This is a genomic window from Streptomyces sp. NPDC001903 (assembly GCF_042891345.1).
Taxonomy (GTDB): Bacteria; Actinomycetota; Actinomycetes; order Streptomycetales; family Streptomycetaceae; genus Streptomyces.
Map to the genome: position 1 here is coordinate 115,344 of NZ_JBIASZ010000007.1, position 57,671 is coordinate 173,014.

Below are 57,671 nucleotides of genomic sequence, written 5' to 3' on the forward strand. Positions count from 1 at the left end.
ACCTCTCCTTCCTCCCGGCGCAGGCGGCGGCGCGGCGGCAGGCGCGCCCTGCGGATCGTGCTGCTGACGGTGGCCCTGCTCGTCCTCGCCGCGGCCGGTGGCGGCTGGTGGGCGTACAGCCACCTCAACGGCAACATCGACAGCGTCGATCTGGACCAGGCCATCGGCGACAACCGCCCGAAGAAGGTCGTCGCGGGCGCGCAGAACGTGCTCGTACTCGGCTCCGACTCGCGCGCCGGGGCCAACGGGGACCTCGACCACGGCGACGTGAGCGGCGCCCGCTCCGACACCGCCATGCTGGTGCACATACCCGAGGGCCGGTCCAAGGCCACCGCGGTGAGCATCCCGCGCGACACCCTGATCAGCCGGCCCGAATGCAAGGGCGCCGACGGCGAGACCGTCAAGGCGGCGAACCGGGTCATGTTCAACTCCGTCTACTCGCTGGCCGGTCCGGCCTGCGTGGTCAAGACCGTGGAGCAGATGTCCGGGATCCGGGTGGACCACTTCGTCGAGGTCGACTTCGCCGGCTTCAAGGGCCTGGTGGACGCGCTCGGCGGGGTCACCGTCACCCTGGACAAGCCGATGAGCGGGGCCAAGGGCGGGCTCAAGCTCGACGCGGGCACGCACCGGCTGAACGGCACCGACTCGCTCAAGTTCGTCCGTACCCGCTACGGCTACGGGGACGGCAGCGACCTCGGCCGCATAGGCCTCCAGCAGCAGTTCATGATGGCGATGCTGTCGGAGATCAAGAAGCAGGACGCCCTCGGCAACCCGGCCCGGCTCTACAAGCTGGCCGACGCCGGCACGAAGTCGCTGACGACCGACTCCGACCTCGCCTCCCTCACCTCCCTGGCCGACTTCGCCCAGAGCATGAAGGGCGTGGACCCGGACACCATGGAGACGATCATGCTCCCGGTCGCCTACGACAAGGTGGACCCCAACCGGGTGGTCGTAGCGGAGCCGCAGGCGGGCAAGCTCTGGGAGGCCCTGCGCACCGACCAGAAGATCCCGGCGGAGGCCAAGAACTCCCCCGCCAAGGGCTGACACCCCGCGCCGCACGCGGAAGCGGGCCGTACGGGAGCACCTCCCGTACGGCCCGCTTCCGCGTGCCTCGGACCGCCTCGGTCCGCCTCAGTACTTCGCGTCCTGGCCGGCCCTGCCCAGGCGGCTGTGCGAGCGTCCGTAGGCGAAGTAGACGATGATGCCGATCGCCATCCAGACGCCGAACCGGATCCAGGTCTCGGCCGGCAGGTTGAGCATCAGCCAGAGCGAGGCCGCGATCGACAGGATCGGGATCACCGGCACCCAGGGGGTGCGGAACGCCCGGTGCAGGTCGGGGCGGGTCCGGCGCAGGATGATCACACCGAGGGCGACGAGCACGAAGGCGAACAGCGTGCCGATGTTCACCAGTTCCGCGAGCTTCTCCAGGCTGGTGAAGCCCGCCACGATGGCGATGATGCCGCCGAGCAGGATGGTCGCCCGGTAGGGGGTGCGGTACTTGGGGTGGGTGACGGAGAAGACGCGCGGCAGCAGCCCGTCACGGCTCATCGCGAAGAACACGCGGGTCTGGCCGAGCAGCAGGATCATGCTCACGGTGATCAGGCCGACGGCCGCCCCGAGGCTGATGGCACCGGAGAAGAAGGGCTGGTTCACCGACTTGAAGGCCTCGGCCAGTGGCGCCGTCGGCGACATCTCCGAGTACTTCTGCATGCCGGTGACCACCAGCGTCACGGCGACGTACAGGAAGGTGCAGATCAGCAGCGAGCCGAGGATGCCGCGGGGCATGTCCCGCTGGGGGTTCTTGGTCTCCTCGGCCGCCGTGGCCACGACGTCGAAGCCGATGAAGGCGAAGAAGATGAGGGAGGCCGCCGTGAAGATGCCCATGACGCCGAAGTTGGTGGGCGCGTAGCCGAACATCAACTGGACCAGCGGCGCGTGGAGGCCGCTGCCCGCTTCCTGTGGCTGGGCCGGCGGGATGAAGGGCGAGTAGTTGTCGGCCTTGATGAAGAACAGGCCCGCGATGATGACCAGCAGGACCACGAACACCTTGATCGCGACCACGATCGCCGTGATCCGCGCCGAGAGCTTCGTCCCGACGACCAGGATCACGGTCAGGACCAGGATCAGCAGGAAGGCCAGCAGGTCGAAGCTTCCTCCCGCGTCCGGCCCTTCCAGCGCCTTGGGCAGGTCCCAGCCGAGGTTGGTGTGCATGAGGTGGCGCACGTACCCGGACCAGCCGACCGCGACGACGGCGGTGCCGAGTGCGAACTCCAGCACCAGGTCCCAGCCGATGATCCAGGCGGGCAGCTCGCCGATCGAGGCGTACGAGAAGGTGTACGCGGAGCCGGCCACCGGCACGGTGGACGCGAACTCGGCGTAGCACAGGGCCGCGAGGGCGCAGACGATGCCCGCCGCCACGAAGGCGAGGGCGGTGGCGGGTCCGGCGTTGTTCCGGGCGGCGATGCCCGTGAGGACGAAGATGCCGGTGCCGATGATGACACCCACACCGAAGACCGTCAGGTCCCAGGCGGAGAGCGACTTGCGGAGCGCGTGTTCCGGCTCCTCCGTGTCGCGGATGGACTGCTCCACCGTCTTGGTGCGGAAGACGCTGTTCAGGTCCTTGCTCACCGACGCACCTCCGACAGGTGACGACGCACACGAACGGGCCGGGAGGCCCACCCTTCAAGGGTGATCTCCCGGCCCGTGACGTGCAACCGCGCGACCGGTCCTGACCGGATGTGGCCGGAGCTAGTCGACGGCGGCGGCCGGCTCGCTGTCGTAGCGCCCGTCCAGCTTGGCGACCAGGCCGGTGACCTGCCGGGCGATGTCCGGAGCGGTCAGACCGATCTCGGCCATGATCTCCTTGCGCAGCGCGTGGTCGAGGAAGCGCTGCGGGATGCCGAAGTCGCGCAGCGGTACGTCGACGCCCGCGTCGCGCAGCGCCTGCGCGACGGCGGAGCCCACACCGCCGGCGCGGCCGTTGTCCTCGACGGTGACGACCACGCGGTGCCGCTCCGCGAGCGGGGCCAGGGCCTCGTCCACGGGCTTGACCCAGCGGGGGTCGACGACAGTCGTGGAGATGCCCTGCTTGTCCAGGAGGTCGGCGATCTCCAGGCACATCGGGGCGAGCGCGCCGACCGAGACGAGCAGTACGTCCGGACGGGTGACCTCGGCCCCCGGGGCGCGCAGGACGTCCATGCCGCCGATCCGGCCGACGGCCGGGACGGCCGGGCCGACGACGCCCTTGGAGTAGCGCACGACGGTCGGGGCGTCCTTGACCTCGACGGCCTCGCGCAGCTGGGCGCGCAGCTGCTCGGCGTCGCGCGGGGCGGCGAGGCGCAGGCCGGGGACGACCTGGAGGATGGACATGTCCCACATGCCGTTGTGGGAGGCGCCGTCGTCGCCGGTCACACCGGCGCGGTCCAGGACGAAGGTGACCCCGCACTTGTGCAGGGCGACGTCCATCAGGACCTGGTCGAAGGCGCGGTTGAGGAAGGTCGCGTACACCGCGAAGACCGGGTGGACCCCGCCGGTGGCGAGCCCCGCCGCCGAAGTGGCGCCGTGCTGCTCGGCGATGCCCACGTCGTAGATGCGGTCCGGGAAGGCCTCGGCGAACTTGTTGAGGCCGACCGGGTGGAGCATGGCCGCGGTGATGCCGACGATGTCCGCGCGCTCGTGGCCGAGCTTGACCATCTCGTCGGCGAAGACGGAGGTCCAGCTGGCGGCCGCGGTCTTCACCGGCAGGCCGGTGTCCGGGTGGATCACGCCGACCGCGTGGAAGCGGTCCGCCTCGTGCTCCAGGGCCGGCGTGTAGCCGCGCCCCTTCTGGGTGAGGCAGTGCACGATGACCGGGCCGCTGAAGCGCTTGGCGCGCTGCAGGGCGGACTCCAGGGCCTCGATGTCGTGGCCGTCGATCGGGCCGATGTACTTCAGGCCCAGGTCCTCGAACATGCCCTGCGGGGCGATGAAGTCCTTGAGGCCCTTCTTGGCGCCGTGCAGGGTCTCGAAGAGCGGCTTCCCGACGACCGGGGTGCGCTCCAGGAGCTCCTTGCCGCGGGCGAGGAAGCGCTCGTAGCCGTCCGTGGTGCGCAGGGTGGCCAGGTGGTTCGCGAGGCCGCCGATGGTGGGGCCGTACGAGCGCTCGTTGTCGTTGACGACGATGACCAGCGGGCGGTCCTTGGCGGCGGCGATGTTGTTCAGCGCCTCCCAGGCCATGCCGCCGGTCAGGGCGCCGTCGCCGATGACCGCGGCGACGTGGTGGTCCTCGCGGCCGAGCACCTCGTTGGCCTTGGCCAGGCCGTCGGCCCAGCCCAGGACGGTGGAGGCGTGCGAGTTCTCGATGACGTCGTGGTCGGACTCGGCGCGCGAGGGGTAGCCGGACAGGCCGCCCTTGCTGCGCAGGCCGCCGAAGTCCTGGCGGCCCGTGAGCAGCTTGTGGACGTAGGCCTGGTGGCCGGTGTCGAAGAGGACCTTGTCCTTGGGCGAGTCGAAGACCCGGTGCAGGGCGATCGTCAGTTCGACCACCCCGAGGTTGGGGCCGAGGTGCCCGCCGGTCTTGGAGACGGCGTCGACGAGGAAGGACCTGATCTCGGCGGCGAGCTGGTCGAGCTCCTCCTGGCTGAGCCGGTCCAGATCGCGCGGTCCCTTGATGCGGGTCAGCAGCACCCGTGCCTCCTTGCAGTTGCTTGCTGGTCTGTCGAGTCTAATGTTCCGCTCGCGGCGGCGGTCATCGGGCGGCCCCTGGAGGGTCACACCTTTGTCATACATGTACACACCATCGCGAGGTCACACATCCCAAACGGGCGTATATCCGTACAGCTGTACGCACATACGTACGCACGGATGCCCGGTGCCACACGAAGTGGCACCGGGCACTGTGACCGGTCTTACCGCACGGGCGCGGTGTCAGGCGCGTCCGGCCGTCTTCTGGGTCTTGCGGGTGACCGAGTCGATCACCACGGTGGCCAGCAGCACCGCACCGGTGATCATGTACTGGATCGGGGTGGCGATGCCCTGGAGAGCCAGACCGTACTGGATCGAGGTGATGACCATGACGCCGAGGAGGGCGTTCCAGGTCCGGCCCCGGCCGCCGAAGAGGCTGGTGCCGCCGATCACGGCCGCCGCGATCACGTTCATCAGCAGGTCGCCGGCGCCGGCGCTCTGGTTGGCCGCCGCGATCTTGGAGGCCCAGAAGAGCCCGCCGATGGCGGCGAAGGTGCCCGCGATCGCGAAGACCGCGATGCGGATCCCGGTGACGTTGATGCCCGCGCGCCGGGAGGCCTCGACGCTGCCGCCGAGCGCGAAGACGTTGCGGCCGAAGGAGGTGCGGCGCAGGAGGAAGTCCGTGCCGACCAGCACCAGCACGAAGAGCACCACCGCGAGCGGGAGGCCCTTGTACTGGTTGAACACCGCGGCGGGACCGAAGGTGAACAGGGCCAGCAGGCCCGTGCGCAGGGCGATCTCGCTCATCGGGCGGGACGGGACCCCCGCGGCCTCGCGGCGGCGGTTGTCGAAGAAGCTGGCCAGGAAGTACCCGATCACCGCGATCGCGGCGAGGCCGTAGCCGGCGGCCACGTCCGTGAAGAAGTACGTGGTCAGCTGGCCCACCGGACCGTCGGGGTCGATGTTGATCGTGCCGTTGCTGCCGAGGATCTGCAGCATGGCGCCGGACCAGAAGAGCAGGCCCGACAGGGTGACCGCGAAGGCCGGTGCGCCGATCCTGGCGAAGAAGAAGCCGTGGATTGCGCCGATCAGGGCACCGCCGGCCACCGCGGCCAGGATCGCCACCCACTGGTTGACCCCGTGGGTGACGGCCAGGACCGCGAAGATGGCACCCGAGACACCGCTGACGGAGCCGACCGAGAGGTCGATCTCGCCGAGCAGGAGCACGAAGATGATGCCCACGGCCATCATGCCGGTGGCGACCATCGTGATCGCGATGTTGGTGAGGTTCTCCGGGGACAGGAAGTTCGCGTTCAGCCCCTGGAAGATGGCCCAGATGATGACCAGGCCGATGACGACCGGGACGGAGCCCAGGTCGCCGGCCTTCATCTTGCGGCCGAACTCGCTCAGGTACCCGGACAGGCCCTGCTCGCGCACGAGCAGGCGCGGGTCCACCGCGGGAATGGCTTCCGCCGGGGCGGCGGGGTTGGCCAGCTGGGCCACCTCTTCCGCCGAGGTGTGGTGTTCGGTGCTCACTTCTGAGCCTCCCCGGTACGGGCCGCACGACGGGTCACGGCGTTGTCCGTGGCTCCCGTGATGGCGGAGATGATCTCTTCCTGCGACGTGTCCTTGACGTTGAAGACGCCGTTGTTGCGGCCCAGCCGCAGGACCGCCACCTTGTCGGCGACGGCCTTCACATCGGCCATGTTGTGGCTGATGAGGATGACGGCGTGGCCGCGCTCGCGCAGCCGCTCGACCAGGTCGAGGACCTGCGCGGTCTGCTCGACGCCGAGGGCGGCCGTGGGCTCGTCGAGGATCACGAGCTTGGGCTCGCCGAGCATCGAACGGGCGATCGCCACGGTCTGGCGCTGGCCGCCGGAGAGCGAGGCGATGGGGATGCGGACACTGGGGATCCGGATGGACAGGGTGGTCAGGAGCTCGCGGGCGCGGCGCTCCATCTCCACCTCGTCCAGGACACCGCGACGCTTGAGCTCGCGGCCCAGGAAGAGGTTGCCGACGACGTCGATGTTGTCGCACAGCGCGAGGTCCTGGTAGACCGTCGCGATGCCCAGGTTCTGGGCGTCATGGGGCTTGCTGATCGAGACCGGCTTGCCTTCCCACTCGATGACTCCGTCATCGATGGGGTGGACGCCGGCGATCGTCTTGACGAGCGTGGACTTGCCGGCGCCGTTGTCGCCGACCAGGGCGACCACCTCGCCGGAATGGATCTCGAGCTCTACATCGGTGAGCGCCTGGACGGCACCGAATCGCTTCGAGACCCCTCGCAACGCCAGCACGGGCGCAGCGGACACATGAACCATCTCCTTCGCCGCCTGACCGGCGGGGATGTCGTGCAGTAAGTGCAGGAGCGGGGTGGGGTGGGGGAATCGTTTCTGCCCGGCGCCCCGCGGGTGGCGGGGAAGGAGGGGGCGGGGCGCCGGGCAGGCGCGGGGGTCCCGGTGGGCCGGAGGCCGCGGGGGTGGGTCTCCGGCCGGCGGGACGACGGGGCCCGGGTGGGGCCCGAGGGACCCGGGTGGGCCCGGGGGGCCTACTTCAGGCCGAGGGTGGTGCAGGCGGCCGCGTACTTGTCGGTGCAGATCTCGTCGGCCGTGTAGACACCGTCCTTGATGACAGTGTCCTTGATGTTGTTCTTGGTCAGCGAGACGACGGGGACCAGGACCGACGGGACGCCCTTGGTGGTGGGGCTGTCGACCTTGGAGGTGGTGACACCGTCAAGCTTCTCGCCCTTGGCGAGCGCGACGGCCATCTTCGCGGCGGCCTCGGCCTCGGGGGCGTACGGCTTGTAGACGCTCATGAACTGCTCGCCCGCGACGATGCGCTGCACACCGGCGAGTTCCGCGTCCTGGCCGGTGACCGGGGGCAGCGGGTTCATGCCGGCCGCCTTCAGGGCGGTGATGATGCCGCCGGCCATGCCGTCATTGGCGGAGTAGACGCCGACGATCTTGTCCTTGCCGATCGCGGAGATCGCACCCGCCATGTTGGTGTTGGCGTTCTCCGGCTTCCACTCCTTGGTGTCGTACTCCTTGCCGATGGTCACCTTGCCATCGAGGACGGAGTGCGCACCCTTCTTGAAGAGGGCCGCGTTCGGGTCGGTGACCGAACCGTTCATCATGACGATCTCGCCGGAGCCGGCCTTGTCGCCCAGGGCCTCCAGCAGGGCCTTGCCCTGGACCTTGCCGACCTCTTCGTTGTCGAAGGAGGTGTACGCGTCGATCGGACCCTCGGCGAGGCGGTCGTAGGCGACGACGGGGATGCCCGCCTCCTTGGCCTTCTTGACCGAGCCGGCGATGGCCTTGGAGTCCACCGCGTCGACGACCAGGACGTTCACCTTGTTGGTGATCATCGTGTCGACCTGGGAGTTCTGCGTGGTCGCGTCCTGCTTGGCGTTGGCGTAGACCACCTCGGCCTTGCCGCCGGTGAGTTCGGCGACCTTCTTCTCGAAGAGCGGCTTGTCGAACTTCTCGTAACGCGCGGTCTGGTTCTCCGGCAGGAGCAGACCGATCTTGATCGCGCCACCCGCGGCAGCGGAGCCGGACTCCTTCGGCTTCTCGCCGGCCTCCTTGGCGCTGCCACAGGCGGCAAGGGAAGCGGCCATGGCGGTGGCGGCTACGGCAACGGCGGCTCTGCGCATACGCGTGTTCATTTCCTGAACCTCCCTGACGAGGCCGCAACATTGCGGCCGAGGTGGACGTGAGTCAACCTCGGCCGCAGTTTGTCGTCAAGGAGTGAATCCTTAACGAGATGACAACGGTGCCATCCGTTATCTAACTGAAGGCAAGAGCTTGAGGGTCGGCGAACCGGCCAGAAGGGTCGAATCGCCCATCTCGCTCAGCACCAGGGCCAGCGCTCCCAGCACCTCGGCCCGGCCGCCCAACGACCCCGTGAGCACGGAGAGTTGACGTGCCGCACTGGGGATCGCGTACCTCCCCACGGACTCGCGTATGGGGGCCAGGATCAGTTCACCGGCCTCCGCCAGCGACCCGCCGAGCACCACGCGGCTCGGGTTGAGGACGTTGCACAGGTTCGCGACACCACTACCCACATGGCGGCCCACGTCGGCGATCACGCGCCGGCAGCCCGGGTCGCCCTCCCGGGCCAGTTCGACCACGCGCTCCATGGTGAGCTCGGGCCCGTGCGTGCTCTGCAGCAGCGGCAGTACGTACCGGGCCGCCGCGAAGGTCTCCAGGCAGCCGCGGTTGCCGCAGCGGCAGACCGGGCCCGACTCGTCCAGGGTGATGTGCCCGATCTCGCCGGCGGTGCCGCCGGGCCCCCGGTAGATCTGCCCGTTGATCACGAGGCCGGCGCCGACGCCGCTCGCGACCTTGATGTACGCGAGGTCCTTGACCCCCCGGCCGCTCCCCCACACCAGCTCCCCGAGCGCTCCGAGGTTGGCGTCGTTGTCCACGTACACGGGCACGCCGAGGCGCTGCGAGAGCTCCTGGCGCGGGTTGATCCCGGCCCAGCCCGGCAGGATCGCGGTGGAGCCCAGGGTCCCGGACTCCACGTCGATGGGGCCGGGGACGCCGAGCCCGACGCCGATGACCTTCTCCAGGCCCACCCCGATGCCCGCGATCAGCTCTCCGACCAGGGCTTCGGCCCGGTCGAAGCCGTCCGCCCAGGAGGCGTCCACGTCCAGCGGGGCCGACTCCTCGGCCAGGACCTGGTGCGCGAGGTTGCCCACGGCCACCCGCAGGTGGGTGTGGCCGAAGTCCACGCCGATCACGATGCCCGCGTCACCGCTGAGCGAGACGCTGCGCGCCCGCCGGCCGCCGGCCGAGGTGTCCGTGACCTCGACGGTCCCACCGTCCTTGAGCTCGCGGACGATGTTGGAGACCGTGGCCGCCGACAGTCCGGTGGACCGGGCGATCTCCGCCTGGGTCAGCGAACCCGCGAGCCGCACCGCCCGCACGACCCGTTCGAGATTCGCGCGGTGCAGTGAAGACTGCGATCCGGGAGTCTGCACGACTCATCCACTCCTGCCCATTAGCGACGGCTGACCGTCGCCCCCCGAGCCGGCGGTCGCGGCTTGGTGCTCCGAGACCCCGGCGTCTCTCCAACTTGTGAACCTTAAGTCGAGCCTTTGGCCCTCCAGACGTCAAGAGGCTGACGCAGAACGAATCGGACGGTACCGGTCATAAGTATGAGAGACATCCCTCTGGATCGTGTTACGGTCGCTGAGGCAACCGGTTCTCTGCGGCTTTTCGGCCGGATCGGTGCGTAATGACGGCGCTACGCAAGGAGGTGTTCGGGATGAGTCCCGATCGAAGTCTTTGCAGCGCTCTCGTCGGCTGACCTGATCAGCTGATCTCTTCTTTCTTCTCCCCCTTCCCTTCCTTCCGCATGCCCCGGCGCCCCCGCCCGGCATGCGTCATCCATGCCCACCGGCGTGCCCGGCGGCGTTTCGCGCCGTCCCGCGCCGACCCATGATCACTCCACGTGACCGGGCGGCTTCGCGCTGCCCGGACGCGCTGGAGGGAGGTATTCGTCATGACCATGCTCACCCCCCGTACCCCTACGAAGCTCGCACCGCCGGGCAGGGGCCGCCGCGAGCGCAAGGCCGCGGAGCTGGAGACCCGTACCCGGCTCGCCGGCGAGCGGCTCACCGGATTCAGCGCCCGCCCGGGCGTACAGGTGCTCCAGGAGCTCGACGCCTCCCGCAGCGGCCTCACGCACGCCGAGGCGGCCCTGCGCCTGGAGCGGCACGGCGCCAACGTCGTCGCCCACGAGCGCGCCCCGCACTGGTGGTTCCAGCTCGCGAAGGCGTTCTGGAACCCCTTCATCGGCGTCCTCGTCTTCCTCGCCGCCGTCATGTGGTGGCAGGACCCGGCCGACCCGGGCGTCGTCATCCTCTCCGTGATGGTGGGGATCAGCGGACTGCTCCGCTTCTGGCAGGAGTTCCGCTCCGGCCGGGCCGCCGACGCGCTGAAGAAGCTCGTCACCACCACCTGCGCGGTGCAGCGCCGGGCCGGCAGCGGTTCGGCGCCGACCACCTTCGAGGTGCCCATGGACCGGGTGGTCCCGGGCGACGTGGTGAAGCTGGCCGCCGGCGACCTGATCCCGGCGGACCTGCGGCTCGTCACCTCCAAGGACCTGATGGTCGGCCAGGCCGCGCTGTCCGGCGAGTCCCTGCCGGTCGCCAAGGCCGACACGCGAACCGAGGACCTCGGACAGTTCCGGACCACGGACCCCGTCGAGGCCGACAACCTCTGCCTGATGGGGACCTCGGTCACCTCCGGCACCGCCACCGGCGTGGTCGTCGCCACCGGCGCCGACACCTACTTCGGCTCGATGGCCGGCTCGCTGGTCGGCGAGCGCCCGCAGACCAACTTCGACAACGGCGTGCGCAAGGTCAGCTTCCTGCTGATCCGCTTCATGCTGGTCATGGTCCCGGTCGTGTTCGCGATCAACGGACTCACCAAGGGCGACTGGGACGAGGCCTTCCTCTTCGGCATCGCCGTGGCCGTCGGCCTGACCCCCGAGATGCTGCCGATGGTCGTCTCCGCCAACCTGGCGCGCGGCGCGGTCGCCATGTCCCGGCGCAAGGTCGTCGTCAAGCGGCTCAACGCGATCCAGAACCTGGGCGCCATGGACGTGCTCTGCACGGACAAGACCGGCACCCTCACCGAGGACCGCATCGTCCTCGACCGCTACCTGGACGTGCACGGCGACGAGGACGACGAGGTCCTGGAGTACGGGTACCTCAACTCCCACTTCCAGACCGGTCTGAAGAACCTGATGGACCAGGCGGTCATCAACCGCGTGGACGAGGCCGAGGAGGTTGTCGTCGACGCACGGTTCTCGATGGTCGACGAGATCCCCTTCGACTTCGCCCGCCGCCGGATGTCCGTGGTCCTGGACCGCAACAGCATCGTGGGCGGTCCCGGCCGCCCCGAGCACATCATGATCACCAAGGGTGCGGTGGAGGAGGTCCTGGAGCTGTGCACCCACGTGCGGGACCGCGGCGAGACGGTCGAGCTCACCGATCAGCTGCGGTGGCACGTCACCCGCATCGCCGAGGACAACAACCGCCAGGGCCTGCGCGTCCTCGCCGTCGCCACCCGCACCGTGGACACCCCGCGGGACACCTACTCCGTCGCCGACGAGGAGCGGCTGACCCTGGTCGGCTTCCTCGCCTTCCTCGACCCGCCGAAGGCCGATGCCGCCCGCGCCCTGCAGGCCCTGGCCGACAAGGGCATCGCGGTCAAGGTCGTCACCGGGGACAACGACCTGGTGGCCGCCCGGGTCTGCGCGGACGTCGGCATCGAGGTCGGCCAGGTGGTGCTCGGCCCCGAGACCGACGCCCTCGACGACACGGAGCTGCGCGCGCTGGCCGCCCGTACGACGGTCTTCGCCAAGGTCAACCCGGTCCAGAAGGCCCGGATCGTTCGGGCCCTGCAGGCCGACGGACACACCGTCGGCTTCCTCGGGGACGGCATCAACGACGCCGCCGCGCTGCGCGACGCCGACGTCGGCATCTCCGTGGACACCGCCGTGGACATCGCCAAGGAGTCGGCCGACATCATCCTGCTGGAGAAGGACCTGACCGTCCTGGAGCAGGGCGTGATCCAGGGCCGGACCACCTTCGGCAACACCATCAAGTACATCAAGATGACGGCCTCGTCGAACTTCGGCAACGTCTTCTCGGTCCTGGTGGCGAGCGCGTTCATCCCGTTCCAGCCGATGCTCGCGATCATGCTGCTGGTGCAGAACCTGGTCTACGACATCGCCCAGCTGGCCACGCCGTGGGACCGGATGGACGAGGAGTACCTGCGCAAGCCCCGCAACTGGGACGCCAAGGGCATCGGCCGGTTCATGGTCTGCATCGGCCCGATCAGCTCGGTCTTCGACATCGCGATGTTCGTGATCATGTGGAACGTGTTCGCGGCGAACAGCGAGGCGCACCAGGCCCTGTTCCAGTCCGGCTGGTTCATCGAGGGGCTGCTCTCGCAGACCCTGATCGTCCACATGATCCGTACCCGGAAGATCCCGTTCATCCAGTCCCGCGCCTCCTGGCCGGTGATGGTGATGACCGTCCTCGCGGTGCTGACCGGGCTGTACCTGCCCTTCTCGCCGCTGGCCGCGTCGCTGGGCTTCGTGGCCCTGCCGGCGGGCTACTTCCCGTGGCTGATCGGCGTGCTGCTGGCGTACTGCACGCTCACCCAGCTCCTGAAGACCCTGTACATCCGCAGGTTCGGCACCTGGCTGTAGGCAGCCGCACGGAAGGAGGGGGAGCCGATGCTGCTCAACGAATGGGAAATGGCCGGACACCTGGCCGCCGCGCTCGGTTTCGGGGCGGCGATCGGCCTGGAACGGCAGTGGCGCGCCCGGATGGCCGGACTGCGGACGAACGCCCTGGTGGCGGGCGGGGCGGCGCTGTTCGTGCTGCTCTCGCAGTACGGGTTCATCGGCGCCGTCTCGGAGGTCCAGTACGACGGCTCCCGGGTCGCCGCCCAGATCGTGTCGGGCATCGGCTTCCTCGGCGCCGGCGTGATCATGCGCGACGGGCTGAGCGTACGGGGCCTGAACACGGCCGCCACCCTGTGGTGTTCCGCGGCCGTGGGCTGCCTGGCCGGCACCGGGATGTTCGTCCTGGCGGCCTTCGGCACGGCGGGCGTGGTGGGGGCCAACCTCCTGCTGCGCCCGCTGGGCCGGCGCCTGGACCGCGAACCGCGCGGCGGGGCGGAGGTGGCCACCGACTTCCACTTCGAGGCCGTGTGCCTGGAGGCGGAGGAGGCCCACATCCGCCACCGGCTCGTCGACGCGCTCGGCCGGCCCGGCTACACGCTGCGCTCGATCCGCAGCCAGGACGGCCCGGGGGCCGGCCTGGTGACGGTGTCCGCTCTGCTGACCGCCGAGGGCGCGGCGGGGGGCCGGATGCTGGAGGAAGCGGTCAGCAACCTCTCGCTCGACCCGTCCGTCTCGGCGGTCAGCTGGTCGGTCGTGCCCGACCCCTCGGTCTCCGCTACTTGAGGGTGGCCGAGGTCAGGCCGGCCTGGATCTGCCGCTGGAAGGACAGGTAGACCACCAGCATCGGGATCATCGCGATGGTCACGCCGGCGAACAGCACCGGCAGGTCCGTCTCGTACCCCATCTGGTACTGCAGCTGGATCAGGCCCTGGGTGAGCATGTAGCGCTCGGGGTCCGATCCGGTCTGCGGCTGCATCAGCACCGACGGCAGGATGTACTGGTTCCACTGCCCCAGGACATTGAATATCCCGACGCTGATCAGGCCGGGCTTGGCCATCGGCAGCATCACCTGGAAGAAGATCCGGGTGTCGGAGGCCCCGTCGATCACCGCCGCCTCGTGCACGGCCGTCGGCAGCGTGCGGAAGAACGAGTGCATGAAGAAGACGGTGAAGGGCATCGAGTAGGCCACGTACACGAGGATCAGACCCTGGTACGTGTTGAGCATGTCCAGGCGCTTGACCATGAAGAACAGCGGGACGAGCGCCAGGAACACGGGGAACATGGCCCCGCTGACGAAGAAGTAGTAGAAGAGCCGGTTCCCCGGGAAGGGGTAGCGGGCCAGGACGTACGCCGCCATCGAGCCGAGCAGCATGGTCAGCGGGACCGAGAACACCATGACGATCAGCGTGTGGGCGAAGTAGTCGCCGATGCCCTTGTCCCAGGCCCGGGAGAAGGCGTCGAAGTGCCAGTTGGAGGGCCAGCTGAGGGCCGAGCCGCCGATCTGCGAGTCGGTCTTGAAGGAGCCGAGCGCCAGCCAGATCAGGGGCAGGACGATCAGTATCGCCCAGACGGCGAGGAACCCGTGGGAGAAGACGTTCAGCACCATGCCGTCGGAGGCGCTCTTCGCGCCGTCGGCGGGGCGGCCGCTGCCGCCGGACCGCTCGGCCGGGGCCTCGCCCGGTGCCTTGATCGCTGTGGACTCTGCAGTCATCGGGGATCTCCTCTCAGAACTCGATGCGCTCGCGGCGGGTGGCGCGCAGCGTGACGACGGAGAGGATCATGGTCAGGACGAGCATGACCACGCCCATGGCGCAGGCGTAGCCGCTCTTGCCGAAGTACAGGAAGTTGCGCATCAGCACCGTGGCCATGACCTCGCTGTGGTGGTCGGGGCCGCCGCCGAACTGGCCGGAGGTCATGGTCGACACCAGCACGAACATGTCCATGGCGGCGATGCCCAGGTAGACCGCGGAGGTCTGCACGGAGTCCCACAGCAGGGGCAGCGTGACCTTGAGGAAGGTCTGGGCGCGCCCGGCGCCGTCGAGCAGCGCGGCCTCGTAGATGTCCTTGGGTACGGACTGCATGGCGGCCGAGAAGAGGACCAGGTAGAAGCCGACCCCGTGCCAGACCACCACCAGGAGCAGGCACCACAGCACGAGGTTCGGCTGATTGAGCCATTCGACGGGGTGGGCCGGGTCCACCAGGCCCAGCTTGGTGAGGAATCCGTTCAGCAGGCCGCCCTCGTCACTGCGGTACACCGCGCCGAACAGTACGGCGAGGATGGCGAGCGAGAGGACCTGCGGGAAGAAGTAGACGATCTTGTAGACGGAGGAGCCGCGGACGCCGCGGACCCCGCCCGCCCCGCTGCGCCCTCCCGCGTTCACCATGAAGGCGAAGAAGAGGGCCAGCAGGATGGTGACGGTCGGGACGAACACCAGGAGCAGCAGGTTGTGCCACAGGGCTCCGCGGAAGACCTCGTCCTTCATCAGTGCGGAGTAGTTGTCCAGGCCGACGAAGTCGAACGTGGGCGACTGTCCGGACCAGTTGGTGAAGGAATATCCGAACGTCTGAATGTACGGCCAGATGACGAAAGTCAGGTACAGCGCGAGCGGCAGGATGAGGAAGCCGGCGATGAAGCCGATCCTTCCCTTGCCCTGGGCTACTTGGCTCATGGTGTCCGCCCCTTGGACGAGGTCAGCTGCGGTGGTTGTTCTTGGCGTTCGGGTCCTTGGCAGCCTTGTCTACCGCAGCCTGGGCCCGCTTGATCCATTCCTTTGGCTGGATCCGCTTGGCCATCAGCTCATTGGACGCGTTCTGGATCTCGGTGTCCATCTCGCTGTACCAGTCGGGGTAGAGGTAGTTGAAGGTGTTCGTCCCGGCCGTCTTGACGGCCGCGACCGCCGACGCCGTGCCCGGGCGCAGCTTGACGTTCGGGTCGACGCCGTCCTTGACCACGGTGAGGGAGTTGGCCTGCTGGGCGAAGAGGGTCGACCATTCGCGGGACAGCATCGAGCGGAGGAACTCCAGGCCGCCGGCCTTGTTGGCGGCCTTCTCCGGGACGATGAAGGGCTCGCCGGCCCCGGCCCGGATGGCCTCGAAGGGCAGCTTGCTGTCGGCGAGGGTCGGCACCGGCAGGAACTTCATGTCGAAGTCGTCGGGGGTCTGCTTGAGCTGCTCGTTCTCCAGCCAGGAGCCGGAGGGGATGAAGGCCGCCTTGTACTGGTTCCAGGCGGTCTGGGACTCCGTGTGGGTGAGGCCGTTGGTGCCGGCCATCAGCAGGTCCTTCTCGACGACCTCGTAGACCGCCTCGACGGCGGCGAGGGCCGCCGGGTTGCCCTCGAAGGCGTTCGGCTCCAGGTTGTCGATCGCCTTCATGGCCTCCAGGCCGCCCTTCTTGGCGATCAGGTCCATGATGACGACGTTGATGTAGTACGGGTACTTGCCCTGGTGGGCGAGTCCGCCGATGCCGGCGGCCTTGGCCTTGGTGCAGATGTCCAGGAACTCGTCCCAGGTCTTCGGCTCGGCCCAGCCCTTCTCCTTGAAGAGCTTGCCCGAGTACCAGAAGCCGAAGACGGTGTAGACGTAGTAGAGGGCGACGAACTTGCCGCCCTGGGTGCCCTGTTCGACGGTTCCGGGGATGAGCATGTCCCGGACCTTCTTGGCAGGGTCGTCGAGCGAGGGGGCGTCGAGCACGGGGGTGAGCTCGGCGAGCTGGCCGCCCTTGGCGAGGACGTCGACCTTGATCTGCTGGGCGCCGGAGTCGTCGATGACGTCCGGCGGGTTGCCGCCGTTGAAGCGCGGCTGGAGCTTGGCGGCGATCTCCTGGGTGCCCAGGTGGGAGCTGGTGGTGCCCCACTTCTTGTCGAAGGCGGCCTCCCAGGCCTTCGCGTAGTCGTCGCCGAACCCGCCCTTGAAGACGACCACGTCCAGCTTGCCGCCCTTGGCGACGCCGAACGGGTTCTCCTTGGTCACCGCACCCTTGTCCGGCCCCTTCGTGGTGTCCTCGCCGCCGGAGGCGCAGGCGGACAGGAAGCTCATCGTGGGCACCGAGATCAGTCCCAGTGCCGCTGAGCGCTTGATCAGGTCACGGCGGCCGATGCCCTCACCAGTGGATCCCATGCTCATGTCCTCGCCTTCGTCAGAAGTGTGAAGGAGGGCCGGGAACCGGCACATGCCCGTGGTCACCGTGCATACGGACATCACCGCAGGTCTCCGCCATCCCCCGGTCCGGTGCCGCTCGTAACGCGATGATCCGGACGAGGCACAGGTATAGTCCACTTCCGTTCATGTGAGCAAGATCATGCACACGGTTGTCCGTCAGCTTTTCCGAGTTGAGACCTCCCCGAAACCTGACCCGGGCCGGAAAAAGCGGAAGGGCCGTACCCCCTTAACGGGGATACGGCCCTTTGGTGCCGCTACGGAACTCAGCCGCGGATGAGGTTGCGGAGCACGTACTGCATGATGCCGCCGTTGCGGTAGTAGTCCGCCTCACCGGGGGTGTCGATGCGGACGACCGCGTCGAACTCCACACCGGTGTCGGTGGTGACCTTCACGGTGCGCGGGGTGGTGCCGTTGTTCAGCTCCTCCACACCGGTGAAGGAGAAGGTCTCCTCGCCGGTGAGGCCCAGCGCGGCCGCCGAGGCGCCCTCCGGGAACTGCAGCGGGAGCACGCCCATGCCGATCAGGTTCGAGCGGTGGATGCGCTCGTAGGACTCGGCGATGACGGCCTTGACGCCGAGCAGCGCGGTGCCCTTGGCGGCCCAGTCGCGGGACGAGCCCGAGCCGTACTCCTTGCCCGCCAGGATGACCAGCGGGATGCCGGCGGCCTGGTAGTTCTGCGAGGCGTCGTAGATGAACGCGACCGGCGCGCCCTCGACGGTGAAGTCGCGAGTGAAGCCGCCCTCGGTGCCCGGCGCGATCTGGTTGCGCAGGCGGATGTTGGCGAACGTACCGCGGATCATGACCTCGTGGTTGCCGCGGCGGGAACCGTACGAGTTGAAGTCGCGGCGCTCGACGCCGTGCTCGGTGAGGTACTTGCCGGCCGGGGTGTCGGCCTTGATCGCACCGGCCGGGGAGATGTGGTCGGTGGTGACCGAGTCGCCCAGCTTCGCCAGCACGCGCGCGCCGGCGATGTCGGAGACCGGGGTGGTCTCCATCGTCATGCCCTCGAAGTAAGGGGGCTTGCGGACGTAGGTGGACTGCGGGTCCCACTCGAAGGTGTTGCCGGTCGGGATCGACAGCGCCTGCCACTGGGCGTCGCCCGCGAAGACGTCCTGGTAGGACTTGCTGAACATGTCCTCGCCGATGGCGTTCGCCACGACGTCGTTGACCTCGGCCTCGGAGGGCCAGATGTCCTGGAGGAAGACCGGCTTGCCCTCGGTGTCGATGCCGATGGCGTCCTTGGTGATGTCCACCTTCATGGAGCCCGCGATGGCGTACGCGACGACCAGCGGCGGGGAGGCCAGGTAGTTCATCTTGACGTCGGGGTTGATCCGGCCCTCGAAGTTGCGGTTGCCGGAGAGCACCGAGGTGACCGCGAGGTCGTGCTCGTTGATCGCCTTCGAGATCTCCTCGTCCAGCGGACCGGAGTTGCCGATGCAGGTGGTGCAGCCGTACCCGACGAGGTTGAAGCCCATCTTGTCCAGGTACGGGGTCAGGCCGGCCTTGTCGAAGTAGTCGGTGACGACCTTCGAGCCCGGGGCCAGGGTGGTCTTGACCCACGGCTTGCGGGACAGGCCCTTCTCGACCGCCTTCTTGGCCACGAGGGCAGCTGCGACCATGACGTAGGGGTTCGAGGTGTTGGTGCAGGAGGTGATCGCGGCGACGGTGACGGCGCCGTGGTCGATCTCGAAGGAGGTGCCGTCGGCCAGGGTGACCTGGGTCGGGCGGGTCGGCACGCCGTTGGCGGAGGCCGGGGCGTCGGACGCCGGGAAGGACTCCTTGCCGGCCTCCTCGTCCTCGCTGACGTAGTTGCGCACGTCCTGCGCGAACTGCTCGGCGGCGTTGGCCAGGACGATGCGGTCCTGCGGGCGCTTCGGGCCGGCGATGGAGGGGACGACCGTGGAGAGGTCGAGCTCCAGCTTCTCGGAGAAGTCCGGCTCGGCGGCCGGGTCCAGCCACAGGCCCTGCTCCTTGGCGTACGCCTCGACGAGCGCGACCTGCTGGGCGTCGCGGCCGGTCAGGCGCAGGTACTTCAGGGTCTCGCCGTCGATCGGGAAGATCGCGGCGGTGGAGCCGAACTCCGGCGACATGTTGCCGATGGTGGCGCGGTTCGCCAGCGAGGTGGCGGCGACGCCCTCACCGTAGAACTCGACGAACTTGCCGACGACGCCGTGCTTGCGCAGCATCTCGGTGATCGTCAGCACGAGGTCGGTGGCGGTGGTGCCGGTCGGCAGCTCGCCGGTCAGCTTGAAGCCCACGACGCGCGGGATCAGCATGGAGACCGGCTGGCCGAGCATCGCGGCCTCGGCCTCGATGCCGCCGACGCCCCAGCCCAGCACGCCCAGGCCGTTGACCATGGTGGTGTGCGAGTCGGTGCCGACGAGGGTGTCGGGGTACGCCTGGCCGTTACGGACCATGACGGTACGGGCCAGGTGCTCGATGTTGACCTGGTGGACGATGCCGGTGCCCGGGGGGACGACCTTGAAGTCGTCGAAGGCGGTCTGGCCCCAGCGCAGGAACTGGTAGCGCTCCTTGTTGCGGCCGTACTCCAGCTCGACGTTCTGCGCGAAGGCGTCCTTCGTGCCGAACTTGTCGGCGATGACCGAGTGGTCGATGACCATCTCGGCGGGCGAGAGCGGGTTGATCTTCGCCGGGTCACCGCCGAGCGCCTTCACGGCCTCGCGCATGGTGGCGAGGTCCACGACGCAGGGGACGCCGGTGAAGTCCTGCATGATCACGCGGGCCGGCGTGAACTGGATCTCCTCGCTGGGCTGGGCCTGCGAGTCCCAGTTCCCGAGCGACCGGATGTGGTCGGCGGTGATGTTCGCGCCGTCCTCGGTGCGGAGCAGGTTCTCCAGCAGCACCTTCAGGCTGTAGGGAAGGCGGGCAGCGCCCTCAACCTTGTCCAGCCGGAAGATCTCGTACGACTCGTCGCCCACCTGCAGCGTGCTGCGGGCGTCGAAGCTGTTCGCCGACACGACAGTCTCCTTCATGCATGAAATTCGCGCGTTTTACCGCAATCCTGCCGCCACGCCCTGTGGCCAATCCGCTAAGGTAAGGCTAAGTTAGGTGAGCCTTACCAGCAGGGGCGGCTGCGGTACGCCTTCGGCAGATATCTCGATGTCGAGATAACTCTAGTGCATTGCCGCGCCCTGGTCATGCACGGCATGGGCCAGATCACAGAGACGGCATGCCCGGAGCCGCGCGCGGGGACGTGCGGGAAGAGGTGCGCACGGTCAGCGCGGCCGGGACGGTCAGCTGGCCGGGCTCCGCCCCGTGCGGGGATTCCAGCAGCGCGACCAGTGCGGCGACGGCGCTCTCCCCGATCACCTCCGGACGCAGGGTCACGGTGCTCACCGGCGGGTCGCCCGCCGCGTACGAGGGGTCCTCGCTCGCGCAGACGAGCAGCAGCTCCCGGGGTATCCGCAGCCCGTGCCGGGCGGCGGCGGCCAGCACCTGGCGCCCGCCGGGGTCGTACACGCAGTACACGGCGTCGGGGCGGGTGCGGCCGGACCCGGCGAACAGGGGGTCGAAGGCGTGACCGGGTGTGTCCTCGGGGTCGAAGGGCACCACCCGCTCGGCCACTCCGCGCTCGGCGCACCAGCGGGTGTAGGCCGAGGTGACGGCCTGCGTGTAGTACTCGCGGCCGTACGCGGAGTGCAGCGCGATCCGCTCGGCCCCGGCGGCCGCGAGGTGGTCGAGGACCTCGCGGGTGGTCGCCTCGTGGTCGTTGTCCACCCACACGTCCGTGGGCCGCGGGTCCGGGGGCCGGCCGTCGAAGACCACCGGCAGGCCGCGGGCCCGCAGGGCGCGGAGCACCGGATCGCCGGCCGGGCTGTCGAGGAGCAGCATCCCGTCGACGGCGAGGGTGTGCCACAGCGGCTCGGCCCCGCGGTCGGCGGGCAGCAGGGTGAGGGCGTAGCCGCGGGCGTGGGCGGCCGCGGTGGCGGCGGTCAGCAGCCGGGAGAAGTAGGCGATCTCCACGTAGTTCCAGGCGGAGCCCGCGTACGTGGTGACGGCGAGGCCGAGCGTACGGGTGCGGGGGCCTCGGCGGGCGCTGTAGCCGAGGGCGGCCGCCACCTCGCGGACCCGGCGGCGGGTGGACTCGCCGACGCGGCCGGTGCCGCCCAGCGCATGCGAAACGGTCGCGGTGGAGACCTCCGCGGCGCGCGCGATGTCGGCGATGGTCGGTCCGGGGCCGGGCACGGGGTCATCGTACGGACGGCGGTGCGGATTTCGTCGGCGGCGGCGGGTTCTGGTTAAGGGGTTAATCAAACAGTGTCCTGGCCACACCGACGTTTGGAGTGGCCATGACCTCTGCTTCCTTCTCTTCGCCCCTCTCCCGGCGGGGCCTGCTCGGGGCCGTCGGGGCCGCGGGTGCGGCCGGTCTGCTGGGCGCGGGGCCCGCGGCGGCCGCCGCCCCGTCCGGCGCGGGCTCGGGCTCCGGCGCCGGCTCCGGCTCCGGCTCGCGCGGTTCGGCCGCCCTGGTGATCCACGGCGCCCGGGTGTTCACCGGGACCGCGGGCGGCGGGGCGCCGGTGGAGGCGGTCGCGGTCGGGCGGGACGGGAAGATCCTGGCCACCGGGAGCGGTTCCGCGGTGCGCCGGCACATCGGACGGGACACGGAGGTCGTGGACGCCCGCGGGAACACCGTGATGAGCGGGATCCACGACGGCCACGTGCACCCGCTCGGCGCCGGCGACCGGTCGCTGCGGCCCTCGCTGGAAGGGGCCGAGACCACGCTGCCCGAGCTGCGTGAGCTGCTGACGGGCTTCCTCGCCGACACCGGGGGCGCGGACGCGGAGCCGGACCGCTGGCTGGTGGTGGAGGACTGGAATCCGGTCGGGCTGCTGCCGACCGGGAGCGTGCCGCACCACTCGATGCTGGACGCGCTGGCGACCCGCAGACCGGTCGCGCTGGTCGGCGGCGACGGGCACAACCTCTGGGCGAACCGGCGGGCCCTGGACATCGCCGGGATCACGGCCTCCACCCCGGACCCGGTCGGCGGCCGGATCGTGAAGGGGCCGGACGGGCAGCCGACGGGCGTCCTGAAGGACGACGCGCAGGACCTCGTCAAGCGGCACATCCCGGAGCCCTCCCGGGCCGAACTGGTCGCGGCCTGCGCCAAGGTGCTGGAGCTGGCGGCCGCCTCCGGGGTCACCACGATGATGGACGCCCTGGTCGGGCGGCACGAGCTGGAGCTCTACCAGGCGCTGGCGGCGGCCGGGAAGCTGCCGCAGCGGATCGTGCCGGCGATCCGGCTCGACGCCGGACAGACCAAGGACCCGGCGGGCGCGCTGGCGTACGCGCGCGGGCTGCGCAGGGAGTTCGAGGGGGTACGGGGCCTGCGGTTCGGGATGGTCAAGGTGTTCCTGGACGGGGTCATCGAGTACCCGGCGCAGACGGCCGCGCTGCTGGAGCCGTATCTGGACGGGAACGGCAAGCCCACGGCGAACCGGGGCGAGCTGTACACCTCGGCGGCCGACTACGGCCGCCTGACGGCGGCGTTCAACAAGGCCGGCTGGCAGCTGCACGCCCACGGACTCGGGGACCGGGCGGTACGGACCGCTTTGGACGGGTACGCGTACGCCCGCCGGGCGACCGGGCAGCGGGACGCGCGCAACGCGATCGCCCACCTGCAGATCGTGGACCCGGCGGACCTGCGGCGCTTCGCGCAGCTGGGCGTCGCGGCCTGCATGCAGCTCCAGTGGGCGGCGCAGGACACCTGGACGATGGACGCGCTGCTTCCGTACATCGGCCCGCGGCGCCACCGGTGGATGTACCCGGCGCGCAGCCTGGAGCGGGCGGGGGCCCGGCTGACCGGCGGCTCCGACTGGCCGGTGGACGCGCTCCAGGTGTGGAACCAGCTGCGGACCGCGATCGACCGGCAGGGCGCGTACGGGACGGGCGAGCTGTACCGGGAGCTGGAGGGGCTGAGCCGGAGCTCGGTTCTGCGGATGCACACGGCCGGGACGGCGTGGCAGCTGCGTCAGGAGGGGCTGACGGGGACGGTGGAGCCGGGCAAGGCGGCGGACCTGGTGCTGCTGGACCGGGATGTGACCCGCTGTCCGGTGGCCGACATCAGCGGGACCGGCGTACGGATGACCCTGGTCGGCGGCCGGGTGGTGCACGACGCCGACTCGGCGGCGGGCCGGGCCGCGGCGGCCCGAGCGGCCCGGGCCGTGTCCGGACCGCGCCCGTCGGCGTACGCGGCGGTGCACGGGGGCCGCCACCACAATTGCGCCCACTAACCAACTCAATGGGAGTAGATGTCCGCAATTGAAGTGATGCGCACGGAGTCGGGTGGAACCGGTCGACAGAGGATCTGACGGTCGGTAACACCCGTCTGCCACACCCGACGCAGGGGTCATCTCATATCTGAGATACGGTGCACCCATGGCAGACGACTACCTCGTACGCATCGGCAAGCTCATCCGTGACGCCCGGCAGCACCGGGGCTGGACGCAGAGTCAACTCGCGGACGCACTCGGCACCAGCCAGAGCGCCGTGAACCGGATCGAGCGCGGCAACCAGAACATCAGCCTTGAGATGATCGCCCGAATCGGTGAAGCTCTCGACAGCGAGATCGTCTCCCTGGGCTACGCCGGCCCGATGCACCTGCGCGTCGTCGGCGGCCGCCGGCTGTCCGGCGCCATCGACGTCAAGACGAGCAAGAACGCCTGCGTGGCGCTGCTGTGCGCCTCGCTGCTCAACAAGGGCCGTACGGTGCTGCGCCGCGTCGCCCGCATCGAAGAGGTCTACCGGCTCCTCGAAGTCCTCAACTCCATCGGTGTCCGCACCCGCTGGATCAACGAGGGCGTGGACCTGGAGATCGTCCCTCCGGCCCGCCTCGACATGGACGCCATGGACGCGGACGCGGCCCGCCGCACCCGGAGCATCATCATGTTCCTGGGCCCGCTGCTGCACCGGATGGACCAGTTCCGCCTGCCGTACGCCGGCGGCTGCGACCTGGGCACCCGCACCATCGAGCCGCACATGATCGCCCTGCGCCGCTTCGGCCTGGACATCACCGCGACCGAGGGCATCTACCACGCGAAGGTCGAGGCGGGGGTCTCCCCCGGCCGCCCGATCGTGCTGACCGAGCGCGGGGACACGGTCACCGAGAACGCGCTGCTGGCCGCCGCCCGGCACGACGGCGCCACCGTCATCCGCAACGCCTCCTCCAACTACATGGTCCAGGACCTGTGCTTCTTCCTCGAGGCACTCGGCGTGCGCGTGGACGGCATCGGCACGACCACCCTCACGGTGCACGGCGTCCCGAACATCGACGTGGACGTGGACTACTCCCCCTCCGAGGACCCGGTCGAGGCGATGAGCCTGGTCGCCGCCGCGGTCGTCACGGAGTCGGAGCTGACGATCCGCCGGGTGCCGATCGAGTTCATGGAGATCGAGCTCGCGGTGCTGGAGGAGATGGGCCTCGACCACGACCGCTCGGCGGAGTACACGGCGGACAACGGCCGCACCCGCCTGGTCGACCTGACGGTCCGCCCGTCGAAGCTCGAAGCCCCGATCGACAAGATCCACCCGATGCCCTTCCCCGGGCTGAACATCGACAACGTCCCCTTCTTCGCGGCCATCGCGGCGGCGGCCCAGGGCCAGACGCTGATCCACGACTGGGTGTACGACAACCGGGCCATCTACCTGACGGACCTCAACCGCCTCGGCGGCCGCCTCCAACTCCTGGACCCCCACCGCGTCCTGGTCGAGGGCCCGACGCGCTGGCGCGCGGCGGAGATGATGTGCCCCCCGGCCCTCCGCCCGGCGGTGGTCGTCCTCCTGGCGATGATGGCGGCCGAGGGCACCTCGGTCCTGCGCAACGTCTACGTCATCAACCGCGGCTACGAAGAACTCGCGGAACGCCTCAACTCGGTGGGCGCCCAGATCGAAATCTTCCGCGACATCTAAGTCCGCCGCAGGTCAGGACGGATCCCGCCCTCCTGGGCCGCCTGTGGGCCGTCGCCGGTGTCTCCGCCCCCGCGGAAGACCCCGTCGACGGCCCTTCGCGCTCGCGCGACGGAAGGTGTTCGAGCGGGCGTCTTGCTCGCGGTCCGGCAACCCGGCGAACCGCCTCTTGCGTCCCTGCCCGTATGACCGCCACCACACCGGACGCAGCCGCCGCCCCGAGTGCCCCCGACTGGCCGCACTGCGGACGCGGTACGGACTCGATCGGCTGCCGCGGCCGCCGAGTCGACCCGTACGCGGAATGCCTGGCGCACCTCGGCGCCGCTGATCGTTCCGCCTACCTCACCGGTCTGCACCCCGGTGCGGACCTCGACCACCGCGGTACCCCGTTCACCGAGGAGCTGCTCCGCGAACTGCTCGCAGCGTTCCGCGATCCCGCCACAGGCAGAACCCGCCTGGGCTCGGTCTGGTTCCACGAAACACGGTTCAGCGGCGACGTCTCGTTTCATGCGGTGGAGTTCAGCGGAGAAGCCCGGTTCAGCGGGGCCGCGTTCGACGGCGCAACCAGGTTCAGTCAGGCATCGTTCGGCGCCGACGTCACCTTCGACGGGGCGGAGTTCGGTGACGATGCCTATTTCAGCAGGGCGGAGTTCAGCTCCAGTGTGTGGTTCAACGGGGCACGGTTCCGCGGTGGCGCCAAGTTCGACAGAGCGGAGTTCGGCGGCGGCGCCTGGTTCATCGTGGCGCTTTTCCATGACGGGGCATGGTTCAACGGGGCACGGTTCCGTGGCGACGCCCGTTTCGAAGGAGTGGAGATCCGCCACCATGCCGGATTCGTGGGGACGGTTTTCGAGCGCGCCTCTGAAATAGGGCCGTTGGTGTGCCTCGGCGAATTGGACCTGTCGGAGGCCGTATTCGAGGCCGCCGTGACGATCGAGGCGGCAACCGCGACCTTGCTGTGCCGGCGGACGCGCTGGACGTCCACCGCGGCGCTGCGCCTGCGGTACGCCGCGGTCGACCTCGGTGACGCAGTACTGGAATACCCGGTGAGCATCGCCGCCCGCTCCCGGCCCTTCACGATGTACGGCGTGGAGGAGCTGCCCGAGCAGGACCTGACGGATCCCCGCGTGCGCATCATGTCGCTGCGGGGTGTGGATGCCGCGCATCTGGTGCTCACCGATGTCGACCTCACCCACACGCTGTTCGCCGGGACCATTCACCTCGACCAGCTGCGGCTGGAGGGCCTGTACGCGCTGGCGCTCACGCCGACCGGTCTACGCCGACGCGGCTTACGGCCGGTGCGCTGGACGCCGCGCCGAACGCTGGCCGAAGAGCATCACTGGCGTGCTGCCCGCTTCGCGGGCGCCGGCGGCTGGGCGCCTGCCCCCGACGGGGAAGAAGTGCTGGAACCGGCCGCGCTGGCACCCGTGTACCGGCAATTGCGCAAGAGCTTCGAAGACGGCAAGCACGAGCCGGGAGCCGCCGACTTCTACTACGGCGAAATGGAGATGCGCCGCCACGCCAACGACATCCCCAGGTCGGAGCGGATCCTGCTCACCGCGTATTGGGCGCTCTCCGGCTACGGGCTGCGGGCTTCACGCGCACTGGGCTGGCTGATGCTGGCCATGACCGTCACCGTGCTCGTGATGATGCTGTGGGGTCTGCCCAAAGACGATCCGAAACCCTTGAGCACGGGTACGTTCGACGGCCGACGCATCACCATGACGACCACAACACCCGATCCGGTCAACCCCGATGGCCCGTTCCGGGAGCGGCTGTCGACCCAGCGGTTCGAGAAGTCGCTGCGGGTCGTGATCAACTCGGTGGTCTTCCGCTCATCCGGACAATCGCTGACCACGGTCGGCACCTACTCCGAGATGGCGTCCCGCTTCGGCGAGCCGGTGCTGCTCGGTCTCGCCGCCCTTGCTGTCCGTGGCCGGGTGAAACGGTAGCCCCACGACCTTGCCGGGGAAGTTGGCGTGAAAGGGGTTCTTGGCCGGGCGGTGACGCGCGTACGCTGCGGCGGTTCCGCAGTGTTGATCTTGGGGGGTCAATCGTGTTTCACCATCGGGGATTTGCCGTGGCGGCGGTCGTGGGGGCGGTCGTCGTGCTCGGGAGCGGGTGCGAGGATCCGGCGGCGGGGAAGGACGCGGGCAAGGGCGCGGGCAAGCCGGCCGCCGCGGCGCCCTCGTCCGCCACGCCCGTGATGCCGTCGTTGGTCGGGCAGAAGTTCAACGAGGCCGAGATCGCCGTGAAGGCGCTGGTCACCAAGGCCGTGGAGGCGCGCAGCGCCTATTCCGACGTGCCGTTGGCCGCCGCCCACTCGACCTGGGCCGTCTGCTTCCAGACCCCGGCGGCCGGGGCCCCCGTGGAGCGGGCGGCCACCGTCGAGCTCTCCCTCGTCCCGCCCGGCAAGCCCTGCCCGGACAAGGCCGGCGCCGTCCTCGCCCCGTCCAAGGCCCCGGGGGCGAGCGCGACCCCCGCCGCGCCGAAGCCGAAGACCTCGCCCCCGACCGACGGCGGCTCCACCGGCGGCGACGCGGGCGGCAGCGGGGCGGGGAGCAGCGCCTACTACAAGACCTGCGCCGACGCCAAGGCCGCCGGAGCGGCGCCGATGCGGCGCGGCCAGCCCGGGTACCGCTCGGCCCTCGACAAGGACAAGGACGGCATCGCCTGCGACAAGTAGCCGTCGCCGCACGGCCGGTCGGCCCTGCGGCAGCTCGGCCGGTCGGCCGTGCGGCTGGATCCGGCCGGTCTGCCCCGGTGTCCTCGGCGTGTCGGGCCTCCGGCGTGCAGAATCGGGCGCGTCGGTACGGGCGGTGTCGAGGGGGCGGCGATGGCAATGGGGACAGGGACGGAATCCGGAAGCGGTACGGAGGTTCCGACGCTCGGCGGGGTCCCTCTGCTCGGCTCCCTCTTCGACCTGAAGTCGGACTCGCTCGGGACCTACCTGCGCGCCCGGCACCGGCACGGCGACGTCGTACGGATCACCGCCGGTCCGCCCGGACTGCGCGCCGAGCTCTACGGGGTCTTCTCGGCCGAGGGAGCGCAGCAGGTCCTGGCCTCGGAGTCGGCCAACTTCCGCAAGGACAACACCTTCTACCAGGAGCTCCGGGACTCCTTCGGGAACGGCCTGCTGACCAGCCAGGACCAGGACTACCTGCGCCAGCGGCGGCTGGTCCAGCCACTGTTCACCAAGCGCCGGGTCGACGGCTATGCCGCGGCCGTGGCCGCCGAGACCCGGGCCGTGGTCGCGGGCTGGGAGCAGGCCCCGGACTCCGTGGTCGACGTCGGCGAGGAGATGATGCGGCTCGCCCTGCGCGCGGTCGCCCGCATCCTCTTCGGCACCGACGTCGAGACCACCGTCGACGTCGTCGACCGGTGTTTTCCGGTCATCACCGAGTACGTGCTGCGCCGTGGCTACTCCCCCGCCAACTTCCCGCGCAGCTGGCCCACGCCGGGCAACAGGCGGGCGGCCGCCGCGATGGACGAGCTGTACGCGGCGTGCGACGCCATCATCGCCGCCCGCCGCGGTGGGGGTACGGCCGCCGGCGAGGACCTGCTCAGCCTGCTCGCCGCCGCCACGAGCACCGACGACGGGGAGTTCGACGCGGCCGAACTGCGCGACCAGGTACTGATCTTCCTGCTCGCCGGGCACGAGACGACCGCCACCTCGCTCGCCTTCTCCCTGCACCTGCTGGCCCGCCACCCCGAGCAGCAGGCGCGGGCCCGCGCGGAGGTCTCCCACGTCTTGGGCGACCGTACGCCGGAGGCCGCCGACCTCGACCGGCTCCCGTACCTCACGCAGGTCCTCAAGGAGGCGATGCGGCTCTACCCGGCGGCTCCGGTGATCGGCCGCAGCGCGGTCGCGGCCACCGAGGTCGGCGGCCTGACCATCCCGGCGGGCGCGGACGTGATCCTGGCCCCGTGGGTCACGCACCGCCACCCCCGCTACTGGCCGGACCCGGACCGCTTCGACCCGGACCGGTTCACTGCGCAGGCGGAGGCCGGGCGCCCCCGCTACGCCTGGTTCCCGTTCGGCGGCGGCCCGCGCGCCTGCATCGGGCAGCACTTCTCGATGCTGGAGTCGGTGATCGCGCTGGCGATGATCCTGCGCGGCCACGCGTTCGAGGCCGTGGACACCGACGTCCCGGTCACCGCCGGGATCACCCTCCGGGCGGAGGGCCCGATGCGCTGCCGGCTCCGGCGCGCCGAGGGCTGAACCGGGCCGAAGGCTGAACCGGGCCGAGGGCTGAACCGGAGCGCCGAGGGTTGGACCGGAACGTCGCGGGCTGAACGGTGACGGCCCGGGCCGGCCCCGCAAGGCGCGGCCGGGCCGTTCCGGTCGGCCTCAGACCGCCGCCGGCGTGTGGTTCCCCTTGAGCCGTTCCAGGTCCGAGGGGCGTACCTGGATCACGAACAGGGCGATGAGCGCCGCGACCAGGGCGAAGCCGGCGGCGACGATGAACGCGGCGCTCACGCCCGAGGTGAGCACCTGGTCGCCCCACGGGTCCGGGAGCTGTCCGGTGCGCACGAAAAGGGCCTTCTGGACCGGGTTGGCCTGGCTCAGGAAGGCCGGGACCTGGTCGTGGGCCTCGTTGCGGCTGGCCGTGCCGAAGACCGTGACCAGGATCGACAGTCCGAGCGATCCGCCCACCTGCTGCGTCGTGTTGAGCAGTCCGGACGCCGCGCCCGACTCCCGGTCGGCGACGTTGGACAGGGCCATCAGGGTCAGCGAGACGAACTGCATGCCCATGCCGAGGCTGAAGACGAGCACCGGGCCCAGGATGCTGCCGAGGTACGTCGAGTGGACGTCGGTCTGCGTCAGCCAGGCGAGCCCGGCCGCCGAACACAGGGCGCCCGCCACCATGAAGGGTTTGGGCCCGACCTTGGGCAGCAGCTGGGAGGTGATGCCCGCACCGATGGCGATGACCACGCTCACCGGGAGGAACGCGAGGCCGGCCTGGATCGGGCTGAAGCCCAGCACGTTCTGCACGAACAGCGTCAGGAAGAAGAACATGCCGAACATCGCGCAGGCGAGGAAGAGCATGATGCCGTAAGAGCCGGCCCGGTTGCGGTCGGCGAACATGTGCAGCGGGGTGATCGGCTGCGGCGAGCGCCGCTCGTTGAGGAGGAACAGCAGGAGCAGGACCACGGCCGCCCCGAAGGATCCGAGGGTGATCGGGTCGGTCCAGCCCTCCTGGGAGGCGCGGATGAAGCCGTAGACGAGGGCCACCATGCCCAGCGTGGACAGCAGCGCGCCGGCGAGGTCGAAGTGTCCGGGGTGGCGTTCGGACTCGCGGATGACCCGCGTGGCCATCACCGCGATGGCCACGGCGATGGGCACGTTGACGAAGAGCACCCAGCGCCAGTCCAGCCATTCGACGAGGACGCCGCCGGCCAGCAGTCCGATCGCGCCGCCGCCCGCCGAGACGGCCGCGAACACGCCGAACGCCCGGTTGCGCGCCGGGCCTTCCCGGAACGTGGTGGTGATCAGGGCCAGGGCGGTCGGGGAGGCGATGGCGCCGCCGACGCCCTGCAGGGCACGGGCGGCCATCAGCTGGCCCTCGTTCTGTGCGAGGCCGCCGAGCAGCGAGGCCAGGCCGAAGAGCAGGATGCCGAAGATGAACACGCGCTTGCGGCCGAGGATGTCGCCGGTGCGCCCGCCGAGGAGGAGGAGTCCGCCGAAGGTGAGGGTGTAGGCGTTGACGACCCAGGACAGGCTTTCGGTGGAGAAGCCGAGGGCCGTCTGGATGTGCGGAAGCGCGATGTTCACGATGGTGATGTCGAGGACGACCATGAGCTGGCAGGACGCGATGACGAACAGCGCGAGGCCGTTGCCGCTTCCTCTGACCTTGCCGTCGTTCGTGTTGCCGACCTGCGCAGCGTTCCCGTCCACCTTTTCGACGCTAAACCTGGTTCGGGGGGTACACCACTCGAATGGCCTAGGCCGCATGACATGTACAGTGTGCCATTTCACATGACACACTACCGATCATGGATGACTTCCTCAGGCTCTCCGCGAGCACCGGCCGCTTCACGTACGGCGCCCCGCGCGCGTTCTCCTTCGGGGACGACGGCCGGCTGCTCTGGTTCCTCCGCTCCACCGGCCCCACCGACGCCTTCGACAGCCTCTGGGTCCTGGACACCGCCACCGGCGCCGAGACCCGGCTCGCCGATCCCCGCGAGCTCTCCCCCGAGCCGGGCGCCCTGCCGGCCGCCGAGCGCCGGCTGCGGGAGCGGATCCGCCTCGTGGCCGCCGGGATCGGCTCGTACGCGCTCTCCGGCGACGGCCGCAGCGCCGTGTTCCCGCTGTACGGGCGGCTGTACCGGGTGAGTTGTGGCGGCGCCGCCGAGGGGAAGGGAAAGCCGGCCGAGGAGATCCCGGCCGCCGGGCCCGCCCTCGACCCCCGCCTCAACGCCGACGGCTCGCGCACCGCGTACGTCAGCGGCGACGCCCTCCACACCCACCCCGGCGGCCGGATCAGCCCCGCCGACGGGGCCCGCTGGGGCCTCGCCGAGTTCGCCGCCGCCGAGGAGCTGGGCCGGGACCGGGGCCACTGGTGGTCCCCCGACGGGGAGACCCTGCTGGCCGCCCGCGTCGACGAAACCGCCCTCCAGCGACGCCACTTCGCCGATCCCGCGCACCCCGAGCTCCCCGCCGAGGACTTCGCGTACCCCGAGGCGGGCGGGCCCAACGCCGAGGTCCAGCTGTGGGTGCTCGGCCCGGACGGCGCCCGGGTACGGCTGGAGTGGGACGCGGCGGCGTACCCGTACGTCTCCGACGCCGGCTGGGAGTCGCCGACCGAGATCCTGCTGACCGTCCAGGACCGGCTCCAGCAGAACGTGCTGCTGCTCACCGCCGACCCGGCCACCGGCCGCACCCGGGAGCTGTCGCGCACCGTGCACCCCCAGTGGGTCGACCCGATGCTGCCCGGCACCCCCGCCCGGCTGGCCGACGGGCGGATGCTCACCGCCGCCGACACCCCCGGCGGCGGCGCCCGCGCCCTCGCCGTGGACGGGAACCTGCTGACCGGGAACGGGATCCAGGTCCGCCGGGTGGCGGGGGTCCACCAGGACCGGCTGCTGATCGAGGCCGGACAGCGCGACCCCGCCGAACAGCAGGTGCTGCTCCTCGACCCGGCCACCGGCGAGCCGACCCCGCTCGCCGACGGCCCCGGCGTGCACGGCGTCCAGGCCTCGGCCGGGACCCTGCTGCTGACCAGCGCCGACGCCGACGGGATCCGGCGGACCGTACGCACCGCCGACGGACGGGAGTTCGTCCCCCGCGACCTGTCCGCTCCGCTGCCCTACCGGGTGGTCCCGGTACTGGAGCGGGTCACCGAGCACGGCATCCCCACCGCGCTCGTGCTCCCGCGCGGCCACGTCCCCGGCCGGCGGCTGCCCGTGCTCATGGACAGCTACGGCGGCCCCGGCCACCAGGACGTCTGCGCCGAGCCGCGCCGCTGGCAGCAGCGCCAGTGGTGGGCCGACCGGGGCTTCGCGGTGGTGACCGTGGACAACCGCGGAACCCCGTACGTGTCCCCCGCCTTCACCCACGCCGTGTACCGCGGGTTCTCCGAGGTCACCCTCGACGACCAGGTCGCGGCCCTGCACGCGCTCGCCGCCCGCCATCCGGACCTGGACCTCGGCCGGGTCGGGGTGCGCGGCTGGTCGTACGGCGGGTACCTCTCCGCGATGGCGGTGCTGCGCCGCCCGGACGTCTTCCACGCGGCGGCCGCCGGAGCCGCACCGACCGACTTCCGGCAGTACGACACGGCGTACACCGAGCGGTACCTGGGCCTCCCCCGGGACCACCCCGACGTCTACGAGCGGGACTCCCTGCTTCCCGACGCCCCGCACCTGACCCGGCCGCTGCTGCTGATCACGGGCCTGGCCGACGACAACGTCCACCCCTCCCACACCCTGCGGCTCTCCCAGGCGCTGACCGACGCGGGCCGCCCCCACCAGCTCCTGGCCCTGCCCGGGGTCACGCACATGACCCCGAACGGGACCCGGGAGAAGATCACGGCGCTGGAGCTGGAGTTCTTCCGCCGCGAACTCGCCTGACGGCCCGGCCAGAAGGGACTTTGACGACACCCCCTAGACGGTGGGCGATCCCGCCGCGAAGGCGAGGATGGCGGGCGCCGCCTCGTGCAGGCTCGTGAAGTGGCGGTGCACCCCGTCCACCGGAGCCGGGGTGTTGACCCCCCACACCGTCATGCCGGCCCGCAGCCCGGACTCGACGCCGGACGGGGCGTCCTCGATGACCAGGCAGTCCTGCGGCGCGGCACCGAGGCGCTCCGCGGCCAGCAGATAGGGGACCGGCGACGGCTTGCCCTCGGCCACGGCGCCGGCGTCCACGAGCACGCCCGGAACCGGCAGTCCGGTCCGGGCGAACCGGCCGCGCACCCGGTGCTCGTAGTTCGAGGTCACCAGGGCCCACCGGCCCGAGGGCAGGCCGGACAGCAGCTCGGGCGCGCCGGGGAAGGCGGCGTAGAGACCGGAGCGGACGTCCTCGTCCTCCAGTTCGTGCAGCGCGGCCAGGCACGCCTGCGGGTCCTGCCCGGGCGCCACCTCCGCGAAGGTCTCCAGGGGGCGGGTCCGCAGCGCCACGCGGTGGACCTCGTCGGGATCGAGTCCGTACCGCGCCGCCCACTGCGCCCAGACCCGGCGCTGGTTGGCCACCGCGTCGATCAACGTGCCGTCGACGTCGAAGAGGACGAATTTCGCGGGGCCCGGCCGGGTGGTTTCGCTGGTCACGCCGCGATCATGCCATCGGCGCGGCGGAGCGCGGACAGCGGGAGGACCCCGGGCCGATCGTGTCGGCCCGGGGTCCTCCCTCTTCCCCTGGATCCCCGTCAGTCACCGGGGAAGTGGCAGGCCACCTCGCGGGCGGCGGTGATCCGCAGCAGCGGGCGGTCGGTGCGGCAGACCTCCTGCGCCTTCGGGCAGCGCGGGTGGAAGGTGCAGCCCGGGGGCGGGGCGGCCGGACTCGGCGGATCGCCGAGCAGCACGATCCGCTCGCGCCGCCGCTCGGCCGCCGGATCCGGCAGCGGTACGGCGGACAGCAGCGCCCGGGTGTACGGGTGCTGGGGGTTCTCGTACAGGGCGCGCTTCTCGCCGATCTCCACGATGCGGCCGAGGTACATGACGGCGACCCGGTCGCTGACCCGTTTCACGACGGACAGGTCGTGCGCGATGAACACGTACGCCAGGCCCAGTTCGCGGCGCAGCCGTTCCATCAGGTTGACGATCTGCGCCTGGACGGAGACGTCGAGGGCGGAGACCGGCTCGTCGGCGACGATCAGCCGGGGGCTGGTGGCCAGCGAGCGGGCGATCCCGATGCGCTGGGCCTGGCCGCCGGAGAACTCGTGCGGGTAGCGGTCGATGTGCTCCGGGATCAGCCCGACCAGGTCCATCAGCTCGGCCGCACGGCGGCGCGCGTCGGAGGCCGACCAGCCCTGTACGAGCAGCGGGTCGGAGATGATCCGGGCCACCGTCTGGCGGGGGTTGAGGGAGGAGTGCGGGTCCTGGAAGACCATCTGGAGGTGGCGGCGGTGCGGGCGCAGTGCGCGCTGCGACAGCCTCGTGATGTCGCGTCCGTCGAAGGTGACGGCGCCGGACGTGGGCTCCAGCAGCCGGACCAGCATCCGGCCGGTGGTGGACTTCCCGCAGCCCGACTCCCCGACCAGGCCGAGGGTTTCGCCGGCCGCGAGGTCGAAGGAGATCCCGTCGACGGCGCGCACGGGTGCTCCCCGGCGCCCGGACGCGGAGCGCCGGCCGGGGAAGGCCATGGTCAGGTCGCGTACGGAGAGCAGCGCCGGCGGGGTCCGGTCCGCTGCGGCCGGCCCGGGCGCCCGGGCGGGTACGGACGTACTCATCGGCACACCTCCGGTTCGGCGGCGCCGGCAACGGGGGCCGCCGCTGTTGTACGCCCCGCCACATGGCAGGCGGCCAGCCGGCCGGGGCCGCCGCGGGGCAGGAGCTCGGGACGTTCGCCCGCGCAGCGCTCCCGCTCCGCGGCGGTGCCGGCGGCGGCGACCGCGCAGCGCGGGGCGAAGGCGCACCCCGGGGCGGGCGCGAGCAGGGAGGGCGGGGAGCCGGGGATGGTCCGCAGCGGCTCGTCGTCGGCGTCGTCCAGCCGGGGCAGCGAGTCGAGCAGGCCCCGGGTGTACGGATGCGCGGGGTCGGCGAACAGCTCGTCGACCCCGGCCTGTTCGGCCGCCCGGCCGCCGTACATGACCAGCACCTCGTGGGCGACGCGCGCGACGACCCCCAGGTCGTGCGTGATCATCACGACGCCGAGGCCGCGCTCCTGCTGGAGCCGGGCGATGAGCTCCAGGATCTGCGCCTGCACGGTCACGTCCAGGGCGGTGGTCGGCTCGTCGGCGATCAGCAGATCCGGTTCGCAGGCCAGGGCCATGGCGATCATCGCGCGCTGACGCATGCCACCGGAGAACTGGTGCGGGTACTCCCCCGCCCGGCGGGCCGGCTCCGGGATGCCGACCTCGCCCAGCATGTCGACGGCCCGTTTGCGGGCGGCGGCCCGGCCGGCCCTGAAGTGCACGCGGACGTGCTCGGCGATCTGCTCGCCGACCGTGTAGTAGGGGTGCAGGCTGGACAGCGGGTCCTGGAAGATCATGGCCATCTTCCGGCCGCGCAGCCGGGACAGCTCCTTCTCGGACATCCCGGTGAGCTCCTGCCCGGCGAGCGCGATGGAGCCGCCGACCTCGGCGCCCCGGTGCAGTCCCATGACGGCGAGCGAGGTGACGGACTTGCCGGATCCGGACTCCCCGACGATGCCGAGGGTCCGCCCGGCCTCGACGGTGAAGGCGAGCGAGTCGACGGCCCGTACGGGGCCGCGCGGGGTGGCGAAGGTGACGCGCAGGTCGCGCACCTCCAGCAGGGGGGCGGTGGCTGGTGCGGCCATCAGTACCTCACCCTCGGGTCGATGACGGCGTACAGGAGGTCGACGACGAGGTTGGCGACGACGATGAAGAAGGCGGCCAGCAGGGTGACCCCGAGGACCACCGGCTGGTCCGAGCTGACCAGGGCCCCGTAGAACAGCCGTCCGATGCCCGGGAGTCCGAAGATGGACTCGGTGATGACGGCGCCGGCGAGCAGCCCGCCGAGGTCCATGCCGAAGATGGTGAGGATCGGGGTCATCCCGGAGCGCAGGCCGTGCTTGACGACGACCGTGCGCTCGGGCATGCCCTTGGCGCGGGCGGTGCGGATGTACGGCTCGGCCATCGCCTCGATCATCGAGCCGCGGCTCTGTCGGGCGTACATGGCCGCGTACAGCAGGGCGAGCGCGGTCCAGGGCAGCAGCAGGTTGGCCGTCCAGCCGAAGGGGTTGTCGGTGAAGGCCTGGTAGGTGGGGTAGGGCAGCAGCCCGGCGACCCGGATGACCCCGTAGATGAGCATCACGGAGGTGAAGTAGACGGGCAGCGAGGCGGCGGCGACCGCGCCGACCATCAGGGCCTTGTCGGTGGCGGTGTCCTTGCGCAGGGCGGCGGTGACCCCGGCGCCGAGGCCGAGCAGCAGCCACAGCGCGGCGGCGCCGACGGCGAGGGAGGCGGAGACGGGGAGGCGGTCCATCAGCAGGTCCCACACGGGCAGGGAGTTCTCGTACGAGTAGCCCAGGCACGGGAAGTCGCACTGGACGGCGTACTGGCCGGTGCCGAGGGTGCGGCCGGTGAAGATGCCGGTGAGGAAGTCGGCGAACTGCCGCCAGACGGGCTGGTCGAGGCCCAGGTACGCCCGTACGTCGGCCAGCCGCTCGGCGCTGCAGGTCTTGCCGCAGGCGGCCGCGGCCGGATCGGTGGGCAGGACGTAGAAGATGAGGAAGGTGACGGCGGCGATGGCGAGCAGGACGCCCGCGAGGGCGAGCAGCCGGCGCGCGAGGTAGAGGATCAACTGCGGCCGCCCCTCGGGTCGAGGATGTCGCGCAGGGCGTCGCCGAGCAGGGTGAAGGCGAGTACCGCGAGGAAGAGGAAGGTGCTCGGGATGACGAAGTACATGGGGTCGGTCTCGTAGAAGGCGACGGACTCGGCGATCATCTGGCCCCAGGACGGGGTCGGCGGGCGCACGCCCACGCCGAGGTAGCTGAGCGCGGCCTCGGTGCTGATCATGCCGGGGATGAGCAGGGTGGTGTAGGCGATGACCGGGCCCGAGACTCCCGGGAGGATGTCGCGGGTCAGGATCCGCCAGGGGCCGGCGCCGCCGACGCGGGCGGCGTCCACGTACTCGCGGTGTTTGAGCGAGAGGGTCTGGCCGCGGACGACGCGGGCCACGCCGGGCCAGCCGAAGACGCCGATGACGGCGGTCATGAGCACGATGCGGTTGACGTCCTTGGCCACCGACAGCATCGCGATCATGAAGATGAGGGAGGGGAAGGACATGGTCAGGTCCATGAGCCGGGACAGGACCGTGTCGGTGCGGCCGCCGAAGTAGCCGGCGGCGATCCCGGCGGCGGTGCCCGCGACGACGACGATCGCGGTGGCGGCGAAGGCGATGAGGAGCGAGACCTGGGCCCCGTGGACGACGCGGGCGAACAGGTCGCGGCCGGTGACGGGTTCGACGCCGAGCCAGTGTTCGGGGCTGATCCCGCCGAGGGAGCCGAGGGGCTGGCCGCCGAGGTAGGGGTCGATGGCGCTCTTGTCGAACTCCTCGGGGGACCAGCCGCCGAGCGCGCCCAGCCAGGGCGCGGTGGCGGCCATCAGGACGAAGAGGAGGACGACGCCGAGGCTGACGCGGACGGCGGGGCGGCGGCGGAGCTCGCGCCGGGCGAGCTGCCAGGGGCTGCTGCCGGGCGCTGCCGCCGGGGCGGGACCGCCTTCGGCGGCGCCGGGGGCCGGTGGCCCGCCCGGGGCCGGGGCCGGGGCCGGAGCCTTCGCGGCCTCGCCTCCGGCTCCGGGTGCGGTGGTGGTCATGGTGTCGGGGTCCGTATCCCTCAGCCCTGGCTCTTCGAGGGGTCCTTGAGGCCGACCGTGCCGTAGTCGATGGTTCCGGTCCACACGGGGTGGCCGTAGGCGCCGGCGATGTTGGGGCCGACGAGCAGCGGCTTGCGCTCCAGCAGGACCGGGACGGCCGGGGACTTCTTCATGATCTCGGCGTCGAGGTCGATCCAGGCCTGGTTGGCCTGCTTGGCGTCGGCCATGGCGTTGATCTCGTCGATCCGCTTCATGGTGGCCTCGTCGCGGAACTGACTGTTGTTGCCCTGGTTGCCCTTCTCCTTGATGGTGCGTCCGTCGAAGACGAAGGGGATCCAGGTGGAGCCGGAGGGGTAGTCGGGGCACCAGCCGGAGAGGGTCATGTCGGGGGTGGTGGAGAGGTCCCCGATGACGTCGTAGTACGCACCGGGGTCGATGGTGTCGACGACGACCTCGATGCCGACGCGGGACAGGCCCTGCTGGATGGCCTCGGCCTTGCCCTTGTCGCCGGTGGAGACGGCGAGGGAGACCTTGAGGGAATCCTTGCCGGCGGCCTTGAGGAGTTCCTTGGCCTTGGCCGGATCCCCCGCCGGGGCGATCTTCAGGGTGTCGGCCTGCTTGCCGCCGGAGAGTGCCGGGGGCAGGTAGGCGGTGGCGACCTCGTTGAGGGCCGGGCCGCCGCCCGCGGTGATCACCGCCTCCTTGTCGACGGCGTACTGCATGGCCTCGCGGACCTTGGGATCGTTGAAGGGCGCCCGGGAGTTGTTCAGGTAGAGCATCTCGGTGCAGCCCTGGGACTCGGCGAGCAGGCGCGCCTTGACCTCGGGCTTCGGCAGCACCTTGGGGGCGCTCTCGGGGCGCATGTCCATGTACTGGACGGCGGAGGCGTCGGCGCCCTCGCCGGCGATGATCCGGTCGTCGATCTGTCCGCCCTTGAGGCCCATCACCACGACGAACTTGTCGGGGTAGGCCTTCCTGACGGTGTCGGTCTTCGGGTCCCAGTGCTCGTTGCGGACGAGGACCAGCTTCTTGTCCCGGTCGTACGACTCGATCTTGTACGGGCCGGAGGAGAACGGGCGGGCGTCGTACTGGGTGCCCTTCTCCTGGGACTGCGGGACCGGGGCGAAGGTGGGGAGGGTGGCGGTGGCGGAGAACTCGGCGACCGGGCGCTTCAGTTCGAAGACGACGGTGCGGTCGTCGGGGGTCTTGACGGAGTCCAGGTGCTGCCCCTGGAGCGGGCCCTTGTAGCCCTCGCCGCCGGCCAGGTACTGGGCGGCGTAGTCGGGGCCGCCGGTGAGGTCGGGGGCGAAGGAGCGCTCGACGTTGTACTTGATGTCCTGCGCCTTGATCGGCGATCCGTCCTCGTACTTCACGCCCTCCTTGAGGGTGAAGGTCCAGGTCTTGCCGCCGTTGGAGGGGGTGCCGAGGTCCGTGGCCAGGTCGGGGACGAGCTCGCTGCCGGCCTTGCCGGGCTCGGCCTTGAAGGTGACGAGCGTGCGGTAGAGGAGGCGGGTCCCGAAGTCCATGGCCGGCATGACCCAGTTGCGGGCGGGGTCGAGGTGGGCGAAGTCCTGGTTGGACAGGACGGTCAGGGTCCCGCCCTTGACCGGGGTCCCGCCGAGGGTCTTGCCGTCGTTGGCGGCGGCGGGATTGCTCGCGCCTGCGCCGGTGGAGCCCTTCTTGGGGTCGGAGCAGCCCGAGGCGCCGAGTGCGAGTGCCGCCACGAGGGCAGTGGCGAGGGCGAGTTGGGTGCGCTTGGTCATGGGTCACTCCAGTGAAGGGCCGCGCTCTATGATGTGACCGGTAACATAGTAATGTGAAATTGCACTGACAAGGGGTTGGCACCGTCGTTATCCAGACGTGCCCAAATCCCGTCCCCCTGCGGGGTGTTGTCGGCGGGTCAGCGCCCGGCGAGCAGCTCCGGCAGCCTGCGCATGTCGTCGAAGACGATCGTTGCGGGGCCTTCGAGCCGCTCGGCGGGGGTCGGGCCGCCGGAGTAGCCGAAGGCGCGCATCCCCGCCGCCCTGGCCGCCCGGACGCCGGGCCCGCTGTCCTCGACCACCGCGCACGCGGCCGGGTCGACGCCCATCCGGCGGGCGGCGTACAGGAAGAGGTCCGGGGCCGGCTTGCCCCGGGAGACCTCGCTCGCGCTGTGGATGCGGCCCTCGAAGCGGCCGTAGAGTCCGGTGCGCCCGAGCGTGTGCCTCATCTTCTCGTGCGATCCGCTGGAGGCGACGCAGGTCGGCAGGGCGAGGGCGGCGAGCCCGTCGAGCGCCTCGAGCACCCCGTCCACCGGGTCCAGGGCGAGGTCGACCGCATCGCGGTGCCGCTGGATGAGCAGCTTCCACCAGAGGCCTGCGCTCTGCGCGCCGAGCCGCTCCGCGATCTGCTCGACGATGGACTCCCTGGAACGCCCGATGAAGCGCTCGACCACCTCGTCCGCGGTGAGCGGCCAGCCCAACTCCGCCCCGAGCTCGACCTGGAGGCGGACGGCGAGGCGCTCACTGTCGACCAGGACGCCGTCGCAGTCGAATATCACCAGCTCTGTCGGCTTGATCATTCCCACAGGGTAAGCGGCGGCCGATGCGGTCCGCCGAGGTGACGGCCGACGCGACCGTCGATGTGATCCACAACTCTCCGTTCGAGATCTCCTTGCAGCAGCCATATCCCATCCTGCAATCTTCAACTCAGACCAGATTTCATTCGGCAAATGGATGTCTGAGGAGAAGGGAAGCGCCATGACCAGCCAGCGCCCCGGGCTGTACGAGATGCTCGACGACCGGTTCCGGACCGGCCGGTGCATGAACGGAGACGACGCGCTGGAGGTGCTGTACACCGGCTGCCGCTGGGCCGAGGGGCCGCTCTACGTGCCCGCCTGGCGGCAGGTGGTCTGGAGCGACATCCCCAACGACCGGATGCTGCGCTGGGACGAGGAGACGGGGGCCGTGGGCGTCTTCCGCCGCTCCGCCGGGCACACCAACGGCAACACCCTCGACCGGCAGGGCCGGCTCGTCACCTGCGAGCAGGGCAACCGGCGCGTGACGCGCACCGAACACGACGGCACCGTCACCGTGTTGGCGGACCGGTGGCAGGGCAGGCGGCTGAACAGCCCCAACGACGCGGCGGTGAAGTCCGACGGTTCGATCTGGTTCTCCGACCCGGACTTCGGCATCACCAGCGACTACGAGGGCCACCGCGCGCAGAGCGAGATCGGCTCCAACAACGTCTACCGCGTCGACCCGGCCACGGGCGAGGTGCGGCTGGTCGCCGACGGCTTCGGCGCACCGAACGGGCTGGTCTTCTCGGGCGACGAGCGGCAGTTGTTCGTCTCCGACACCCGGGCGGGCTTCATCCGCGTCTTCGACGTGCGCGAGGACGGCACGCTGTCCGAGGGGAAGGTCTTCGCCGAGGCGGCCCCCGGCAAGGCCCGCTTCGACAACCTCCGCTTCGACGACGGCGGCCGGCTCTGGGTCGCCGCCATGGACGACGGGGTGCACTGCTACGACCCCGACGGCACGCTGATCGGGCGGCTGCGCGTCCCCGAGGCGGTCGCGAACATCTCCTTCGGCGGCGCCAAGCGCAACCGGCTCTTCATCACCGCCGAGACCAGCCTCTACTCGGTGGTCATGGGCGTGACGGGCACCCACCCGACGGGACCGGGGCGCCGGCGCTGGCTCGACGGCTGAGCGCGCCCGGCCCGCGCCCGGCCGACCGCAGGGGCCGCACGGTCCGAGGGGTCCGCCGGGATCCGCCGGGTCTGCCGCCGCCGGGTCCGCCTACAGGCCCGAGCCGAGCCCCCCCGGGGTGCGGCCCACCGGCTCGTCGCGGCCCTGGGCCCAGAGCGAGCGGACGTGGCCGAGGTGGCGGACCATGCAGGCCTCCGCCGCCGCCGCGTCCCCGGCGATCATCAGGTCCAGCAGTTCGATGTGCTCCTCGGCGGAGGAGACCAGCTTCCCCGCCTCGTCCAGGCCCGTCAGTCCGTACAGGCGCGAGCGCTTGCGCAGGTCGCCGACCGTCTCGACCAGCCGGTCGTTGCCCGCCAGGGCCAGCAGGGAGAGGTGGAAGCGGCGGTCCGCCTCCAGGTAGCCGATGAGGTTGTGCTCGCGGGCGCTGGTGACGATCTCCTCGGCGATGGGCCGCAGCTCCTCCAGCTGCTCCGCCGTGGCGATCTTCGTGATCCGGCCGATGGTCGGCACTTCGATCATGGTGCGCAGTTCGGTGTACTGGTCCAGGTCGCGCTCGCTGACCTCGGTGATCCGGAAGCCCTTGTTGCGGACGGGCTCCACCAGTCCCTCGCGGGCCAGGTCGAGCATCGCCTCGCGGACCGGCGTGGCGGAGACCCCGAGCTCGGCGGCCAGACCCGGCGCCGAGTAGACGCTGCCGGGGCGCAGTTCACCCGCTATCAGGGCTGCTCGAAGGGCGTGGCCGACCTGGTCGCGGAGCCGTTCCTGGGCCTTGATGAGACTGTGCTGCTTCAGGTCACCCATTGCTCTTCCTCCGAACCGGCTGTGCACCACCGAGTGCAGAGGACAGCGTACAATGTCACGTTGCGCTTGATCCCCGAGCGGTGGCGCCTCCGGCGGCGCGATACATCGCCACCGCCACAGCGAGATCTTCCCAGGCCATGCCCACGCTCTTGAAGAGCTGTGGAGAACCCGGCGCCCCGGCCGCCGGCATCCGGCCGGCCACCAGGTCGGCCAGGGTGCCGTTGATATGACCGGGACCGATCGCCCCCTCGGCCTCCGGCACCAGCAGGTCCCCCGCCTCGCGCAGGGCCGCCGCCCGCGACTCCACGTACACCGCCGCCCTGCGCACCAGCGCGGTGTCGGTCTCCCGGGCGTCCGGCTCGTGCGAACCGACCGCCACCACCGTCGCCCCCGGGGCCACCAGCCGTCCGTCGAAGAGGGGTTCGCGGGCCGTGGTGCAGCAGAGCACCAGGTCCGCTTCCGCCACGTCCGACGCCGTGCCCGTACGGGCCCGCACCCCCAGGCCGCGGGCGTGCGCCGCCAGCCGCTCCGCGGCCCCCGGGTCGCGCCCCACCACCACCGCCTGCGCCAACTCGCTCACCTGCAGCACCGCTTCGAGGTGCCCGTACGCCTGCGGGCCGGCGCCGAAGAGCACCAGCCGCAGGGCCCGCCCGGCCGGCGCCAGGTACCGCAGGGCGAGCGCCGAGACCGCCGGGGTGCGCAGCGCGGTCAGCGCCGCGCCGTCGAACAGGGCCAGCGGGCGCAGCGTCACCCCGTCCATCAGCAGGTACGAGCCGGTGATCCGGGGGAGCCCGAGGGCCGGATTGCCGGGCGCCACCCCGGCGATCTTCACCCCGGCGTACTCCCCCGCCGCGGCCGGCATCAGCAGCAGCTCGCCCCCTCCCGGCACGGGCAGCGCCGAGCGCTGCGGGCAGGACTCCGGGTCCAGCCCGGCGCGCAGTGCGTCGGCCAGCGCGTCGGCGGCCGCGGCCGGGGTGAGGAGCGCGGCCGTCTCCGCCGCTTCGAACTGCGGGATCACAACAGGAACCCCGCGCCGAGCGCGTCCTGTGGATCGCGTACGAAGGCGTGCTCGCCCGTGCGGTACGCCGTGCCCGTGACCTCGGTGACCAGACCGTCCCGGGATCCCACCGGCACCACCCGGCCCGTGAACACCGTGCCCACCACCGACTCGTGGAGCAGGTCCTCGCCCGGCCCGATCCGGCCGTCCTCCGCGAGCAGCGCGAGGCGCGCCGAGGTGCCCGAGCCGCAGGGCGAGCGGTCGATCTGCCCGTCGGCGAACACGGTGACGTTGCGCTGATGCGGTCCGAAGGGGGTCCCGGGCAGCTCCTCGTGGAGGATCACCCCGTAGACCCCGGAGAGCAGCGGCCCGCCGGGGTGCCAGGTCCCGGGATGGGAGGCCAGCGCGGCCCGGATCTCCTGTCCGGCGCGGACGAGTTCGGGCAGCGCGGCCCGGGTCACCTGCAGGCCGAGGTCCCGGGCGGCGACGGATGCGTAGCAGGCGCCGGCGTGCGCGATGTCCACCTCCGCCAGGCCCAGGGTGGTCGCCACCGCCACCTTGCGGGCGCCGACCCGGGCCGGGACGTTGCGGAAGGTGACCCCCGTGGTGCGGCCGCCCGCGCGGTGCACGGTCGCGGTGACCCGCCCCGACGGCACGTCGATCCGCACCTGCCCGTCCCCGTCGTCCGGCGCGGCGACCCGGCCGCTGTCCACGGCCCAGGCGCCGAGGGCCATCGTGCCGTGGCCGCAGGCGGTGGAGTAGCCGTCCTTGTGCCAGAACAGCACGCCGAAGTGGGCCCCGTCGTCGTCCGGGGGCACGACGAACCCGCCGTACATCCCGGCGTGTCCGCGCGGCTCCTGCACGAGGAACCGCCGCACGTCGTCCAGGGGGCTGCGGCGCGGGGCCGTCCCGGAGCCCCCGGGGCCGATGGCGGTGGCGCAGCGCTCGGCGACGGTGTCCCCGGGTACGGGCGGCAGGCCTCCCGCGGCGGAGTCGACGATCCGGAAGGGCTCCCCGGCGGTGTGGTAGTCCACGGTGCGCACGACGGCGGGCGCGGCGGTCACAGGAGGAAGCCCGCGGGGAAGGGGTCGGACGGGTCGAGGAAGTACTGGGCGGTGCCGGTGATCCACGCCCGCCCGGTGACGGTGGGGACGACGGCAGGGAACCCGCCGACGGTGGTCTCCCCGATCAGCCGGCCGGTGAACTCGGTGCCGATGAAGGACTCGTTGACGAAGTCCGCGCCCAGCCCGAGGAGGCTGCGGGCGTGCAGCTGGGCCATGCGCGCGCTGGTGCCCGTACCGCAGGGAGAGCGGTCGAACCAGCCCGGGTGGATGGCCATGGCGTGCCGGGAGCGGCGGGCGTCGGAGCCGGGTGCGGCGAGGTAGACGTGCTTGACCCCGGAGATCGAGGGGTTCTCGGGGTGGACGGGCCGGTCGGCGGAGGCGTTGATCGCGTCCATGACGGCGAGTCCGGCGGCGAGCAGGTCGTCCTTGCGGTCCCGGTCGAAAGGGAGGCCGAGGGAGTCGAGTTCGACGAAGGCGTAGAAGTTCCCGCCGTAGGCGAGGTCGTAGGTGACGGTGCCGTGCCCGGGGACCTCGGCCTTCAGGTCGAGTCCGGCGCAGAACGAGGGGACGTTGGTGAGGGTGACGGCGGTGGCCGCCCCGTCCTCGACCCGGACGTCGACGCTCACCAGCCCGGCCGGGGTGTCGAGCCGGACGGTGGTGACGGGTTCGACGACCTCCACCATGCCCGTCTCGACCAGCACGGTGGCGACCCCGATGGTCCCGTGCCCGCACATGGGGAGCAGGCCCGACACCTCGATGTACAGCACGCCGAAGTCGGCGTCCGGGCGGGTGGGGGGCTGCAGGATGGCGCCGCTCATCGCGCAGTGCCCGCGCGGCTCGTACATGAGCAGGGTCCGGACGTGGTCCAGGTGCTCGATGAAGTGGAGCCGTTTCTCGGCCATGGTGGCGCCGGGGATCACCCCGACGCCCCCGGTGATCACCCGGGTCGGCATGCCCTCGGTGTGCGAGTCCACCGCGTGGTAGATGTGGCGCGTACGCATTCCTGTCCCCTTCCGGTCCCTCGGGGGGACTAGTTGTGCCCCTCGGCGAGGGCCTTCTCGGTGGCGGCCCTGACGGCCGCCTCGGTCTCCCCGGTGAGCGGGAAGCGGGGCGGGCGGGTGGCGCCGCCGGGGCGTCCCGCGAGGTCCATGGAGAGCTTGATGGCCTGGACGAACTCGGTCTTGGAGTCCCAGCGCAGCAGCGAGTGCAGGGACTTGTACAGCGGCAGCGCGGTGGCGAGGTCCCCGGCGACGGCCGCCCGGTAGAGCTCGGCGCAGGAGCGGGGCAGGGCGTTGGGGTAGCCGGCGATCCAGCCGACCGCGCCGGCCAGGGCGAGTTCGAGGAGGACGTCGTCGGCGCCGATGAGCAGGTCGAGGCCGGGGGCGAGTTCGGCGATCTCGTACGCGCGGCGGACGTCCCCGCTGAACTCCTTGACCGCGACGATGCTGCCGTCGCCGTGCAGGCGGGCGAGCAGGGCGGGCGTCAGGTCCACCTTGGTGTCGATGGGGTTGTTGTAGGCGACGACGGGCAGCCCGGCCCGGGCGACGTCGGCGTAGTGGGCCCGTACGGTCGCCTCGTCGGCGCGGAAGGCGTTGGGGGGCAGCAGGAGTACGGAGCCGGCCCCGGCCTCGGCGGCCTGGTCGGCCCAGCGGCGGGCCTCGGCGCTGCCGTAGGCGGCGACGCCGGGCATGACGCGGGCGCCGTCGCCGGCCGCCTCGACGGCGGTACGGACCACGCGGGCCCGCTCCTCGTCGGTGAGGGTCTGGTACTCCCCGAGGGAGCCGTTGGGGACCACGCCGTCGCAGCCGTTGGCGATGAGCCAGGCCACGTGCTCGGCGTAGGCGTCGTGGTCGACGGTGAGGTCCTCGCGCAGCGGCAGCGCGGTGGCGACCATGATGCCGTGCCAGGGGCGGGTACGGGTGTCCGTACCGGTGGTGGGCGCGGGGTTGTGCGCGTCGGTCATGAGAGAGCTCCCTAGAGTGGTGTGTGACATTTTACTAGTGGGTGCGAGGCGGCCACAAGGGTCCGGGCCGCCCGATCGGCGGCCGATCAGCCGTCCGCCGGGGGCAGTTGCGCGAGGTGGCGCAGCGGAACCGGGCAGGACAGGGGTCGCCGGTCGGGCGCGGGCCCGTCGCCGGCGAGGGCGGCGACGGCCGGTCCGCACATGCGGCCCTGGCACCAGCCCATGCCGGAGCGGGTGAGGAGCTTGACCGTACGGGCGTCGCGCGCGCCGAGCTCGGCGACGGCCTCGCGGATCCGGCCGGCCGGCACCTCCTCGCAGCGGCACACGTCGGTGTCGTCGCGGAGCCAGCCGGTCCAGCCGTCGCCGGGCCGGTGGGCGGCGCCCATGGCCCCGGCGAAGGCGCGCAGCCGGGCGCGGCGGCGGGTGAGGGCGGCGGGCACGGCCCGCCCGGCGATCGCGTGCGCGGCGATCTCCCCTTCGAGGAGGGCCAGTTGGGCGCCGCCGATGCCGCCGGTCTCGCCGGCGGACCAGATCCCGGTGACGGAGGTCCGCTGCTCGGCGTCCAGTACGAGGGCGACGGTGCCGTCGGCGGTGCGGCGGGTGCCGCAGCCGAGGCCGGTCGCCAGCTCCAGCTGCGGGACGAGCCCGTGGCCGACGGCCAGGGCGTCGCAGGGGATCCGGCGGGCGGTGCCGGGCACGGGCCGCCAGTCCCGGTCCAGGCGGGCCACGGTGACGGCCTCGACGCGGTCGGCGCCGTGGGCCTCGGTCACGGCGTGCCGGGTGAGGAGGCGGATGTGGCGGCGCAGCAGGGCGCCGCCGTACGTGGCGGCCTCGCCGAGCTTGCCGGGGTTGCGGAGCAGGGCGGGGAGGTGGCCGGCGTACGCGGTGTACGCGGCGGCTTCGACCACGGCCGGCACCCGGGCTCCGGCGGCCGCGAGGGAGCCGGCGACGGCGAGCAGCAGCGGGCCGCTGCCCGCGACGACCACGCGCCTGCCGGGCAGTACGAGCCCGCTCTTGAGCATGGCCTGGGCCCCGCCGGCCCCGACCACTCCGGGGAGGGTCCAGCCGGGGAAGGGCAGTTGCCGCTCGTAGGACCCGGTGGCGAGGAGCACGGCCCGGGCGTGCAGGGTGGCGGGCGCCTCCTCGGGACCGGCGCCGGCGACGGCGTGCAGGGTCCAGTCGGCGCCGTCCGGCACCACGGCCCAGACGTGGTGGGCCGGCAGGTACGTGATCCGGCCGTCCGACACGTGGGCCCGCAGGGCGGCTTCGCGCTCGGCGAAGGCGGCCCAGCCGTGGTGCAGCGCTTCGGGACGCTCCGCCCCGAGTCCCGGCGCGGGGTGGCGGTAGTACTGCCCGCCGGGCCGCTCCCCCGCGTCGAGGAGGGTGACCCGCAGCCCGAGCCCGGCGGCGGTGACGGCGGCGGCCAGCCCGGCGGGGCCGGCGCCGACGATCGCGAGGTCGGGCGGGGCGGTGTCAGACGCCGAGCTCGGCATGGCCGGTTCCCTCCTGGGTGGTGACGGTGTCCCCGGGGCGGGCGGGGACGAGGCAGGCGCGCTGGTTCGGGCGGCCGTTGACGGTGACGAGGCAGTCGTAGCAGCTGCCGATCCCGCAGAACGCTCCGCGCGGGGCGCCGCCTTGGCGGGTGGTCCGCCAGGCGAGGATCCCGGCGCCCCACAGCACGGCGGCGATGCTCTGCCCGGCCTGGGCGGTCAGCTCGCGGCCGTCGAAGCGCAGCACGTACGTGGCCGAGGGGGCTCCGCCGACGAGGGTGCGGGGGGTCGGGCTCATCGGGGGTTCTCCTCGGGCGTGGCATGTACGGCGGCCGGGTGCCGGGCGGTCATGGCGCCCGGTCCTGGTCGAAGCGGGCCGGATGGAACGGGGTCGGAGGGAGCGGGGGTTCGGTGCCCGTCAGGGCGGCGGCGATCAGCACGCCCGTGGCCGGGGCCAGGCCGATGCCGGCCCCTTCGTGGCCGCAGGCGTGCAGGAGGCCCGGAAGCCGGGGGTCCGGGCCGATCGCCGGGAGGTGGTCCGGGAGGTAGGGGCGGAACCCGTGGTAGGTGCGGAGCACGTGGGCGTCCGCCAGGACGGGGAAGAGGGCCGCCGCTTGGGCTGCGAGGCGGCGCAGCGCCTCCACCGAGAGGGAGCGGTCGAAGCCCACCCGCTCCCGGGTCGCCCCGATCAGCACCGGCCCCGCCGGCGTGCCCTCCACCACCGCCGAGGACTGCAGGGCCGCCGAGCCGCTCGCCACGTCGGCGATGTAGTCCGCGGCGTACACCTTGTGCCGGACCACCCTCGGCAGCGGCTCCGTCACCAGGACGAACCCGCGGCGCGGAAGCACCGGAAGGGACACCCCGGCCAGTTCCGCGATGCGCCCGCCCCAGGTCCCGGCCGCGTTCACCACCGCCGGGGCGAGGAGTTCACCGCCGTGCGTGCGCACCCCGCGGACGCCCCCGGGCCCCGTGAGGATGCCGGTCACCTCCTGTCCGAGGTGGACCGAGGCCCCCGAAGCGGCCAGCAGCCTCGCTGCCGCCTGGGCCGGCTGGACCTGGGCGTCCTGCGGGTACAGGAATCCGCCGGGCGGCCCCGGGGCCAGATGCGGCTCCAGCTCGCGGAGCTCGTCGGCCCCCGCCTCGACCGCTTCGACCCCGGCTTTGCGCTGGCCTTCGGCGAACTCCCGCAGAGCGGCCAGCGAAGCCTCGTCCGGGGCGACCACCAGCCCGCCCTTGGCCTCGTACTCGATCTCCGACGGGAGGACGGCGGCGAGTTCGCGCCACAGGCCGGCCGACAGCAGCGCCAGGTCGAGCTCCGGGCCCGCCTCCTTGTCGGAGACGAGCAGGTTGCCCTCCCCGGCTCCCGTCGTGCCGCCCGCGACGGGGCCGCGGTCGACGACGGCCACGGAGAGTCCGGCGCGGGCCGCGTAGTAGGCGATCGCGGCTCCGACGACGCCGGCGCCGATGATCACGACGTCCAGGGGATGTCTCTTGGGCACGGCAGTAATATGTCACATTCTTTAGTAGGTGCCTAGGGTCGGCCCACGGCCTGGCCGTCCGGCGGCCGGTCCCGCCCCCCGTTCGGACCGGGACCGGCCGCCGGCGCCGGATCAGCTGCGCAGCGGGCCCTCGCAGCTGTAACTCGACGTCCCCGCCTTGTGGTCGCTCCAGATCTCCACGGGGCCGAAGGAGCAGTTCATGTCGGCCAGGTTGTTGGAGGCCGCGCCCGCCCGGTCGAGGATGAAGTAGTCCACCGTCTCCGACATGTCCTTGAAGTTCTGGTCGTCGCTGCGCCAGTCCTTCAGGTTGGCGGTGATCCGGCCGGTACAGGTGAACCGGCGCTTGCCCGGGTCCCCGTTCTCCACGCAGTCCGGGGTGTTGTAGGTGGCGCTCGCGAAGGACGACTTCACGTTCGCCAGCGCCGCGTCGCGCAGTTGGCCGTTGGGCGTGAAGACGGTGTTCGGCACGTAGAGCTGGTCGACCTTGGCGATCTGCGCGTCCAGGAAGCGGTTGTAGTCGCGCTGGAGGTAGGCGTCCGAGCCCATCCGGTGGCGCCAGGCGTCGTACCCGGCCACGTCGTTGGCCCGCAGGTGGGTGTACATCTCGCGCAGCAGCGAGGGCTTCTCGGTCCACAGGAACTCGAAGAAGGTGCCCGCGTAGTTGTAGAAGCGGAAGCCGTCGCCGTCGTAGGTGGCGTTCAGCAGCTGCTCGACCGTCATCCGCGGGCCGCCGCCGGCCGTGTCGGCAATGATGCCCTTGACCAGGGACTTGCGGACGGCGATGCCGTTGTCGCGGGTGGCGCCGTCGAAGAACTCGGCCGTTCCCTCGTCCATGGCGGTCGTCCGGTCGCCCTCGTACCAGGGGCCCTCGCCGAAGAACCCGGGCACGGCGAAGCGGCCGTTGAGGTAGTGCGTATACTCGTGCCGGAAGAGCTCCTCGAGGGTGAGGGAGGAGTCCTGCGGGACGCGGCGCTGGTAGGTGTAGAAGGTGGCGCCGTTCTCGATGTACATGCCGCCGTTCTCGGTGCCGTAGCCGTACAGCATCGTCTGGTAGGCCACGTAGTCGGCGCGGGAGGCGTACAGCGTGATGTTCAGCGTGGTGTTGGGGTCGCCGGCCAGCGGCTGGTCGGTCCCGACGACGCGGTGGAACTGCGTCTTGACCTGCTTGCTCGCGTAGTAGAGCTGGTCGACGGTGGCCCGGTCGAGGGCCGTGCGGACCTTGATGGCGCCGTTGTCGTAGGTGTACGTGTTCGGGAAGAGCATCTTCTCGATGTCCTCCTTGCACACCCCGTACTGCTTGCACGCGTTGTAGGTGTTCAGCCAGGAGACGATCTTGGCCCAGGGCTCGCTGCCGCTGCCGAAGGTGGCCTTGACCGGCTCCAGGAGGCCGCCGAGGTCGGCGGAGATCTGGCCCTGGAGGCCGTCGATCTGGCCGAAGCGGCCGTACTCGCCGAGCGCGTCGCGGACCACCCACGCGTTCGTGGTGCCCTTGAGGTGGCCGTATCCGGCGAAGGCCTTGAAGGCGGCCCGGTAGCCGGGGTCGGCCTTGGCCGCGGCGTGGAAGGCGGCGTCCTGGTTGCCCGGGTACACGCCGAGGTAGTTGACCGTGAGGGCGGCGAGGGCGGCACCGCCCCAGTTCGCGTCCCCGCTGGTGGCGGGGTGCGAGGCGTCCAGGGTGGCCAGGACCTTCTTGATCAGGCCGAGCTGGGTCTGGCGCATGCCGGGGCCGGTGGCGTAGAGGGCCTCGCGCAGGGTCCGGGCGTTGGAGGCGGTGACGTCGAAGGTCCGTGCGGCGTTGCCGAAGTCGGTGACGGCCCGGCTCATGGTGTCGGCGGTCGCGGCGTCGGTGAGGTCGATCTCGTCACGCGAGAAGTCGTGGTAGACGGCCGCGTGCAGGTACGTGAACATCTCCTCCAGGTGCGAGGAGTTCCGGCCGTCGTGGGCGGCGGCCAGGCCGGATATCCGGCGGGCGACGGCCTGGACGTGCGCGTCGTCCATGACGGGCGCGAGGCGGGCGTCCCAGCTCCAGATCAGCCCGCGCAGACAGCCGTCGGCGGTGACGGCCGGGTCGGCCAGGAAGTCGGCGAGCTGCTCCGGGCCGAGGCCCGTGATCCCGTCAAGGGTGCAGGGAACGCCCGCGGCGACGCTCCGCGCGGTGGGCGCGGCCTGGGCGGCGGCGCGCTCGCGGCTCTTCTCGGTGCGCTCGCCGACGCGCGCGGCCGGGGCGGCGGACGGGGCGGCCCCGGGGACGCGGCCGTCGGCGGCCAGCCCGCCGGGGGCCTGGCCCGTGGCGGGAGCGGCCTCCTTCGGCGAGGCGAGGTGCTCCACCTCGTCGAACGGGTTCGCGGCGGGAGCGCCCGAGGTGAAGGTGCCGGGCACGGCGGCCGGGGCGGGCGCGGCCGCGGGGGCCCGGTCCGCGGTCTGGGACACGGCCTGGCCGGCGGAGGCCAGGAGCGTCACCGCGACGGCGGCGGAGAGGAGGGACGTACGCACAGCTCTGTGCTGAGACACCAAGGACTCCTGGTTGGGAGGGGAGGTGGGGGAAGTGGTGCGCGAGGTGGTGCGTGGAAACGCGAAATACGTGAACTGCCCTGCGTCACACGGCGTTTGACGGGGATTAACGTGCCGCGGTGTGAGCTGTAACATAGTAATGTGAAATTGCACTGACAAGACCTGTGCGCCCACCAGTTCGCATCTTCTTGAGGGAGCCCCATGACCGACACCCCCACCGGCACCTCCCCCGGCACCTCCCCCGGCCCCGACTCCCGCCTCAACATCGGCAGCCACGACCTGCCGGTGTCACCGGAGTTGTCCCGTTTCATGGCCGCCGACTGGGCGCCGTCCCCCCTCCCCGACGCCGCGCGGGTCCTGGCGTACGAGGTCACCCCGGTCCGGCGCGAGCGCCTCTCGGCGCGCTTCCCGGGCGAGCGGCTGATCATCCCGGCCGGCGAGCTGAAGGTCCGCTCCAACGACTGCGACCACCGCTTCCGCCCGCACAGCGCGTACGCCTGGCTGACCGGGCTGACCGGCGAGGACCAGGTGGGCCACGTGCTGGTACTGGAGCCCGCGGGCCCGCACGGCCACGAGCCCGTGCTGTACCTGCGCCCCCGCTCCCCGCGCGCGGGCGGCAGCGAGGAGTTCTACCGGGACCGCCGCTACGGGGAGTTCTGGGTCGGCCGCCGCCCCGACCTGGCCGAGGCCGAGCGCCTGACCGGCCTGCGCTGCGCCCATCTGGACGCACTCGGCTCCCCGGCCGGCCGCAACGCCGCGACCGACACCGAACTGGCCTCCGCGCTCTCCGAGTTGCGCCTGGTGAAGGACGCCTGGGAGGTCGGACAGCTCCAGCTCGCCGTCGACCACACCACCGCCGGCTTCGAGGACGTCGTACGGGCGCTGCCGCGCGCGCTGGCGCACCCGCGCGGCGAGCGGTGGATCGAGGGGGTCTTCGGGCTGCGCGCCCGGGCCGAGGGCAACGGCACCGGGTACGACACGATCGCGGCGTCGGGCGCGCACGCGTGCGTCCTGCACTGGATCCGCAACGACGGCCGGCTCGACCGCGGCGATCTGCTGCTGCTGGACGCGGGCGTGGAGACCGACAGCCTCTACACGGCGGACATCACGCGCACGCTCCCGCTGTCGGGGCGCTTCTCCCCCATCCAGCGGCAGGTGTACGAACTGGTGCTGGCGGCGCAGGACGCGGGCATGGCGGCGCTGCGCCCGGGCGCGAGCTTCCGGGACTTCCACCGGGCCGGGATGCGGGTGATCGCGGAGGGCCTGGCGGAGTGGGGCGTCCTGAAGGACGCGCGGGGGGACCTGCACCGGCGGTACACGCTGTGCAGCAGCGGGCACATGCTGGGGCTGGACGTCCACGACTGCGCGAAGGCGCGCGCGGAGACCTACTTGGACGGGGTCCTGGAGGAGGGCCAGGTGCTGACGGTCGAGCCCGGCCTGTACCTGCAGCCGGACGACGAGACCCTGCCGCCGGAGCTGCGGGGCATCGGCGTGCGCATCGAGGACGACCTGGTCATCACGGCGACGGGCGCCCGGCTGATGTCGGGCGCCCTGCCCCGCACGGTGGCGGGCATCGAGGAGTGGATGGGGAACCTGCTGGCCGGCTGAGCGTCCGCCCCGCCCCCGTGGGACGGGGTCCCGTCAGGGAACGCGTCGAGCCCTGCCTGCCGGTCGGCAGGCAGGGCTCGTTTCAGGTGCAACCGGATCTAGTGCCCTCCCCCGCCACCTCCGCCGCCCCCGCCGTTGCCTCCGCCACCGCCGCCGTTGCCGCCCCCGCCGCCGCCGTTGCCTCCGCCGCCCCCACTGTTGCCGCCGCCACCGCCGTAGCCTCCGCCGCCACCGCCGTCGTGGCCGCCACCGCCGCCACCGCCGTCGCCGCCGTAGCCACCGCGACCGGATCCGTTGTCGCTCCAGCCGCTGTCGTGGCCGCCGCTCCAGTTGTTGTCGTTGCGGTTGTCATGGCCCGAACGGCTGTCGTTCCAACGGCCGTTGTTCCAGTTGTCGTTCCAGTTCGCGTTGTCGTGACGGCCGTTGTTCCAGGAGTCGTTGTCCCAGCACCAGCTCGGCCGGTCGTCCCAGTTGCGCCAGCGGGAGGAGTCGCAGCAGTCACGCCAGTTGTTGCTCCCGCGCCAGTCGTCGGAGCACCATCCCGTGTTGTTCTGCTGGGTCTGGGGAAGACCCGCGGCAACCGCCCCGCCGACAGGCATCAGGCCGAGCGCGAGGCCCGCGGCTCCTGCCACGACCGTCGCGGTGATCACACGGCGCATGACCATGCACCTCCGAGGATTGAGACATTCCTTACAAAAAGGTCATTTCCACCCTCACCCCTGTCTGCTCCGCTGTCAAAAGCACCTGGTCAGCGATCCGGCAACTCGGGCCGGGCCGTTCCGAGTACGGCGATACCGTCCAGTTCGACCAGGGCGGGCCCGTCCCAGAGCCGGACGACCCCGATGACCGCCATGGCCGGGTAGTCGCGGCCGGCCAGCCGGCGCCAGATGCGGCCGAGTTCGGGAGCGTGGACGCGGTACGCCTCCACGTCGACCGTGTACACGGTCACCCGGGCCAGGTCGGCCGGGGCGCCCCCGGACGCGGCGAGGGCCGTCAGGAGATTGCCCAGAGCGCGTTCGAACTGCTCGGGCAGGGTGTCCCCGACCACCTTGCCCTCGGCGTCGAGCGCGGTCTGTCCCGCCAGGAAGACCAGGCGGGAGCCGCTCGCGGCCACGGCGTGGGAGAAGCCCGTCGGCGGGGAGAGCTCCGCCGGATTGATCCGCTCGACGCTCACCGGTAGAGCTCCTTCGCGATGATCGTGCGCTGGACCTCGCTGGCGCCCTCGTAGATCCTCGGGGCCCGGACCTCCCGGTACAGGTGCTCCAGCAGGTGGCCGCGCTGGAGGGCGACGGCCCCGTGCAGCTGGACCGCGTGGTCGACCACGTACTGGGCCGTCTCCGTCGCGAGCAGCTTCGCCATCGCCGACCGGCGCGGGACGTCCGGCGAGCCGGCGTCGTACGCGCCCGCCGCCGCGTAGACCAGGAGCCGGGCGGCTTCGGTGCGGGTGGCCATCTCGGCCACCCGGTGGCCCACCGCCTGGAGGTCCCCCAGCACCCCGCCGAACGCCCGCCGCCCCGCCGTGTACGCGAGGGTCGCGTCCAGGGCGGCCCGGGCCATGCCGACGGCGAAGGCGCCCACGCTCGGCCGGAACCGGTTCAGCGTGTCCATCGCCACCTTGAAGCCCCGGCCGGGCTCGCCGAGCAGGTCCTGCGGGCCGACCGGGACCCCGTCGAAGGACAGCCGGCCGATCGGATGCGGGGAGAGCATGTCCAGCGGCTCGCCCGAGAGCCCGGGGCGGTCGGCCGGGACCAGGAAGGCGGTGACCCCCTTGGCGGCCGGACCCTCGCCCGTTCGGGCGAACACCGTGTAGAAGTCCGCCTCGGGGGCGTTGGAGATCCAGCACTTCTCGCCGCTGAGCCGCCAGCCGCCTCCCCCTCCCCCGCCGCCGCCCCCGCCGCCGTCCACCGCGCTCCCGGTGTCCCGTACGGCCTCCAGCGCCAGCGCCGCCGCGTCCGAGCCCGCCCCCGGCTCGCTCAGCGCGAAGGCCGCCACCGCCCGCCCGGCCCGTACCTCCGGCAGCCAGCGCGCCCGCTGCTCCGGCGTACCCGAGCCGAGCACCGGATGCGCCCCCAATCCCTGCAGGGCGAGGGCCGTCTCCGCCTCCGTGCACCCGTACGCGAGGGATTCGCGGAGCAGGCACAGCTCCAGCGCCCCCGAGGTGAAGACCCGCTCCAGCAGGCCCAGCTCGCCCAGCGCCGCGAGCAGCGGGCGGTTGACCCGCCCCGGCTCCCCCTTGTCGGCCAGCGGCCGCAGCCGGTCCGCGGCCAGCGCGCGCAGTTGGCCGCACCACTCCTCTTGTTCCGCCCCGAGCGCGAATCCGGTCATCCGAACATCCCCGCTTCTATCGCGTCCTGTTGACTGCCGTCACCATCACGATACGCTCGTAGCGCACCCGCACGGCCCGCTCCGCCACTTCGGTCCCCCACCCGGGGAACCGCTGTCGTTGCAAGGGGGCGAACCCGCCTTGGAGCTCAAGCCTTCCGCCCACGCCGACACCTTCGCGCGCGACCATCTGCCGCCGCCGCACGCCTGGCCGCGACTGCTCTTCGAGCTCCCCGAGCTGGCCTACCCCGACCGGCTCAACTGCGGCGCCGAGCTCCTCGACGCGACCATCGACCGGCTCGGACCCGACCGCCCCGCCTTCCGCAGCGGATCCGGCGAGGTGTGGTCGTACGGCGGCCTGCGCAGGCGCGTGGACCGCATCGCCCACGTCCTCACGGCCGACCTCGGCGTGGTCCCCGGGAACCGGGTGCTCCTGCGCGGCCCCACCGGCCCCTGGCTCGCCGCGTGCTGGCTGGCGGTGATGAAGGCCGGAGCCGTGGCCGTGACCGTCCTCGCCCAGCAGCGGGCGCAGGAGCTGGCCACCGTCTGCGCGATGGCCCGGGTGCAGCACGCGCTGTGCCACGTGGACGTGGTCGACGACCTGGCCAAGGCCGAGGTGCCCGGCCTGCGGATCACCCCGTACGGCGGTGAGGGCGCGGACGACCTGCTCCGGCTGGCCGAGCGGCACGCGGCGCCGTTCCCCGCCGTGGAGACCTCCGCCGACGACGTGGCCCTGATCGCCTTCACCTCGGGCACCACCGGCCGGCCCAAGGGCTGCATGCACTTCCACCGCGATCTGCTCTCCGTCGCCGACACCTTCTCCCGCAACGTGCTGCGCCCCCGCCCCGAAGACGTCTTCGCGGGCAGTCCGCCGCTCGGCTTCACCTTCGGCCTGGGAGGCCTGGTCGTCTTCCCGCTGCGCGCGGGCGCCTCCGCGCTGCTGCTCGACCAGGCGGTCCCGCGCCGCCTGCTGCTCGCGCTCGCCCAGCACCGGGTCACGGTGCTGTTCACCGCGCCCACCGCCTACCGGACGATGCTGGACGAGCTGGGCCCGTACGACGTGGGCACGTACGACCTGTCCGCGCTGCGCCGCTGCGTCTCCGCGGGCGAGAACCTTCCGGCGGCCACCTGGCAGGCCTGGTACGAGCGCACCGGACTGCGGATCATCAACGGCATCGGCGCCACCGAACTGCTGCACATCTTCATCTCCGCGGCGGACGAGGACATCCGCCCGGGGACGACCGGCCGCGTGGTGCCGGGCTGGCAGGCCCGGGTCGTGGACGCCTCCGGCCGCCCGGTCGCGGACAACGAGCCCGGGCTGCTGGCCGTGCGCGGCCCCGTGGGCTGCCGGTACCTGGCGGACCCGCGGCAGGAGGAGTACGTACGGGACGGCTGGAACCTGACCGGGGACACCTACGTCCGCGATCCGGAGGGCTATTTCCGCTACGTCGCCCGGGCCGACGACATGATCGTCTCGGCGGGCTACAACATCGCGGGCCCGGAGGTGGAGGAAGCCCTGATGCGCCACCCGGACGTGGTGGAGGCCGCGGTGGTGGGCCGCCCGGACGAGCGACGCGGGCAGATCGTGGTCGCGTACGCCGTCGCACGGGCGGGCGCGGCCCTCGACGAGGAGGAGCTGCGCGCGTTCATGCGGGCGGAGCTGGCCCCGTACAAGTGCCCCCGCGCCTTCGTCTTCCTCCCCGCCCTCCCCCGCACGGCGACCGGCAAACTGCAGCGCTTCCGGCTGCGCGACGGAGAGGACGTCCTGCCGGCGAGCCCGGCATGATCCACACGACGGCCCTAGAGTGAACCCGTGGTCGAGCAGCACACCCCGCGATCCCTGA

At 71.5% G+C, this 57,671-nt stretch carries 44 protein-coding genes (2 of these 44 cut by a window edge); 13 read left to right on the forward strand and 31 right to left on the reverse strand.

The features are described from left to right. Positions 1 to 1,044, forward strand: partial view of an LCP family protein gene (locus ACFYZS_RS17960; RefSeq protein WP_389012936.1) — the 3' portion only. The gene continues 21 nt to the left of window position 1, outside the view; 1,044 of the gene's 1,065 nt are visible here — the last part of the coding sequence; its start codon lies off the left edge, out of view; it ends in the stop codon at positions 1,042 to 1,044. Between the two features lie 87 nt (positions 1,045 to 1,131). Here ACFYZS_RS17960 and ACFYZS_RS17965 read toward each other — a convergent pair whose 3' ends face one another. The 6 genes from ACFYZS_RS17965 to ACFYZS_RS17990 all read right to left on the reverse strand — a co-directional run bounded on the left by ACFYZS_RS17965 (position 1,132) and on the right by ACFYZS_RS17990 (position 9,646). Further along, positions 1,132 to 2,628, reverse strand: a complete 1,497-nt coding sequence (locus ACFYZS_RS17965; protein ID WP_389012939.1) for an amino acid permease — start codon at positions 2,626 to 2,628, stop codon at positions 1,132 to 1,134. Between the two features lie 120 nt (positions 2,629 to 2,748). Further along, on the reverse strand, positions 2,749 to 4,665 hold the full coding sequence (dxs, locus tag ACFYZS_RS17970; RefSeq protein ID WP_389012942.1) for a 1-deoxy-D-xylulose-5-phosphate synthase: 1,917 nt from the start codon (positions 4,663 to 4,665) through the stop codon (positions 2,749 to 2,751). A 240-nt stretch (positions 4,666 to 4,905) separates the two neighbouring features. After that, positions 4,906 to 6,165, reverse strand: coding sequence for a sugar ABC transporter permease (locus ACFYZS_RS17975; protein ID WP_389013459.1), 1,260 nt, complete (start codon positions 6,163 to 6,165; stop codon positions 4,906 to 4,908). A 29-nt stretch (positions 6,166 to 6,194) separates the two neighbouring features. Beyond that, positions 6,195 to 6,983 carry an ATP-binding cassette domain-containing protein gene (locus ACFYZS_RS17980; RefSeq protein WP_053691510.1) on the reverse strand — a complete coding sequence of 263 codons (789 nt, stop codon included), beginning with the start codon at positions 6,981 to 6,983 and terminating at the stop codon, positions 6,195 to 6,197. Positions 6,984 to 7,210: 227 nt separating this feature from the next. Next, positions 7,211 to 8,326 (reverse strand): substrate-binding domain-containing protein, encoded by a 1,116-nt coding sequence (locus tag ACFYZS_RS17985; protein WP_389012946.1) that lies wholly within the window; start codon positions 8,324 to 8,326, stop codon positions 7,211 to 7,213. A 117-nt stretch (positions 8,327 to 8,443) separates the two neighbouring features. Beyond that, a complete protein-coding gene (locus ACFYZS_RS17990; protein WP_030154513.1) occupies positions 8,444 to 9,646 on the reverse strand; it encodes an ROK family transcriptional regulator in 1,203 nt (400 codons plus the stop codon). A 524-nt stretch (positions 9,647 to 10,170) separates the two neighbouring features. On the opposite strand from ACFYZS_RS17990, the gene mgtA reads away from it, so the two are divergent. Next, on the forward strand, positions 10,171 to 12,891 hold the full coding sequence (gene mgtA, locus ACFYZS_RS17995) for a magnesium-translocating P-type ATPase (protein ID WP_389012949.1): 2,721 nt from the start codon (positions 10,171 to 10,173) through the stop codon (positions 12,889 to 12,891). A gap of 27 nt (positions 12,892 to 12,918) precedes the next feature. Next, the gene (locus tag ACFYZS_RS18000) at positions 12,919 to 13,653 is read left to right on the forward strand and encodes an MgtC/SapB family protein (protein ID WP_389012952.1); all 735 of its coding nucleotides are present in this window, start codon (positions 12,919 to 12,921) and stop codon (positions 13,651 to 13,653) included. Here the strand turns inward: ACFYZS_RS18000 and ACFYZS_RS18005 are convergent. From ACFYZS_RS18005 to ACFYZS_RS18025, 5 genes are all read right to left on the reverse strand, one after another. Beyond that, positions 13,646 to 14,581, reverse strand: a complete 936-nt coding sequence (locus ACFYZS_RS18005; RefSeq protein WP_389012955.1) for a carbohydrate ABC transporter permease — start codon at positions 14,579 to 14,581, stop codon at positions 13,646 to 13,648. The genes ACFYZS_RS18000 and ACFYZS_RS18005 overlap by 8 nt on opposite strands. A 13-nt stretch (positions 14,582 to 14,594) precedes the next feature. Further along, a complete protein-coding gene (locus ACFYZS_RS18010; protein WP_327133968.1) occupies positions 14,595 to 15,539 on the reverse strand; it encodes a sugar ABC transporter permease in 945 nt (314 codons plus the stop codon). 22 nt (positions 15,540 to 15,561) lie between these two features. Continuing rightward, on the reverse strand, positions 15,562 to 16,986 hold the full coding sequence (gene ngcE, locus ACFYZS_RS18015; RefSeq protein WP_389012960.1) for an N-acetylglucosamine/diacetylchitobiose ABC transporter substrate-binding protein: 1,425 nt from the start codon (positions 16,984 to 16,986) through the stop codon (positions 15,562 to 15,564). A 305-nt stretch (positions 16,987 to 17,291) separates the two neighbouring features. Continuing rightward, positions 17,292 to 20,006 carry an aconitate hydratase AcnA gene (gene acnA, locus ACFYZS_RS18020; RefSeq protein WP_385587948.1) on the reverse strand — a complete coding sequence of 905 codons (2,715 nt, stop codon included), beginning with the start codon at positions 20,004 to 20,006 and terminating at the stop codon, positions 17,292 to 17,294. A 199-nt stretch (positions 20,007 to 20,205) separates the two neighbouring features. Then, complete coding sequence (locus ACFYZS_RS18025; protein ID WP_389012965.1) at positions 20,206 to 21,234, reverse strand: LacI family DNA-binding transcriptional regulator; 1,029 nt, start codon at positions 21,232 to 21,234, stop codon at positions 20,206 to 20,208. Positions 21,235 to 21,338: 104 nt separating this feature from the next. Here ACFYZS_RS18025 and ACFYZS_RS18030 point away from each other — a divergent pair, with 104 nt between their 5' ends. The 5 genes from ACFYZS_RS18030 (at position 21,339) to ACFYZS_RS18050 (ending at position 29,173) form a co-directional block, all read left to right on the forward strand. Then, complete coding sequence (locus ACFYZS_RS18030) at positions 21,339 to 23,279, forward strand: amidohydrolase (protein ID WP_389012968.1); 1,941 nt, start codon at positions 21,339 to 21,341, stop codon at positions 23,277 to 23,279. A gap of 145 nt (positions 23,280 to 23,424) precedes the next feature. Then, a complete protein-coding gene (locus tag ACFYZS_RS18035) occupies positions 23,425 to 24,954 on the forward strand; it encodes a UDP-N-acetylglucosamine 1-carboxyvinyltransferase (RefSeq protein ID WP_351782796.1) in 1,530 nt (509 codons plus the stop codon). A gap of 182 nt (positions 24,955 to 25,136) precedes the next feature. After that, complete coding sequence (locus tag ACFYZS_RS18040) at positions 25,137 to 26,903, forward strand: pentapeptide repeat-containing protein (protein ID WP_389012972.1); 1,767 nt, start codon at positions 25,137 to 25,139, stop codon at positions 26,901 to 26,903. Between the two features lie 128 nt (positions 26,904 to 27,031). Continuing rightward, complete coding sequence (locus ACFYZS_RS18045) at positions 27,032 to 27,637, forward strand: excalibur calcium-binding domain-containing protein (RefSeq protein WP_389012975.1); 606 nt, start codon at positions 27,032 to 27,034, stop codon at positions 27,635 to 27,637. A gap of 156 nt (positions 27,638 to 27,793) precedes the next feature. Further along, positions 27,794 to 29,173 carry a cytochrome P450 gene (locus ACFYZS_RS18050; RefSeq protein WP_389013461.1) on the forward strand — a complete coding sequence of 460 codons (1,380 nt, stop codon included), beginning with the start codon at positions 27,794 to 27,796 and terminating at the stop codon, positions 29,171 to 29,173. Between the two features lie 129 nt (positions 29,174 to 29,302). Here the strand turns inward: ACFYZS_RS18050 and ACFYZS_RS18055 are convergent, their stop codons facing one another. Continuing rightward, complete coding sequence (locus tag ACFYZS_RS18055; protein WP_389012978.1) at positions 29,303 to 30,850, reverse strand: MFS transporter; 1,548 nt, start codon at positions 30,848 to 30,850, stop codon at positions 29,303 to 29,305. 98 nt (positions 30,851 to 30,948) lie between these two features. On the opposite strand from ACFYZS_RS18055, the gene ACFYZS_RS18060 reads away from it, so the two are divergent. Further along, positions 30,949 to 33,021: a prolyl oligopeptidase family serine peptidase gene (locus ACFYZS_RS18060; RefSeq protein ID WP_389012981.1), complete on the forward strand. Its 2,073-nt coding sequence runs from the start codon at positions 30,949 to 30,951 to the stop codon at positions 33,019 to 33,021. 33 nt (positions 33,022 to 33,054) lie between these two features. On the opposite strand, the gene ACFYZS_RS18065 is transcribed toward ACFYZS_RS18060, so the two are convergent. From ACFYZS_RS18065 to ACFYZS_RS18095, 7 genes are all read right to left on the reverse strand, one after another. Next, positions 33,055 to 33,714, reverse strand: a complete 660-nt coding sequence (locus ACFYZS_RS18065) for an HAD family hydrolase (protein ID WP_389012984.1) — start codon at positions 33,712 to 33,714, stop codon at positions 33,055 to 33,057. A gap of 98 nt (positions 33,715 to 33,812) precedes the next feature. Continuing rightward, the gene (locus tag ACFYZS_RS18070) at positions 33,813 to 34,835 is read right to left on the reverse strand and encodes an ABC transporter ATP-binding protein (protein ID WP_389012987.1); all 1,023 of its coding nucleotides are present in this window, start codon (positions 34,833 to 34,835) and stop codon (positions 33,813 to 33,815) included. Beyond that, on the reverse strand, positions 34,832 to 35,884 hold the full coding sequence (locus ACFYZS_RS18075; protein ID WP_389012990.1) for an ABC transporter ATP-binding protein: 1,053 nt from the start codon (positions 35,882 to 35,884) through the stop codon (positions 34,832 to 34,834). The genes ACFYZS_RS18070 and ACFYZS_RS18075 overlap by 4 nt, the downstream gene beginning before the upstream one ends. Next, entirely contained in the window at positions 35,884 to 36,870 is a 987-nt protein-coding gene (locus tag ACFYZS_RS18080) for an ABC transporter permease (protein WP_389012993.1), read from the reverse strand. The genes ACFYZS_RS18075 and ACFYZS_RS18080 overlap by 1 nt, the downstream gene beginning before the upstream one ends. Beyond that, positions 36,867 to 37,886, reverse strand: coding sequence for an ABC transporter permease (locus ACFYZS_RS18085; protein WP_389012996.1), 1,020 nt, complete (start codon positions 37,884 to 37,886; stop codon positions 36,867 to 36,869). The genes ACFYZS_RS18080 and ACFYZS_RS18085 overlap by 4 nt, the downstream gene beginning before the upstream one ends. Positions 37,887 to 37,906: 20 nt before the next feature. Next, positions 37,907 to 39,649 carry an ABC transporter substrate-binding protein gene (locus tag ACFYZS_RS18090; RefSeq protein ID WP_389012999.1) on the reverse strand — a complete coding sequence of 581 codons (1,743 nt, stop codon included), beginning with the start codon at positions 39,647 to 39,649 and terminating at the stop codon, positions 37,907 to 37,909. Between the two features lie 137 nt (positions 39,650 to 39,786). Continuing rightward, a complete protein-coding gene (locus tag ACFYZS_RS18095) occupies positions 39,787 to 40,446 on the reverse strand; it encodes an HAD family hydrolase (RefSeq protein WP_389013002.1) in 660 nt (219 codons plus the stop codon). A 178-nt stretch (positions 40,447 to 40,624) separates the two neighbouring features. Between ACFYZS_RS18095 and ACFYZS_RS18100 the strand changes: the two genes are divergently transcribed. Continuing rightward, positions 40,625 to 41,572, forward strand: a complete 948-nt coding sequence (locus ACFYZS_RS18100) for an SMP-30/gluconolactonase/LRE family protein (protein WP_389013005.1) — start codon at positions 40,625 to 40,627, stop codon at positions 41,570 to 41,572. A gap of 90 nt (positions 41,573 to 41,662) precedes the next feature. Here the strand turns inward: ACFYZS_RS18100 and ACFYZS_RS18105 are convergent, their stop codons facing one another. The 9 genes from ACFYZS_RS18105 to ACFYZS_RS18145 form a co-directional block, all read right to left on the reverse strand. Then, positions 41,663 to 42,373, reverse strand: a complete 711-nt coding sequence (locus ACFYZS_RS18105) for a GntR family transcriptional regulator (RefSeq protein WP_389013008.1) — start codon at positions 42,371 to 42,373, stop codon at positions 41,663 to 41,665. A gap of 55 nt (positions 42,374 to 42,428) precedes the next feature. Next, positions 42,429 to 43,391 (reverse strand): ornithine cyclodeaminase family protein, encoded by a 963-nt coding sequence (locus ACFYZS_RS18110; RefSeq protein ID WP_389013011.1) that lies wholly within the window; start codon positions 43,389 to 43,391, stop codon positions 42,429 to 42,431. After that, complete coding sequence (locus ACFYZS_RS18115; RefSeq protein WP_389013013.1) at positions 43,388 to 44,434, reverse strand: proline racemase family protein; 1,047 nt, start codon at positions 44,432 to 44,434, stop codon at positions 43,388 to 43,390. Before ACFYZS_RS18115 ends, ACFYZS_RS18110 begins: the two co-directional genes overlap by 4 nt. After that, complete coding sequence (locus ACFYZS_RS18120) at positions 44,431 to 45,435, reverse strand: proline racemase family protein (protein ID WP_389013015.1); 1,005 nt, start codon at positions 45,433 to 45,435, stop codon at positions 44,431 to 44,433. The genes ACFYZS_RS18115 and ACFYZS_RS18120 overlap by 4 nt, the downstream gene beginning before the upstream one ends. A gap of 29 nt (positions 45,436 to 45,464) precedes the next feature. Then, complete coding sequence (locus ACFYZS_RS18125) at positions 45,465 to 46,397, reverse strand: dihydrodipicolinate synthase family protein (RefSeq protein WP_389013018.1); 933 nt, start codon at positions 46,395 to 46,397, stop codon at positions 45,465 to 45,467. Positions 46,398 to 46,483: 86 nt separating this feature from the next. Next, entirely contained in the window at positions 46,484 to 47,890 is a 1,407-nt protein-coding gene (locus ACFYZS_RS18130) for an NAD(P)/FAD-dependent oxidoreductase (protein ID WP_389013020.1), read from the reverse strand. Further along, complete coding sequence (locus ACFYZS_RS18135; RefSeq protein ID WP_387291616.1) at positions 47,871 to 48,185, reverse strand: (2Fe-2S)-binding protein; 315 nt, start codon at positions 48,183 to 48,185, stop codon at positions 47,871 to 47,873. Before ACFYZS_RS18135 ends, ACFYZS_RS18130 begins: the two co-directional genes overlap by 20 nt. Before the next feature lie 49 nt (positions 48,186 to 48,234). After that, positions 48,235 to 49,386, reverse strand: coding sequence for an NAD(P)/FAD-dependent oxidoreductase (locus ACFYZS_RS18140; protein WP_389013024.1), 1,152 nt, complete (start codon positions 49,384 to 49,386; stop codon positions 48,235 to 48,237). Between the two features lie 111 nt (positions 49,387 to 49,497). Continuing rightward, entirely contained in the window at positions 49,498 to 51,897 is a 2,400-nt protein-coding gene (locus tag ACFYZS_RS18145; RefSeq protein WP_389013027.1) for a collagenase, read from the reverse strand. 201 nt (positions 51,898 to 52,098) lie between these two features. Here ACFYZS_RS18145 and ACFYZS_RS18150 point away from each other — a divergent pair, with 201 nt between their 5' ends. After that, positions 52,099 to 53,505 carry an aminopeptidase P family protein gene (locus ACFYZS_RS18150; protein WP_389013030.1) on the forward strand — a complete coding sequence of 469 codons (1,407 nt, stop codon included), beginning with the start codon at positions 52,099 to 52,101 and terminating at the stop codon, positions 53,503 to 53,505. A 98-nt stretch (positions 53,506 to 53,603) separates the two neighbouring features. On the opposite strand, the gene ACFYZS_RS18155 is transcribed toward ACFYZS_RS18150, so the two are convergent. The 3 genes from ACFYZS_RS18155 to ACFYZS_RS18165 form a co-directional block, all read right to left on the reverse strand. Next, on the reverse strand, positions 53,604 to 54,164 hold the full coding sequence (locus tag ACFYZS_RS18155) for a hypothetical protein (protein WP_389013033.1): 561 nt from the start codon (positions 54,162 to 54,164) through the stop codon (positions 53,604 to 53,606). An 89-nt stretch (positions 54,165 to 54,253) separates the two neighbouring features. Then, positions 54,254 to 54,679 carry a RidA family protein gene (locus tag ACFYZS_RS18160; RefSeq protein ID WP_389013035.1) on the reverse strand — a complete coding sequence of 142 codons (426 nt, stop codon included), beginning with the start codon at positions 54,677 to 54,679 and terminating at the stop codon, positions 54,254 to 54,256. Continuing rightward, positions 54,676 to 55,830: an acyl-CoA dehydrogenase family protein gene (locus ACFYZS_RS18165; RefSeq protein WP_389013038.1), complete on the reverse strand. Its 1,155-nt coding sequence runs from the start codon at positions 55,828 to 55,830 to the stop codon at positions 54,676 to 54,678. The genes ACFYZS_RS18160 and ACFYZS_RS18165 overlap by 4 nt, the downstream gene beginning before the upstream one ends. Before the next feature lie 139 nt (positions 55,831 to 55,969). Between ACFYZS_RS18165 and ACFYZS_RS18170 the strand changes: the two genes are divergently transcribed. Together ACFYZS_RS18170 and ACFYZS_RS18175 are read left to right on the forward strand one after the other, a co-directional pair. Next, a complete protein-coding gene (locus tag ACFYZS_RS18170) occupies positions 55,970 to 57,613 on the forward strand; it encodes an AMP-binding protein (protein ID WP_389013040.1) in 1,644 nt (547 codons plus the stop codon). Positions 57,614 to 57,640: 27 nt separating this feature from the next. Next, positions 57,641 to 57,671 carry the start of a PaaX family transcriptional regulator C-terminal domain-containing protein gene (locus ACFYZS_RS18175; RefSeq protein ID WP_389013043.1) on the forward strand. It continues 776 nt past the right edge of the window, so 31 of the gene's 807 nt are visible here — the first part of the coding sequence; it begins with the start codon at positions 57,641 to 57,643; its stop codon lies off the right edge, out of view.

Coding starts and splice junctions, on each gene's coding strand:
- ACFYZS_RS17980 (WP_053691510.1), bottom strand. CDS start 6,983: ATGGTTCATGTGTCCGCTGCGCCCGTGCTGGCGTTGCGAGGGGTCTCG.
- ACFYZS_RS17985 (WP_389012946.1), bottom strand. CDS start 8,326: ATGAACACGCGTATGCGCAGAGCCGCCGTTGCCGTAGCCGCCACCGCC.
- mgtA (WP_389012949.1), top strand. CDS start 10,171: ATGACCATGCTCACCCCCCGTACCCCTACGAAGCTCGCACCGCCGGGC.
- ACFYZS_RS18000 (WP_389012952.1), top strand. CDS start 12,919: ATGCTGCTCAACGAATGGGAAATGGCCGGACACCTGGCCGCCGCGCTC.
- ACFYZS_RS18005 (WP_389012955.1), bottom strand. CDS start 14,581: ATGACTGCAGAGTCCACAGCGATCAAGGCACCGGGCGAGGCCCCGGCC.
- ACFYZS_RS18010 (WP_327133968.1), bottom strand. CDS start 15,539: ATGAGCCAAGTAGCCCAGGGCAAGGGAAGGATCGGCTTCATCGCCGGC.
- ngcE (WP_389012960.1), bottom strand. CDS start 16,986: ATGGGATCCACTGGTGAGGGCATCGGCCGCCGTGACCTGATCAAGCGC.
- ACFYZS_RS18030 (WP_389012968.1), top strand. CDS start 21,339: ATGACCTCTGCTTCCTTCTCTTCGCCCCTCTCCCGGCGGGGCCTGCTC.
- ACFYZS_RS18035 (WP_351782796.1), top strand. CDS start 23,425: ATGGCAGACGACTACCTCGTACGCATCGGCAAGCTCATCCGTGACGCC.
- ACFYZS_RS18040 (WP_389012972.1), top strand. CDS start 25,137: ATGACCGCCACCACACCGGACGCAGCCGCCGCCCCGAGTGCCCCCGAC.
- ACFYZS_RS18050 (WP_389013461.1), top strand. CDS start 27,794: ATGGGGACAGGGACGGAATCCGGAAGCGGTACGGAGGTTCCGACGCTC.
- ACFYZS_RS18060 (WP_389012981.1), top strand. CDS start 30,949: ATGGATGACTTCCTCAGGCTCTCCGCGAGCACCGGCCGCTTCACGTAC.
- ACFYZS_RS18070 (WP_389012987.1), bottom strand. CDS start 34,835: ATGAGTACGTCCGTACCCGCCCGGGCGCCCGGGCCGGCCGCAGCGGAC.
- ACFYZS_RS18075 (WP_389012990.1), bottom strand. CDS start 35,884: ATGGCCGCACCAGCCACCGCCCCCCTGCTGGAGGTGCGCGACCTGCGC.
- ACFYZS_RS18085 (WP_389012996.1), bottom strand. CDS start 37,886: ATGACCACCACCGCACCCGGAGCCGGAGGCGAGGCCGCGAAGGCTCCG.
- ACFYZS_RS18090 (WP_389012999.1), bottom strand. CDS start 39,649: ATGACCAAGCGCACCCAACTCGCCCTCGCCACTGCCCTCGTGGCGGCA.
- ACFYZS_RS18095 (WP_389013002.1), bottom strand. CDS start 40,446: ATGATCAAGCCGACAGAGCTGGTGATATTCGACTGCGACGGCGTCCTG.
- ACFYZS_RS18100 (WP_389013005.1), top strand. CDS start 40,625: ATGACCAGCCAGCGCCCCGGGCTGTACGAGATGCTCGACGACCGGTTC.
- ACFYZS_RS18105 (WP_389013008.1), bottom strand. CDS start 42,373: ATGGGTGACCTGAAGCAGCACAGTCTCATCAAGGCCCAGGAACGGCTC.
- ACFYZS_RS18120 (WP_389013015.1), bottom strand. CDS start 45,435: ATGCGTACGCGCCACATCTACCACGCGGTGGACTCGCACACCGAGGGC.
- ACFYZS_RS18125 (WP_389013018.1), bottom strand. CDS start 46,397: ATGACCGACGCGCACAACCCCGCGCCCACCACCGGTACGGACACCCGT.
- ACFYZS_RS18130 (WP_389013020.1), bottom strand. CDS start 47,890: ATGCCGAGCTCGGCGTCTGACACCGCCCCGCCCGACCTCGCGATCGTC.
- ACFYZS_RS18135 (WP_387291616.1), bottom strand. CDS start 48,185: ATGAGCCCGACCCCCCGCACCCTCGTCGGCGGAGCCCCCTCGGCCACG.
- ACFYZS_RS18150 (WP_389013030.1), top strand. CDS start 52,099: ATGACCGACACCCCCACCGGCACCTCCCCCGGCACCTCCCCCGGCCCC.
- ACFYZS_RS18155 (WP_389013033.1), bottom strand. CDS start 54,164: ATGCGCCGTGTGATCACCGCGACGGTCGTGGCAGGAGCCGCGGGCCTC.
- ACFYZS_RS18165 (WP_389013038.1), bottom strand. CDS start 55,830: ATGACCGGATTCGCGCTCGGGGCGGAACAAGAGGAGTGGTGCGGCCAA.